Origin of the sequence: Xanthomonas massiliensis (genome assembly GCF_900018785.1) — a bacterium.
GTDB classification, from domain to species: Bacteria; Pseudomonadota; Gammaproteobacteria; order Xanthomonadales; family Xanthomonadaceae; genus Xanthomonas_B; species Xanthomonas_B massiliensis.
The window spans coordinates 227,482-276,411 of record NZ_FCOY01000002.1 but is presented as its reverse complement, the minus strand read 5'-3'; the positions used below and the strand labels follow the sequence as shown (position 1 = coordinate 276,411).

Here is a 48,930-nt window from a genome sequence, read left to right as displayed (position 1 = left end):
CGGCTAAGATGGGCGGCTCACTTCGGCAAAGATCTTCGGATCGGACGCCGGGCCGGAAAGACCTCGAAAGAGGTGTTGACGGAAAGAAAAAGTCCGCTAGAATGGGCGGCTCACTTCGGCGGAAACGCCGGGTGCGAAGGAAGAGGCGCTGAGGCCGATTCCAAGGTTCTTTGAAAGTATGCGCAGGTAACTTGTGCGGACGCCTGCAGGAAGGATGACTGTCCATCTTGCAGACGTTTGGAATCAAGCAACAAGTCAATTGCTTTGCAAGCGATACGTTGCCGGGTTCGAACTTCTGCAGCTAAAGCTTTTGCCTTCGGGCATGCAGTTTTAAGTGAAGAGTTTGATCCTGGCTCAGAGTGAACGCTGGCGGCAGGCCTAACACATGCAAGTCGAACGGCAGCACAGGAGAGCTTGCTCTCTGGGTGGCGAGTGGCGGACGGGTGAGGAATACATCGGAATCTGCCCAGTCGTGGGGGATAACGTAGGGAAACTTACGCTAATACCGCATACGACCTACGGGTGAAAGCAGGGGATCTTCGGACCTTGCGCGATTGGATGAGCCGATGTCGGATTAGCTAGTTGGCGGGGTAAAGGCCCACCAAGGCGACGATCCGTAGCTGGTCTGAGAGGATGATCAGCCACACTGGAACTGAGACACGGTCCAGACTCCTACGGGAGGCAGCAGTGGGGAATATTGGACAATGGGCGCAAGCCTGATCCAGCCATGCCGCGTGGGTGAAGAAGGCCTTCGGGTTGTAAAGCCCTTTTGTTGGGAAAGAAAAGCAGCCGGCCAATACCCGGTTGTTCTGACGGTACCCAAAGAATAAGCACCGGCTAACTTCGTGCCAGCAGCCGCGGTAATACGAAGGGTGCAAGCGTTACTCGGAATTACTGGGCGTAAAGCGTGCGTAGGTGGTGGTTTAAGTCCGTTGTGAAAGCCCTGGGCTCAACCTGGGAATTGCAGTGGATACTGGATCACTAGAGTGTGGTAGAGGGTAGTGGAATTCCCGGTGTAGCAGTGAAATGCGTAGAGATCGGGAGGAACACCAGTGGCGAAGGCGACTACCTGGACCAACACTGACACTGAGGCACGAAAGCGTGGGGAGCAAACAGGATTAGATACCCTGGTAGTCCACGCCCTAAACGATGCGAACTGGATGTTGGGTGCACTTTGGCACGCAGTATCGAAGCTAACGCGTTAAGTTCGCCGCCTGGGGAGTACGGTCGCAAGACTGAAACTCAAAGGAATTGACGGGGGCCCGCACAAGCGGTGGAGTATGTGGTTTAATTCGATGCAACGCGAAGAACCTTACCTGGTCTTGACATCCACGGAACTTTCCAGAGATGGATTGGTGCCTTCGGGAACCGTGAGACAGGTGCTGCATGGCTGTCGTCAGCTCGTGTCGTGAGATGTTGGGTTAAGTCCCGCAACGAGCGCAACCCTTGTCCTTAGTTGCCAGCACGTAATGGTGGGAACTCTAAGGAGACCGCCGGTGACAAACCGGAGGAAGGTGGGGATGACGTCAAGTCATCATGGCCCTTACGACCAGGGCTACACACGTACTACAATGGTAGGGACAGAGGGCTGCAATCCCGCGAGGGTGAGCCAATCCCAGAAACCCTATCTCAGTCCGGATTGGAGTCTGCAACTCGACTCCATGAAGTCGGAATCGCTAGTAATCGCAGATCAGCATTGCTGCGGTGAATACGTTCCCGGGCCTTGTACACACCGCCCGTCACACCATGGGAGTCTGTTGCACCAGAAGCAGGTAGCTTAACCTTCGGGAGGGCGCTTGCCACGGTGTGGCCGATGACTGGGGTGAAGTCGTAACAAGGTAGCCGTATCGGAAGGTGCGGCTGGATCACCTCCTTTTGAGCAAGGCAGCATCGTCTTGCAGACGTCCGCACAAGTAACCTGCATTCAGAGTTCCCCGCGAAATGAAACACGGGGCCATAGCTCAGCTGGGAGAGCACCTGCTTTGCAAGCAGGGGGTCGTCGGTTCGATCCCGACTGGCTCCACCAGGGTGAGTAGACTTTTGGGTCTGTAGCTCAGGTGGTTAGAGCGCACCCCTGATAAGGGTGAGGTCGGTGGTTCGAGTCCTCCCAGACCCACCACTCTGAATGACAAGCGCATACGAAGAATCTATTCGTTCCGACGTTGAGGTCGGTTCGAGTTCTTTAATAACTTGTGACGTAGCGAGCGTTTGAGATAACTATCTTGACGTGTCGTTTGAGGCTAAGGCGGGGACGAAAGTCCCTGAAAATTGAGTCGTTGTATTTGCGTCCAGGCTTTGTACCCCTGGACCGAGTATGGCTCCGAGGCGACTTGGGGTTATATGGTCAAGCGAATAAGCGCACACGGTGGATGCCTTGGCGGTCAGAGGCGATGAAGGACGTGGCAGCCTGCGAAAAGCGTCGGGGAGCTGGCAACAAGCTTTGATCCGGCGATGTCCGAATGGGGAAACCCACTGCTTCGGCAGTATCCTGCAGTGAATACATAGCTGCTGGAGGCGAACCTGGTGAACTGAAATATCTAAGTAACCAGAGGAAAAGAAATCAACCGAGATTCCCTGAGTAGCGACGAGCGAACGGGGACTAGCCCTTAAGCTGGTATGGTTTTAGAAAAACAGTCTGGAAAGGCTGGCCATAGAAGGTGATAGCCCTGTATTTGAAAGGGCCATACCAGTGAAGACGAGTAGGGCGGGGCACGTGAAACCCTGTCTGAACATGGGGGGACCATCCTCCAAGGCTAAATACTCCTGACCGACCGATAGTGAACCAGTACCGTGAGGGAAAGGCGAAAAGAACCCCGGAGAGGGGAGTGAAATAGATCCTGAAACCGTGTGCGTACAAGCAGTAGGAGCCCTTCGGGGTGACTGCGTACCTTTTGTATAATGGGTCAGCGACTTACTGTTCGTGGCAAGCTTAACCGTATAGGGGAGGCGAAGGGAAACCGAGTCTGAAAAGGGCGCATAGTCGCGGGCAGTAGACCCGAAACCGGGTGATCTAGTCATGCCCAGGGTGAAGGTACCGTAACAGGTACTGGAGGCCCGAACCCACTCCCGTTGCAAAGGTAGGGGATGAGGTGTGATTAGGAGTGAAAAGCTAATCGAACCCGGAGATAGCTGGTTCTCCTCGAAAGCTATTTAGGTAGCGCCTCATATGTATCCTCTCGGGGGTAGAGCACTGTTATGGCTAGGGGGTCATCGCGACTTACCAAACCATTGCAAACTCCGAATACCGAGACGGACTGTATGGGAGACACACGGCGGGTGCTAACGTCCGTCGTGAAAAGGGAAACAACCCAGACCCACAGCTAAGGTCCCAAATTCACTGCTAAGTGGAAAACCATGTGGAAAGGCACAGACAGCCAGGAGGTTGGCTTAGAAGCAGCCACCCTTTAAAGAAAGCGTAATAGCTCACTGGTCGAGTCGGTCTGCGGGGAAGATTTAACGGGGCTAAGCAGTGAACCGAAGCTTGGGGTGCATACTTTGTATGCGCGGTAGAGGAGCGTTCCGTAAGCCTGCGAAGGTGGCTTGAGAAGGCTGCTGGAGGTATCGGAAGTGCGAATGCTGACATGAGTAACGACAATGCGGGTGAAAAACCCGCACGCCGAAAGCCCAAGGTTTCCTTGCGCAACGTTAATCGGCGCAGGGTGAGTCGGCCCCTAAGGCGAGGCAGAAATGCGTAGTCGATGGGAAGCAGGTTAATATTCCTGCACCTCGCGTGAGTGCGATGGAGGGACGGAGAAGGTTAGGTGTACCGGGCGTTGGTTGTCCCGGGGAAAGGCGGTAGGTTTGGATCTTTGGCAAATCCGGGATCCTTTAAGACCGAGCACCGAGACGAGCCCTTTAGGGCGAAGTCACTGATACCACGCTTCCAGGAAAAGCTCCTAAGCTTCAGCTCACGCAGACCGTACCGTAAACCGACACAGGTGGGTAGGATGAGAATTCTCAGGCGCTTGAGAGAACTCGGGTGAAGGAACTAGGCAACATGGCACCGTAACTTCGGGAGAAGGTGCGCCATTGCCGGTGGCCCATGCGGGCTATAGCTGGCGATGGCCGAAGTGACCAGGCCGCTGCGACTGTTTATCAAAAACACAGCACTCTGCAAACACGAAAGTGGACGTATAGGGTGTGACGCCTGCCCGGTGCTGGAAGGTTAAGTGATGGGGTCAGCCGCAAGGCGAAGCTCTTGATCGAAGCCCCAGTAAACGGCGGCCGTAACTATAACGGTCCTAAGGTAGCGAAATTCCTTGTCGGGTAAGTTCCGACCTGCACGAATGGCGTAACGACAGCGGCGCTGTCTCCACCCGAGACTCAGTGAAATTGAAATCGCTGTGAAGATGCAGCGTTCCCGTGGCAAGACGGAAAGACCCCGTGAACCTTTACTATAGCTTTACACTGAACGTTGAGTTCGTCTGTGTAGGATAGGTGGGAGGCTATGAAACCGAGGCGCTAGCTTCGGTGGAGCCATCCTTGAAATACCACCCTGATGTGCTTGACGTTCTAACCTCGGTCCGTAATCCGGATCAGGGACCGTGTATGGTGGGTAGTTTGACTGGGGCGGTCTCCTCCTAAAGAGTAACGGAGGAGCTCGAAGGTACGCTCAGCGCGGTCGGACATCGCGCACTGTGTGCAAAGGCATAAGCGTGCTTGACTGCGAGATCGACGGATCAAGCAGGTACGAAAGTAGGACTTAGTGATCCGGTGGTTCTGTATGGAAGGGCCATCGCTCAACGGATAAAAGGTACTCCGGGGATAACAGGCTGATACCGCCCAAGAGTTCATATCGACGGCGGTGTTTGGCACCTCGATGTCGGCTCATCACATCCTGGGGCTGTAGTCGGTCCCAAGGGTATGGCTGTTCGCCATTTAAAGTGGTACGCGAGCTGGGTTCAGAACGTCGTGAGACAGTTCGGTCCCTATCTGCCATGGGCGTTGGAGATTTGAGAGGGGCTGCTCCTAGTACGAGAGGACCGGAGTGGACGAACCTCTGGTGTTCCGGTTGTCATGCCAATGGCATTGCCGGGTAGCTATGTTCGGAAGCGATAACCGCTGAAAGCATCTAAGCGGGAAGCGCGCCTCAAGATGAGATCTCCCGGGGCTCAAGCCCCCTAAAGGAACCATGTAGACTACGTGGTTGATAGGTCAGGTGTGTAAGCGCAGCAATGCGTTGAGCTAACTGATACTAATGATCCGTGCGGCTTGACCATATAACCTCAAGTGGCCTTGGACTCTGACGACGCGTCAAAGTCATCCAAGCCTCCTACGTCACAAGTCCCAATGCGAGACGGTGCGGTACGTATGCAAATCCATACGCGCCAGCACGCTCCAACCGTCTCCCTGGTGAAATTAGCGCTGTGGCACCACCCGATCCCATCCCGAACTCGGAAGTGAAACGCAGCCGCGCCGATGGTAGTGTGGGTTTCCCATGCGAGAGTAGGTCATCGCCAGGGTCTTATCCGAACCCCGTCCTTGCAAAAGGGCGGGGTTCTTCTTTGCGCGCGATTTGTTCGTGCGCGGCTTGGTGCCCTTGGCCGGGTGGCCCGCTACGCCTCGGCCGATGCCGCCAGCGCCTCCACCAGGTAGTCGATGAAACTGCGCACCTTCGGTGCCAGGTGGCTGCGGCTGGCATAGACCGCGTACAGCCCGATCGGCGCTACCTGCCACTGCGGCAGCACCGGCACCAGTGCCCCCGACGCCAGCGCCGGGCCCACCACGAACTGCGGCTGCAGCACGATCCCCAGCCCACTGCAGGCCGCCTCCCGCAACACCTCCCCGTTGTTGGCGCGCAGGCCCCCGGACACGGCCACCGTCGCCTCCCCGCCCGGGCCCTGCAGCTGCCACGTCTCCCCGCCGCTCCAGTAGCTGTAGGTCAGGCAGGCATGGCGCGACAGGTCAGAAGGCACCTGCGGCGTCCCCGCCCGCGCAAGGTAGCCCGGCGCCGCGCACAGCAGGACCGGCACCTGCGCCAGCTTGCGCGCGATCAGCGACGGCGATGGCTGGCGAGTGATGCGCAGCGCCACGTCGTAGCCTTCTTCCACGATGTCCACCAGGCGATCGCCCAGGGTCAGGTCCAGCTTCACCTGCGGATAGCGCGCGTGGTAACCCGCCAGCAGCGGGCCCAGGCGCGCGATGCCGAAGCTCACCGGCGCGTTGATCCGCAGCACCCCCGCCGGCGCCAGCGCCTGCGCCCCCACCGCCGCCTCCAGCTCCGCCAGCTCCCCCAGCAGCTCCACCGCACGCTGGTAATACCCCGATCCCGCACTGCTCAGGCCTACGCGACGCGTCGTGCGGGTGTTTTGCGAGACAACGACGCGCGATGCGTGGTTGGTGCGAGATCGGCACCCATGAAGGCCGCCAGCCGCCAGCCGCCAGCCGCCAGCCGCCAGCTGATGGCTGATGACTGATGACTGATGGTTGTGGCTTATGGCTGCCAGATGCCTGGCAGGCCATGCAGCAGCCGTTTGCCCATTCTCGCGTCGGCTGCAAGGGCATCCCCGCGGCGGCGTGCTCGCCTATCATGGGCGGCCATGCGCGCCCACATCCTCACCCTGTCCTGTCCCGACCGTACCGGGATCGTCTTCCACGTGTCCGGGCTGCTGTTCGAATCCGGCTGCAACATCGTCGATGCCCAGCAGTACGGCGATGCCGAGAGCGGGCGCTTCTTCCTGCGCGTGCATTTCGACGCGCCGGAGACGGCGGACCTGGCCGTGCTGCAGGGACGCCTGGAAGTGCTGGCCGTCGACTACGCCATGCAGTGGCAACTGCACGACGCCGGTCGCCGGGCGCGGCTGATGGTGCTGGTCAGCCGCCAGGGCCATTGCCTGAACGACCTGCTGTTCCGGGCCCACAGCAAGCAGCTGGACGTGGACATCGCCGCGGTGGTGTCCAACCACGCCGATTTCGCCGGGCTGGCCGCGTCCTATGGGGTGCCGTTCCATTGCCTGCCGGTGGACGCGGCCAACCGCGCCGAGCAGGAGGCCGCGCTGCTGGCCCTGGTCGAGCGCGAGCGCGTCGATCTGGTGGTGCTGGCGCGCTACATGCAGATCCTCTCCACCGGCCTGTGCGAGGCCCTGGCCGGACGGGCGATCAACATCCACCACAGCTTCCTGCCGAGCTTCAAGGGCGCCCGCCCGTACCACCAGGCCTACGCGCGCGGGGTCAAGATCATTGGCGCGACCGCGCACTACGTGACCTCGGACCTCGACGAGGGCCCGATCATCGAGCAGGACGTGGCCCGCGTGGACCACGCGATGACGCCCGAGGACCTGGTGCGGCTGGGCAGCGACATCGAGTCGCTGGTGCTGGCGCGGGCAGTGCGGCGGCACGTGGAGCACCGCATCCTGCTCAACGGCCATCGCACCGTGGTATTCCGCTGAACCCGTGCCGGCTGCACGGCCGGGCATGTCACTTCCGGGACAGGGCGGGGTCACGCGGATCTGCTAAGGTCCGCGCGTCCTCCGCCGCCGAGACCGCCGTGATGCCTTCCATCGCCTCGCCTTCCCGCGCCCTGCCGCTGCTGCTGTGCGCATTGCTCGCCGCCTGCGGTTCGCTTCCGGTCGCCGACACCGGGCCGGCCGCCGCACCGGCCGACGGTGCCCGTGCCCGCATCGCCATCCTGGAGACGACGGACGTGCACTCCAACATCCTCAGCTACGACTACTACAAGCTGCGCGAGGACGATTCGCTGGGCTACGAGCGCCTGGCCACGCTGATCCGCCAGGCCCGGCAGGAATTCCCGGACAGCTTCCTGTTCGACGACGGCGACACCATCCAGGGCAGCGTGCTGGCCGACTACCAGGCCAAGGTGAAGCCGGTGGCCTGCGACGAGACGCTGGCCATCTACAAGGCGATGAATGCGCTGGGCTACGACGGCGGCACCGCCGGCAACCACGAGTTCAACTACGGCCTGGGCTTCCTGTCGCAGGTGACCGGCACGCCGATGAACGTGGAAGGCAGCGTCAGCGAGAAGTGCGCCGGCCCGGATTTCCCGCTGGTGCTGAGCAACGTGTTCTCGGCGCGCGACGGCCAGCCGATCTTCAAGCCGTGGACCATCGTCAGCAAGCCGGTCACGGTGACCGACGCCGACGGGCACCGCCGCCAGGTGCCGCTGCGCGTGGCGATCATCGGCTTCACCCCGCCGCCGATCATGGAGTGGGACAAGCAGAACCTGGAGGGCAAGGTGACGGTGAGCGGCGTCGTGGAAGCGGCGCAGCGCTACCTGCCGCAGATCCAGGCGCAGCATCCGGACCTGGTGGTCGGCATCCTGCACGGCGGGCTCAACCCGGCGCCGTACACCCCGGACATGGAGAACGCCGGCTGGCACCTGGCCGGGGTGCTAGGCATCGACGTGGTGCTGCTGGGGCATTCGCACACCGAGTTCCCGGGGCCGCGCTTTGCCGGCATGCCCGAGGTCGACGACGAGCGCGGCTTCGTGCGCGGCAAGCCGGCGGTGATGGGCGGCTTCTTCGGCAAGGACCTGGGCGTGATCGACCTGGCGCTGGTGCGCCGCGACGGCCGCTGGACCATCGACAAGGACGACACGCGCAGCCAGGTACGCCCGATCTGCAAGGGCAAGGACGACTGCGTGCCGCCCGATCCGGCCATCGCGCCGCTGGTGGCGCAGGCGCACCGGGCCGCGCTGGACTACGTGAACACGCCGATCGGCACGAGCACGGTGCATTTCTCCAGCTACTTCGCCGACGAGGGCAACAGCACCGCGCTGGCCGTGGTCAACGCCGCGCAGCGCGCCTACGTGCAGAGCGAGCTGCCGCGCATGCACCCGGAACTGGCCAGCGTGCCGGTGCTGTCGGCGGCCGCGCCGTTCCGTACCGGCTTCGGCGGCCCGGACGACTACACCGACGTGCCGGCCGGGCCGCTGACCCTGCGCAGCGCCGCCGACCTGTACTTTTATCCCAACACGCTGGCGGCGGTGGAGACCGATGGCGCCGGGGTGAAGGCCTGGCTGGAGAAGTCGGCCGAGCGCTACAACACGCTCGATCCGCACCGGTCCGGCGAGCAGGCGCTGATCAACGAGAAGTACGTCGGCTACAACGTCGACCAGATCCAGGGCGGGCTGCATTACGTCATCGACCTGGCCAGGCCGGCCGGCCAGCGCATCACCGCGCTGACCTTCAACGGCAAGCCGGTGGACCCGAAGCAGCCGTTCATCGTCGCCACCAACAACTACCGCGCCAACGGCGGCGGCAATTTCCCGGGCCTGGACGGCAAGAACGTGGTCCTGGCCGCGCCCGACGGCACCCGCGAGATCCTCGCCGACTGGCTGCGCACCAAGGGCACGGTGAACGCCGGCGACCTGGAACCGACCTCCTGGCGCTTCGCCCCGCTGCGGGTGGCCGGCCCGGTGACCTTCAAGTGCGCGGCCGGCAAGGAGGCCGTCGCCCACGAGGCCGGCCTGGCCAACGTGCGCCAGCTGCACGACAACGGCGACGGCACCGCGACCTGCGCGATCGACCTGGCGCGCTGAGCCGCCGCTTCAGCCGGCACCGGCGTTTACCGCCGGTGCCGGCGCGGCAAGCACGTCCCGGCGCAGCAGCGCCTCCAGCCAGTCGGCGAACACGCGCACGCGCCGCGAGAGGTGGCGCCGGTGCGGGTACAGCAGGGTCATCGGCAGCGCCGCCGCGCGCCAGCGCGGCATGACTTCCACCAGGGTGCCGGCACGCAGCGCGTCGCGCACGTCGTAGGCCGGCACCTGGATCATGCCGAGCCCGGCCAGGCAGCAGGCGAGGTAGGCCTCGGCGCTGTTGACCGTGACCTGCGCGGGCGGCGTGCAGCCGTGCACCTGCCCGTCCTCGATCCATTCCCAAGGCTCGACCCGGCCGCTGCCGGGCGAGGCGTAGCGCACGACGAAATGGCCTTCCAGTGCATGCGGCGAAGCGGGCGTGCCGTGGCGCTGCAGGTAGCCCGCGCTGGCGACGTTGACCAGCGGCAGCTCGCCCAGCGGACGCGCGACCAGGCCCGAATCGCCGAGCGGGCCCACGCGCAGAGCGCAGTCCACGCCGGCCTCGACCAGGTCGATCGGCCGGTCGCCGACCCCCAGCTCCAGTTCCAGCGCCGGGTGCCGGGCCAGGAACTCCGGCAGTGCCGGGGCCACCACCAGGCGGCCGATGCGCCCGGGCAGGTCCACGCGCAGGCGCCCGGCCAGCTGTTCCGGTCCCTGCCGGAACAGGCCCTCGACTTCCTCCACGTCGGCGACCAGGCGCAGGCAGCGGGCATGGAAGGCCTCGCCGTCCGGCGTGGGCGCGACGCGGCGCGTGGTCCGGTGCAGCAGGCGGGTGCCGAGCCGATCCTCCAGCTCGCGCACCGCGGCCGAGACGGTCGAGCGCGGCAGGCCGAGCTGGTCGGCGGCGCGGGTGAAGCTGGCGCAGTCCACCACGCGGGCGTAGATGCGGAACAGGTCGATGCGGTCCATGCCGCGATTGTCCTCGAATTCCGACCAGTGTTGTCCGGGACGAGGGCTTTATCCGGAAATTCGCGACGCCTATCGTCCGGGTTCCCCCGAAGCGGAGACAGCGACATGACCGATCACAGCCTGCGCGGCAAGCGCGTGCTCATCGCCGGCGGCGCCAAGAACCTCGGCGGCCTGCTCGCGCGCGACCTGGCCAGCCATGGCGCCGGTGCCATCGCCATCCACTACCACGGCGACGGCTCGCGCGCGGAGGCGGAGGCCACCGTGGCCGCGATCCGCCAGGCCGGCGCCCAGGCCTACCTCTTCCAGGCCGACCTGGGGTCCGCGGCCGCGGTGGAGACGCTGTTCGCCGACGCGGCCACCGCCATGGGCGGCATCGACATCGCCGTCAACACGGTGGGCAAGGTGCTCAAGAAGCCGATCCTGGACACCAGCGAGGCCGAGTTCGATGCCATGAGCGACGTCAACGCCAAGACCGCGTTCTTCTTCATCAAGGAGGCCGGGCGCACGCTGGCCGACAACGGCAAGGTGTGCACGCTGGTGACCTCGCTGCTGGGCGCCTACACGCCGTTCTATGCCACCTACGCCGGCACCAAGGCGGCGGTGGAACATTTCACCCGCGCCGCGTCCAAGGAGTTCGGCGAGCGCGGCATTTCGGTGACCGCCATCGGCCCGGGGCCGATGGACACGCCGTTCTTCTATCCGGCCGAGGGCGCCGACGCGGTCGCCTACCACCGGACGGCGGCCGCGCTGTCGGCCTTCTCCAGGACCGGGTTGACCGACATCGCCGACATCGTGCCGTGGATCCGCTTCATGGTCACCGACGGCTGGTGGATGACCGGACAGACCATCCTGGTCAACGGCGGCTACACCACCAAGTGATTGCGCAGCGCCGCGCCGCGATCGTGCGAGGATGGCGCGGGACGTCCGGAGGAGGAGTGCGATGCACGTGCTGGCGGTGATCGTGGGCGGCGGGCTGCTGCTGGCGGTGTTCCTGCTGTTCGGCTGGCACTGGAGCGGCGGCGCGCCGGCGACCCGGGCGCTGGCGGCGTGGGTGTTCGTCCCGGTGTGGCTGGTGGTGACCCTGGTCAACCTGTGGGTGGGTGTGGCGCGGGCCGGCTACCCGCTGCGCGGCGAGCTGCCGATCCTGCTGCTGGTGTTCGCGCTGCCCGCGCTGGCGGCGGCGGGGCTGGCCTGGCGCCTGGGACGGTGACGCCGTGACCGCACAGGAGGCGCACGACCCCGGCGCGGCCACGCATCCGCTGCTGCGGCGCCGCGACGGCCACCATGCCCGGGTGACCTACGAGGAGCTGTTCTTCGACCTGGTCTACGTATTCGCCGTGACCCAGCTGAGCCACGGCCTGCTGCACCACCTGGACGCGGTCGGCGCGGTGCAGACGCTGGTGCTGTGGTTCGCGGTCTGGCTGGGCTGGCAGTACACGTGCTGGATGACCAACTGGTTCGATCCGCAGGTGCCGCGCGTGCGCGGCCTGCTGTTCGCCACGATGCTGGCGGCCCTGTTGATGGCGGCCGCCATTCCCGGCGCGTTCGCCGGCCACGGCCTGGTCTTCGCCGGCGCCTACGTCGCCCTGCAGGCCGGGCGCACCGCGTGGCTGCTGCATGCGCTGGGCCCGCGCCACGCGCTGTCGTCCAACTACCGGCGCATGCTGGTCTGGCTGTGCATCGCCGCGGTGTTCTGGCTGGCCGGGGCGTTGCAGCCGCCCGCTCCGCGCCTGGCGCTGTGGGCGATCGCCGCGGCCTGCGAGTACGTCTCGCCGATGTTCGGTTTCGCGTTGCCCGGGCTGGGCCGCTCGCATACCCGCGAATGGACCATCGAGGGCGGCCACCTGGCCGAGCGCTGCCAGCTGTTCGTGATCGTCGCGCTCGGCGAGACCCTGCTCGCCAGCGGCGCCACCCTGGCGGAGGAGGCGCACTGGCACCCGGCGACGCTGTCGGCGCTGCTGGCCACCTTCCTGGGCACCCTGGCGATGTGGTGGCTGTACTTCGGCATCTCCAGCGAGGATGCCACCCGCACCATCACCCGCTCCGACGACCCGGGCCGGAGCGGCGCCCGGTTCCACTACGTCCACGCGGTGCTGGTGGCCGGGATCATCGCCACCGCGGTCGGCAACGACCTGGTCATGGAGGCCCCGCACGGCCCGCTCGGCCTGGCCGCCGAGGCGGCGCTGGCGCTGGGTCCGGCGCTGTACCTGCTCGGTTCGCTGGTCTACAAGCGCGTGGTGTACGGCGTGGTGCCGCGCTCGCACCTGGCCGGGGTGGTGGCGCTGGGGCTGCTGTTCCTGGCCGGGCCGTGGCTGGACCGCCTGTGGCTGGCCTGGCTGAGCACGGTGGTGCTGCTCGTCGTCGGCACCTGGGAACACCGCGTCCACCGGCACTGCCGCTGAGCCGCCTTTCCGCGGCCCGCTTCGGTCCGCCCGTTCAGTCCACCCGCACGATGTCCAGCGCCTTCGGGTTGCGCCAGCGCGCCAGCAGTTCGCGGCCGCGCTGGCGCGCGCGCGCGATGTGGGCGTGCTTGACGTGGCCGTAGCCGCGGATGTGCTCGGGCACGCTGGCGATCTCCACCGCCAGGCGCAGGCGCGCGGCGTCCAGGCCGGCCAGCAGCTCGTCCAGCAGCGCCGCGTAGTCCTCGACCAGCTGGCGTTCCTCGCGCCGCTCGGCGGTGCGGCCGAACGGATCGAAGGCGGTGCCGCGCAAGAACTTCAGCTTCGCCAGCCAGCCGAACGCGGTGAGCACCCACGGGCCGTATTCCCGTTTCAGCAGCCGGCCGTGCGCGTCCTTCTTCGCCAGCAGCGGCGGGGCGAGGTGGAAGTGCAGGCGGAAATCGCCCTCGAACTGCTCGCGCAGCTGGCGCAGGAACGGGCCGCGGGTGTACAGCCGCGCGACCTCGTACTCGTCCTTGTAGGCCATCAGCTTGGCGAGGTTGCGCGCCACCGCCTCGGTCAGCGCGGTGGAGCCGGGCGCCTTCAGGTTCTCGGCCGAACGCACCCGGCCGACCAGCCGCGTGTAGCGCTTGGCGTAGGCGCGATTCTGGTAGTCGGCGAGGAACGCGGCGCGGCGCGCGATCAGCTCGTCCAGCGAGCGCGACAGGCGGGCATCATCGAGCGGGTCGAAGTCCGCGTGCGCGTCCTCGTCGGGCAGGCCGCGCAGTTCGCTGTCGTTGGCCCCGGCGCGCGGCGCGCTCGGGCTGCCGGCCTCGCTGCCTTCCCACTGCCGCGGCGGCAGGGGCAGCAGGCCGGTGGCCACGCGCTCGGCGGCGGCAGGGGCATCGCGGGCGATGCCGGCCGCATCGAGCACGGCCGGCAGGTCGATCGCCGCCAGCCGGCCCCAGGCGAAGGCGGTCTTGTTCATCTCCACCGCGGCGCCATTGAGCTCGATGGCGCGCAGCAGCGCCTGCAGCGACACCGGCACCAGCCCCTGCTGCCAGGCGTGGCCGAGCATGAACAGGTTGGTGGCGATGGCGTCGCCGAGCAGCGCGGTGGCGATCCGGGTGGCATCGAGCAGCTGCGGGTCGCGCCCGCCCAGCGCCAGGCGCACGCCGGCGACGATCTCCGCCGCCGGGAACTGCATGTCCGGCTGGGTGGTGAAGCTGCCGGGCATCGCCTCGTAGGTGTTGAGGATCACCTGCGAGCGCTCGGGCCGGACCTTGGACAGCGCCCAGTAGTCGTTGACCACCACCATGTCGCAGCCCAGCACCAGGTCGGCCTCGCCAGCGGCGATGCGCACCGCGTGGATGTCCGCCGGCGTTCGCGCCAGGCGCACATGGGTGGTGACCGCGCCGCCCTTCTGCGCCAGCCCGGTCTGGTCGAGCACGGTGGCGCCCTTGCCCTCCAGGTGCCCGGCCATGCCCAGCAGCGCGCCGATGGTGACCACGCCGGTGCCGCCGACGCCGGTGATCAGGATGTTCCAGGGCCGTGCCAGGTCGCCGCGGAACGCCGGTGCCGGCAGGTCCGCCAGGCGCGCGGCCGCGTCCACGCGCCGGCCCTTGCGCGGCGTGCCGCCCACCACGGTGACGAAGCTCGGGCAGAATCCCTCCACGCACGAGAAATCCTTGTTGCACGCGGACTGGTCGATGGCGCGCTTGCGCCCGTACTCGGTGTCCTTGGGCAGCACCGAGACGCAGAAACTCTTCTCGCCGCAATCGCCGCAGCCCTCGCACACCAGCGAGTTGACCACCGCGCGCCTGGCCGGGTCGGCCAGCTTGCCGCGCTTGCGCCGGCGCCGCTTCTCGGTGGCGCAGGTCTGGTCGTAGATCAGGATCGAGACCCCCCCGACCTCGCGCAGGCGCTTCTGCACCGCGTCCAGTTCGCGCCGGTCGAAGAACTGCACGCCGGCCGGGAACAGGGCCGGGTCGTTCCACTTGCCGATGTCGTCGCTGACCACGACGATCGTGTCGATGCCCTCGGCGCGCATCTGCCGGGCGATGCCGGGCACGGTCGGCGCGCCTTCCACCGGCTGGCCGCCGGTCATCGCCACCGCGTCGTTGTAGAGGATCTTGTAGGTGATGTTGACCCCGGCGGCGACCGACTGGCGGATCGCCAGCGTGCCGCTGTGGAAATAGGTGCCGTCGCCCAGGTTCTGGAACACGTGCGGCGTGGCGGTGAACGGCGCCTGCCCGGCCCACGGCACGCCTTCCCCGCCCATTTGGGTGAAGGTGTCGGTGTGGCGGCCCATCCAGGTGACCATGTAGTGGCAGCCGATGCCGGCCATCGCGCGGCTGCCGTCCGGCACCACCGTGGAGGTGTTGTGCGGGCAGCCGGAGCAGTAGTGCGGCACGCGCGGAAACATGGCACGAGGACGGGCCATCTGCGCTTCCTTCTCGTCCATCCAGCGCAGCCGCTGCTCGATGGATTCGGTGCCGGCCGCGCCGGGCGCGCGTTGCAGCAGGCGCAGGATGCGCCGGCCGATGACGCCGGCGATGGTGGCCGGGGTCAGCTCGCCGGTGGACGGCAGGATCCACTCGCCGGCCTCGTCGTACTTGCCGACGATGCTCGGCCGCGCGCCCCAGGCCGCCGGCCAGTTGTAGAACTGCTCCTTCATCTGCGCCTCGATGAAGGCCTTCTTCTCCTCGACCACGACGATGTCGCCGAGCCCGCGCGCGAACGCGGCGATGCCCTGCGGTTCCAGCGGCCAGCTCATGCCGACCTTGTACACGCGGATGCCGATGTCGCGGCAGGCGGTTTCGTCCAGGCCCAGGTATTCCAGCGCCTGCAGCACGTCCAGGTAGCTCTTGCCGGTGGTGACGATGCCCAGCCGCGCGTGCGGCGAATCGAGCACGGTGCGGTCGATGCCGTTGGCGCGCGCGAACGCCTGCGCGGCCTTCACCGCGTAGCGGTGCAGGCGCATCTCCTGGTCCAGCGGCGGGTCGGGCCAGCGGATGTTGAGCCCGCCCGGCGGCAGCTCGAAATCCTCGGGAATGACGATGCTGCGCGCGAACGGATCCACGTCCACCGAGGCCGAGGATTCCACCGTCTCGGCGATCGTCTTGAAGCCGATCCAGCGCCCGGTATAGCGGCTCATCGCCCAGCCGAGCAGGCCCAGGTCGAGCACGTCCTGCACCCCGGACGGATTGAGCACCGGCATCATCGCGCTGACGAATTCCTCCTCGCTGCCGTGCGGCAGGGTGGAGCTGCGGCAGGCGTGGTCGTCGGCGGCCAGCGCCAGCACCCCGCCCAGGCGCGAGGTGCCGGCGGCGTTGGCGTGCTTGAACACGTCGCCGCTGCGGTCCACGCCCGGCCCCTTGCCGTACCACATGCCGTACACGCCCTCGACGGTGGCACCCGGGAACAGGTTGACCTGCTGGGTGCCCCACACCATGGTCGCGGCCAGGTCCTCGTTGAGGCCCGGCTGGAACCTCACCCCGGCGGCGGCCAGGTGCTTGCCGGCCCGCCACAGTTCCAGGTCGAACCCGCCCAGCGGACTGCCGCGGTAGCCGGAGACGAAGCCGGCCGTATTCAAGCCGGCCGCCTGGTCGCGCAGGCGCTGCATCAGCGGCAGCCGCACCAGCGCCTGCACGCCGCTCAGGTAGATGCGGCCTTCGTGGCGGCTGTACTTGTGGTCGAGGGTGTAGTCGGGATCTGCCAGGGGCCGCGATACGGGAGAAACGGGCGGCAGGGCGGTTTCGGCGTGGCGGGACATGGCGGGCCGATAGTGCGGCGGGCATCAGGCAGGGCCCGGGAGGCGCGAGTGTACCAGCGCGCTTTTTTCGGCTGCGGGCATTCCCGGCGGCCGCCGACACCGATTAGCATGCGGCGTTGCTTGCTGTCACAAAGGGGAAAGCGGGATGTGCCGTGCATTGCGTGTCTGCCTGTGGGTGGTGGCCTTGTCGTTCGTGGGCGTGCCCCTGGCGCAGGCGCAACGCGTGCCCGCGCCCAAAGAGTTCTATTTCGACGAGGACCGCGGCACCGCGCGCGCGGTGGAGGTCGTGCCCGGGGGCGGCGACGAGATGGTCGACAAGCTGGCCGCGATGCTGCAGCGCAACGACAGCCGCGCGCCGGAGATCCGGGCGCAGCTGGCCCACATCGCCTTCGCCGCCGACCGTCGCGACCTGGGCGAACGGCTCTACAAGGAAACCCTGTCCTCGCGCGCCCTGAGCCCGAGCCTGCAGCGCGCCGTCGCCTGGAACTACGCCTGGGACCTGTACCACGCCGGCGACGTGCAGGGCGCGCTGGCCCAGTGGACGGCGCTGGCCAACGGCCGCCCCGCGGCGCCGGACTGGTTGCCGCCGACGCTGGCGCTGGCACTGTGGAGCGCCGGCCAGCGCGAGGACGCGGTGGCCTGGTATGCCGCGGCGGTGCGCACCTGGCCGGACCGCTGGAACGATGCGGCCAATTTCCCGCAGCTGCTGCCCGCCTGGCGCGAGGCCGACCGCGCCACGCTGGCCGAGGTGTTCGCGGCCTGGCGCGCCCAGCCGCCGGCCTGGCCCTGAGTCCGCCGCGTGCGGGGCGAGCCCCCGAATGACCACGGATAGCGGTTCCCTGGTCGGCGCGGGCATGCCCTCGCGGAGCCACGCCGGCCGGGCCCCGGCCAGGCGACGCGGCCTGGGCGGATGGCCGGCCTGGCGGGTCGTCCGACCGCCGGCCACCTTGCCGATCGTGACGTAGCCGCCGGGCACGCGCGCGTCCTGAACCGGGCGCACGAACGTGCGATCCTGACGCCCCTCCCCGCATCCGTCCGCAATGGCGTTCGAAGCCTTCGCCCTGATCCTGGCCATGCTCGCCCTGGGCATGGTGTTCGCCCGCGTCCGCGCGCTGCCGGACAACGCGGCCGACGTGCTCAACCGCCTGGTCCTGTACATCTGCCTGCCGGCGGCGGTGCTGACCTACGTGCCGCGCCTGCACGTGGACGCCGCGCTGGCGGGCCTGATCGCCACCCCGTGGATCGTCGGCGCGGTGGCCACCGGCCTGATCGCGCTGGCCACGCGCTGGCTGCGCCTGCGCCGCGACGAGCACGCCGCGCTGATCATGTGCGTGGCGCTGACCAACTCCAGCTTCATCGGCTTCCCGATGGTGCGCGCGCTGCTGGGCGACGGCGCCTTGCCCTACGCGGTGCTCTACGACCAGTTCGGCACCTTCCTGATGCTGTCCACCTACGGCATCTACGTGCTCGCCCGCTACAGCGGCGACGTGCCGCCGACCGGGCGCCAGGTCCTGTTGCGCGTGGCGCGCTTCCCGCCGCTGTGGGCGCTGGTGTTCGCCGCCACGCTGATGCCGGCGCAACCGCCGCACTGGATCGGCACCGCGCTGAAGAACCTGGCCGACATGATGCTGCCGCTGGTGATGCTCTCGGTCGGCCTGTCGCTGCAGCTGCGCCTGCCGCTGGCCGAGCTGCGCCCGCTCGGCGTGGGCCTGGCGCTGAAGCTGGTCGTGCTGCCGGCGCTGGCGCTGGCACTGTCGTATGCCTTCGGCCTGCACGGCGACGTGTTCAAGGTCAACGTGCTCGAATCGGCGATGCCGACGATGATCACCGCCGCCGCCCTGGCCATCGCCCACCGCCTCGCGCCGCGGCTGGCCGCGGCCATGGTCGGCTACAGCATCCTGCTGTCGCTGGCCACGTTGCCGGCCTGGCTGTGGCTGCTCTCGCGCCTGGCCGGGGGATGAGGCAAGATCGCCCTGCAACCGCACCGGATCAGGGAGAGAACGGCGATGCAGGGGAAATGGAGGCGCTGGCTGTGGCTGGCGGCGGCGTGGGTGTGTGCCGGCGCCTGCGCGCAGGAAGGGGGCGGCGACGCGATCGATCCGGCGCACGAGGCCTGGCGCCAGGCATTGGCGGCGCGGGCCGAACAGCTGGCCACCGGCGGCGATGCCCGCGACCAGGCCGTGGCGGCGCTGCTGGCGGCGACGAGCGGTACGCAGTCACGGCAGGTGGACGCGCGCTTGTCTGCGGCGTGGGCGCGGGCGCCGCACGATCCGCTGGTGGCGCGGCTGGTGCTGCGTGTCTGCGGGGCCGGCTGCGACACGACCGCGGCAGCCGAGACACTGGTCGCCGACGACCCGGGCAACGCGGCCAACCACCTGCAGGCCTGGCAGCTGGCGCAGGCACGCGGCGACCAGGCCGCGGCACGCCGCCACTTCGACGCGGCCGCCGCGGCCGGCCGCTACGACCCCGGCTACCTGGACGTCGGCCGGCTGCTGCGCGCGCGCCTGGACGGCGTGCCCGGCTGGACCCCGCTGCAGCGCGACCGCACCGCCACGCTGCTGATGGAGGTGGGCCTGCCGCCGCTGGTCGAGCTGGACCGCGGCTGCCGGCAGTCGCCGGCGCTGCGCGGGGACTGCCGGGCGATCCTGGCGCTGATGGCCGCCGATGGCTCCAGCCTGCTCGTGCCGCTGCTGGCCACCGCCGTCCAGCAGCGCCTGGGCGGGGACGCCGCCGCCGCACGCCGCCTGCGCTGGCTGCAGCAGCAGGCGGTGCCCCTGCTCGGGCGCATCGAGCAGGATCCGCCGGCCCTGGCCGCCTACCTGGACAGCTACCTGGACGCCGGCGAGGTCCCGGCGATGCAGGCCCTGCTGCGCACGCATGGCATCGCCGACGAGCCGCCCGGGGACTGGCATCCGCCGGAACGGGGCTGACCGGCGCCGTCGCGACTGTTTCCTAACGAGGACGCGGTGTAGGCTGCAGGCCGGTGATCCGAAGGCGAGGACGCATGAAGACCATCCTGGTGGCCGGTTCCAAGGGCGGTGTCGGCAAGACCACCGTGGCCACGCAACTGGCCGCGCAGGCGGCCCTGGCGGGCCGGCGCACGGTCATCGCCGACGCCGACCCGCAGGGATCCTCGCGGCGCTGGGCCGAACGCCGCGCCGGCATGGACGGGGCGGTGGCGGCCATCGACGTGAGCCGCAAGCGCAAGCTCGGCGACAAGGTGCCCGACGACACCGAGGTCCTCGTCATCGACGCGCCCGCCGGGGCGATGGCCGAGGACCTGCGCCACCTGCTGGACCAGGCCGACGCGGTGGTGGTGCCGGTGATGCCGTCGGCGCTGGACATCGACGCCACCGTCGGCTTCCTCAATTCCCTGTCCGAGGTGCCGCGCGTGCACGCGCGCCGCCTGCCGGTGGGCCTGGTGCTCAACCGCTTCAAGCCCTGGACGCAGACCTCGCAGCAGGCGCTGGCGATGCTGCGCGGCTGGCCCTACCCGGTGGTGGCGACGATCCGCGACACCCAGGCCTACGTGGTGCTGACCGGCCTGGGGCGCAGCCTGTTCGACTACCACTCCGCGCACGTGCGCGAACACCAGGCGGACTGGGCGCCGCTGCTGCAGTGGCTGGACCAGCCCTGAGCGATCCGGCCGGAGGAGGCCTGCCATGCGTGAACTGATCCTGCTGCGCCATGCCCATGCCGAACCGGCCGACGTCGGCCAGGCCGACCTGGACCGGCCGCTGTCCCCGCACGGCGCCGCCGAGGCCGAGGCCGCCGGCCGCTGGCTGCAGGCCCAGCGCCTGGTCCCGGATCGCGTGCTGTGCTCGCCGGCCAGGCGCACGCGCGAGACCATGGAAGCGGTGCTGGCGACGATCGGCTACGTCGAACAGCGCCTGGAAGAGCGCATCTACGACGCCAGCGCCGGGGTACTGGCGCTGCTGGCCGAAGAACACGAGGACGTGGAGCGGCTGCTGGTGATCGGCCACAACCCGGGCCTGGAAAGGCTGGCGGCGCTGCTGCACAGCGGCCACACCAGCCAGTACCGCGGCATGCCGCCGGCCGCGGTGGCGGTACTGGCGCTGCCGACGCAGACCGGCGTCGTCGAACCGGGCGTGGCGCGGCTGACTGCCTTCTGGTGGCCCTGAGGCGATGGTCCGGCGGCGTGGCCGGACAGCCGCGGCGTTCGTCACCGGCGTGGTGGCCGCACTGCTGGCCGGTGCCGGCGCCGGCGCCGGCCAGGCAGGCACGATGCCTGCCGACGCGCAGGTGTCCTCCCTGCCGGCGGTCAACGCGCACGCCCCGGCGGTCGTGGGCCGGATCGATCCGGTGCATTCGCGCATCGGCTTCCAGATCCGCACCCTGCTGGGCCAGCGCATCGCCGGTGCGTTCCCGCGGTTCGAAGGCGAGGTGGAGCCGCAGGCGGACGGGCGCCATCGCGTCCACCTGCGCCTGTACGCGGCCCAGGCCGAGATCCCCAACCACCCGCGCTACAGCGAGTGGCTGCGCGGGCCGCAGTTCTTCGATGCGGCGCGCTTCCCGCTGGTGGAATTCGACTCCGATCCCTATCCATCGTCGGTGTCGGCCAGCGGCGGTGCCATCACCGGCCAGCTGAGCCTGCGCGGAACGCGGCTGCCGGAGACCCTGTCCATCCAGCCGGCCGGCTGCGACCGCCCCGGTTATGATTGCGACGTGGTCGGCCGCGGGGTGCTCTCGCGCGGCCGTTATGGCATGGGTGGCTGGGACGTGATGCTGAAAGATCGGGTGGTTCTGGAGATGCACGTGCGCCTGGACGGCAGAGCGCCGTCGCCGTGAGGTCCTGGCTGCGCCTGGCATTGCCGGCCGTGCTGCTGCTGGCCGGCGGCTGCGCCAGCCTGACCCCCATCCAGCACGAGCGCGCCGCCGCCATCGCCGCGGCCGCGCGCGATGCGCGCGTGGAGTGCACGCGGCCGGACAACTGCGCGCTGGCCTCGCCGCTGCGCGCGCTGGCCGGCGACGCCTTCGCCGAATCCACCCCGCAGCAGCCGCGCCACTACGCCACCCTGGTGGACGAGGGCGAGCAGTCGCTGGTGGCCCGGCTCAACCTGATCCGCAGCGCCAGCCGCAGCATCGACCTGCAGACCTACATCTTCGACCACGACGACAGCGCGCGCATGGTGATCGACGCGCTGCTCGACGCGGCGCGGCGCGGGGTCAAGGTGCGGGTGCTGATCGACCAGCTCTCGGCGATCCCGGACCTGCAGATCCTCGCCGCGCTGGCCGGCGTGCACGAGAACTTCTCGCTGCGCATCTACAACCCGACCTTCGGCAAGGCCCGGCTCAACTACTTCGACTACGCCGCCAGCGTGGTGTGCTGCTTCCGCCGCTTCAACCAGCGCATGCACAACAAGCTGCTGGTGGTGGACGACGCCATCGGCATGGTCGGCGGGCGCAACTACCAGGACGACTACTACGACTGGGACAGCGAGTACAACTTCCGCGACCGCGACGTGATGGTGGCCGGGCCGGCGGTGCGGCAGATGGCGGCGAACTTTGACGCCTTCTGGGACGCCTACCGCTCGGTGCCGGTGGAGCGGCTCAACGACGTCGGCAAGCTGCTGCTGGCGCAGGGCGTGCCGGCCATGCCGCCGGCGCTGTTCCGGCGCCCGGACCGGGTGCAGCGCGTGGCCGAGGAGGCGATCGACCCGGAATACATCGACGAGGCCTTCGTGGACACCGCCTTGCCGGTGCGCCAGGTCAGCTACGTCGCCGACCTGCCGCAGAAGCATCGCCGCGAACGGCCGGCCGAGGCGGCGCCGATCGGCCCGGAGCTGGACGACCTGATCGCCGGGGCGCAGCACGAGGTGATCCTGCAGACGCCGTACCTGGTGCTGTCAGACCCGGCGCAGGCGATCTTCCGCGCGCTGCGGCGCAAGTCCCCGGCGCCGCGGGTGATCGTGTCCACCAACAGCCTGGCGGCCACGGACAACCCGATCGTCTATGCCATGGTCTACAAGTACAAGCGCCGCAACGTGCGCGAGCTCGGCCTGGACCTGTTCGAGTACAAGCCGTTCCCGCAGGACCCGCCGGTCAGCGACGCCAACCTGCTGCCGCCGCCGGCCCAGGCGCCGGCCGCCGCGGTCGACCTGCCGGCGCCGCCGGGCGTCGGCGGCAGCGGCCTGCTCGGCGCCAGCGCCGCGGGCAGCAACGCGCACGGGCGGCTGTCGCGGCGCCAGCAGCGCCTGGCCGCCGGCAGCGAGGTCGAACGCCACCTGGTGCGCACCGAGACCCGCGCCATCGTGCCCGGCTCGCGCCGCGCGCGGCCGCTGCCGGTGACCGGCAAGGGCGTGCGCATGGGCCTGCATGCCAAGTCGCTGGTGGTGGACGAGCGCTATGCCGTGGTCGGCACGCACAACTTCGATCCACGCAGCGAGAACTACAACACCGAGGCGGCGGTGGTCATCGACGATCCCGACTTCGCCCGCCTGCTCGCCGACAGCATCCGCCGCGACATCGCCCCGGCCAATGCCTGGACCGTCGCACCGCGGGTCAGGCCGCCGGTGGTCGGCGGCCTGACCTACAGCCTGGGCAAGGCCTCCGAGTCGTTGCCGGTGCTGGACCTGTGGCCGTGGCGCTACGCCACCGACTACGCCTTCCAGCCCGGCCCGGACTGCCCGTTGCCGCTGCCGCGCCGCGACCCGGACTTCTATCGCTGCTACCAGCCGGTGGGCGATTTCCCCGAGGTCAACGTCGGGCCGAAATGGCTGTTCGTGCGCATGCTCACCGCCTTCGGCGCCGGGCTGGTACCGATCCTCTGAGCCGGTGCGGCTGGGCTAGACTGCCGCCATTCCACGGAGGTGACCATGCTTTTCCGCCAGCCCGTTTCGGTCGAGCTCCTCAACGCCCATGCCGCGGGCAACATGGTCGGCCACCTGGGCATCGTGTTCACCGGGGTCGGCGATGACTGGGTGCGGGCGACGATGCCGGTGGACGAGCGCACCCGCCAGCCGTTCGGCCTGCTGCACGGCGGCGCCTCGGTGGTGCTGGCCGAGACCCTGGGCAGCATGGCCGGCTGGCTGTGCGTGGATCCGCAGACCCAGGCCTGCGTGGGCCTGGAGATCAACGCCAACCACCTGCGCGCGATGCGCGAGGGCACCGTCACCGGCACCGCCCGCGCCGTGCACGTGGGGCGCTCCACCCAGGTGTGGGACATCCTCATCGAGGACGAGGCCGGGCGGAAGGTATGCGTCTCGCGCCTGACCCTGGCCGTGGTGCCGCGGCGCTGAACGGGCACACCTCGGCCACGCGCACCGCGCGTGCGGCGTCCGCGCCGTGCCGGCACAATAGCCGCCTGCCTTCCCCGGCGGCTTGCGGTACCTTGTGCGAATGAGCCAGTCCTCTCTTTCCGTCGCCCGCGACGACGGCGCGCTGCGCGCGCTGCGCTACCTGTACCGCGTGCCGTTGCTGGCGCTGCTGGTCGTGCTGGGCCTGCCGCCGGTGCTGCTGTGCATCGCCATCGCCCCGCTGGGCGCGATCAGGGTGGGCGATGAAACCCTGGCGTATCGCATGATCCGCGGGTGGCAGGGCGCGCTGATGCGGGTGTTCGGCTTCCGCCTGCGCCGCTTCGGCACGCCGCACGCGGGCACCACCATGTTCGTGGCCAACCACGTCAGCTGGATCGACATCTGCACCCTGCACAGCCAGCGCATGATGGGCTTCGTGGCCAAGGCCGAGATCGCCGGCTGGCCGCTGGTGGGCTGGCTGGCCTCGCAGGCCGAGACCATCTACCACCGCCGCGGCGACCCGCGTTCGCTCGACGGGGTGATGCAGGAGATGGAGCGGCGGCTCGCGTCCGGCCGTTCGGTCGGCGTGTTCCCGGAAGGGCGCACCCGCGGCGGTGCCGAGATCGGCCCGTTCCATGCGCGCATCTTCCAGGCCGCGGTCGTCACCGACACGCCGGTGCAGCCGGTGGCGCTGCGCTACGGCGAGCACGGCCAGGCGCAGACGCAGGTGGCCTTCGCCCCCGGCGAGAGCTTCTTCGGCAACTTCCTGCGCCTGCTCGGCGATCCGCCGCGCCCGGCGGAGGTCCATTTCCTCGAGCCCATCGGTGCGCACGACGTGGAAGGCCGGCGACGCATCGCCGACATCTCGCGCGCCCGCATCGTGGCGGCGATGGAGTCCTGACGGGAGGCGAGCGGATGGATGGCGGCGAATCCGGCGGGTTGCACTTCGATCCGGGCGAGACCGCAGCGCCGGCCCTGCCCGACGTCGCCGAGTACCAGCCGCCGCTGTGGCTGCGCAATCCGCACGTGCAGTCGGTGCTGGGCAGCGGCCCGCTGCGCCATCGCCTGGGCCTGCAGCGCCTGCTGGCCACCGGCGCCACGCACAGCAGCCACATCCTCGACGGCGGCGACGGGGTGCGCCTGCAGGGCTGGCTGAGCGTGCCGGCCGGCCGCGGCGAGCCGCGCGGCACCGTGCTGCTGCTGCATGGCTGGGAAGGCAGCAGCGAATCGAACTACATGCTGATGACGGCGGCGCGGCTGCTGGAACTGGGCTACCAGGTATTCCGGCTCAACTTCCGCGACCACGGCGGCACCTACCACCTCAACGTCGACCTGTTCCACTCCGACCGCATCGACGAGGTGGTCAACGCCGCGCTGGACCTGCAGCGCCGCTTCCCGGCGCCGCGGCTGCTGGCCGCCGGCTATTCGCTGGGCGGCAACTTCGCCCTGCGCCTGGCGCTGCGCGCGCCGGCCGCCGGCCTGGCGCTGGAGCGGGTGGCCGCGGTGTGCCCGCTGGTGGATCCGGCCTCCACCATGGAATACATGGAACACGATGCGCACTTCTACAACTGGTACTTCAAGCGCAAGTGGCGCGAGTCGCTGATCCGCAAGCGCCAGCTGTTCCCGGACCATTTCGCCTACGACGACGCCACCCTGGCGCTGGACATGCGCGGGCTGATGGGCTGGCTGGCCGAGCAGCACGCCGGCTACGACAGCCTGCAGGCCTATTTCGACAGCTACACCATCGGCGGGGCGCGCCTGGCGCAGATGCAGGTGCCGGCCGAGATCCTGATGGCGCACGACGACCCGGTGATCCCCTTCGGCGACTTCCGCGCCTGGCAACTGCCCGCGCACGCGCACCTGCAGGTGGCGCAATGGGGCGGGCATTGCGGCTTCCTGGAGAACACCCGCGGCGACGGTTTCGCCGAGCGCTGGGTGGCGCAGCGGCTGGCATTCGGCACCGGCTGAACCGGAAGACGCTGCGGCGCCGCGGCTACAATGCCGGTTTTGGTGCGAGCCGCCGTGTCCGACATGCAGCAACAGATCCTGGCCGCGCTGCGCGGCGCAGAGCCCGAGGAAGCGGTGCAGCTGGCCCGCCGCTGGACCCGCGACGTGCCGGATTCGGCCCAGGCCTGGCGCTGGCTGGGCGTGGCCCTGCAGGAGCAGGGCGAGGACGAGGCCGCGCTGGACGCCACCGGCCGCGCGCTGGCGCTGGCGCCGGAGGACGCCGAGCTGCACCTGCAGCAGGCCGGCCTGCTGCTCGCCCAGCACCTGGCGGTGCAGGCCGAGCAGGCGCTGGACCGGGCCAACGCGCTGGACCCGAACCAGTTCGAGGCCTACCTGGTGCGCGCGCACCTGGCCCTGCTGCGCGGCGAGACCGACCAGGCCGAGCAGCTGGCGCGGACCGCCGCGCGCGTACGCCCACAGGATCCGCAGCTATGGCTGGTGGAAGGCATCGTCGCCCTGCAGCGCGGTGACGCCCCGCGCGCGCTGGCACTGCTGGGCCAGGCCGCGCGCGCGCTGCCCGACGACCCGCGGGTACTTCACGCGCTCGCCTTCGCCTACCTGCGCAACGGCCACCTGGCCTTCGCCGAGCAGGCGTTCCGGCGCCTGCTCGAGCGTGCCCCGGCGATGGCGCCGATGCGCGCGCTGCTGGCGCGCATCGTGCTGGAGCAGGGACGCGCGGACGAGGCCCTGGCCGAGGCGCAGGCCCTGCTCGCCCTCGACGAGGACAACCTGGCGGTGCAGCGCCTGGTCGGCGGCGTCGCCCTGCAGGCCGGCCAGCCGGCGCTGGCCATCGCCCATCTCAAGCGCGTGCTGGCGCGGGCCCCGGACGATCGCGCCAGCCTGCAGCTGGCGCTGGGTGCCTGGCGCCGGCTGGGGACCCTCGACGATGCCCGCGCCACCCTGGAGGCGGCGCTGGCCACGCGCGGCGACGCCCACGACCTGTGGCTGGCGCGGCTGGCGCTGGAGCCGGTCGGCGGGCCGGAGGCACATGCGGTGGTGCAGCGCTGGACCGAGGCCATGCCCGGCCACGTGCCGGCGCTGGAGGCCCTGCTGCGGGTGCACGACATGGCCGGCGAGGGCGATCGCGCCGAGGCCGTGGCCCGCCACATCGTGGACATCCAGCCGGGCCACGTCGGTGCCGAGCAGCGCATCGTCGAGGCCTTGCTGGTGCGCGACCCGCCGGCCGCCATCGCGCACGTGCGCGCGGTCATCGACGACGCACCGGAGGACGTGCGCGCGCGCGTGGCGGAGGAACTGCAGCCGTGGCTGGGCCAGGTGCAGGACCGCGCCGGCCAGCCGGCCGATGCGCTGGCGACCTGGCAGGCGCACCAGCACCGCATCGCCGGCGCGCGCCTGCCGCTGCCGCCGCTGGGCACGCCCCCGGCGCAGCTGCCGCCGCTGGCGGCGGTGGACCCGGCCATCGTCGCGCGGCCGTTGCTGGTCTGGGGAGCGCCCGGCGCGCACGTGGAGCGGCTGGTGGCGGCGCTGGCCGTCGCCAGCGCCCGCCTGCGCGGCGACCGCATCGGCGCGCGGCCGCCGGCCGATCCGCTGCAGCGCTACGACACCCTGGCCAGGCTGGCCGCCGGCGAGCTGACGCCACAGTCGCTGGTGGCCGCCTGGCGCGCGGCACTGCCGGGGCGCGGGATCGACGACGGCAACGTCATCGACTGGCTGCTGTGGTGGGACAACGCGCTGTTGCCGGCGTTGCGCCAGTACCTGCCCGAAGGACGCCTGGTGCTGGCCGTGCGCGATCCGCGCGACATGCTGCTGGACTGGCTGGCCTCCGGCGCGCCGGTGCCGCTGGCCCTGGCCGATCCGCTGCAGGCCGCGGCCTGGCTGGCCGCGGTGCTGGGCCAGGTGGCCACCCTGCACGCGCAGGACCTGTACCCGCACCAGTTGCTGCGCATGGACGAGACCGAGGCCGACCCGCAGGCGCTGGCCGCGCGCCTGCAGCAGGCCTTCGGCGTGGCCTTCCCGGCGCTGCCGGTGGAACCGGGCCGGCTGCCGGCCGGCCACTGGCGCCGCTATGCCGGCCTGCTGGCCGAGCCCTTCGCGCTGCTCACGCCGGTGGCACGCCGGCTGGGCTATCCCGAAACCTGATCCGAACGAGGAGTCCGCCATGCGCATCCACAGCGACAGTTTCCAGCCCGGCCAGCCGATTCCCCCCGAGTTCGCCATGGGCACCCCGCAGGGGTTCGGCGGCAACCGCAATCCGCACCTGGCCTGGGACGATGCGCCCGCGGCCACGCGCGCATTCGTGCTGCTGTGCGTGGACCCGGATGCGCCGACCGTGGCCGAGACCGTCGGCCGCGAGGACGTGCAGATCCCGGTGGAGCAGCCGCGCACCGACTTCATCCACTGGGTGATGGCCGACATCCCCGCCGGCGTGCACGAGATCGCCGCCGGTGCCTGCAGCGACGGCATCAGCGCCCGCGGCAAGCAGGCCCCGTCCGGCCCGGCCGGCGCGCGCCAGGGCCTGAATGGCTACACCGGCTGGTTCGCCGGCGATGCGCAGATGGCCGGCGACTACCTCGGCTACGACGGCCCGTACCCGCCGTTCAACGACCGGCGCGTGCACCGCTACTTCTTCCGCCTGTTCGCGCTGGACGTGCCGCACCTGGACCTGCCGGCACGCTTCGACGCCGGCGACGTGCTGCGGGCCATGCAGGGCCACGTGCTGGCCGAGGCGAGCACGTACGGCACCTATACGCTCAATCCCGCCCTGGCCGGCTGAGCCGGCCGTTCAGCGCGCGCCGGTGTCCTCGCTCTCGACCACCATGTCGAGCACGTAGGCCTCGTCGGCGCCGCCGGCCGCCGGCTCGGCGATGCGGTAGCGCTTGAGGCGCAGCACGTTGCGCACGCCGGCGACGTGTTCGTAGCCCTGGATCGGGTCGGCGAAGGCGTGCCAGGGCCCGGGCTCGCCGGCCTTCAGGCCGCGTGCGTCGTAGCGCACCTCGCGCACCTGCAGGCAGCGTCCGTCCGCCAGCGGCGCATGCACGCACGGCACGGTGGCTGCCGCGACCTCCAGGAACACGGTCTCGCCGGCATCGCCGTAGCGCGCGGCATCGCTGACCCGGCCGCGGAATTCCAGGCGATCGCCGCCCTCGCTGGTCAGCACCAGCAGCGGCGTGCTGCCGTCCATCTGCACCGCGGCCTGCAGCGCGCCGTGCAGCCGCGTGGCCAGGGCCTCGTCCAGCGCCATCAGCGCCGGCGCACAGGCGCGGCGGGTGCTGGCGAGCGCGCCGATGCGCAACTGCGCCCCCTCGACCGTGTAGCGTGCGCTCATGCCGTTGCAGGTGTTGCCGACGGACAGGCGGCCGTCGGCGCCCAGGTCCAGCTGCGGTGGCCGCGACGGATCGGGGACGGCCAGTTCGGCGATCGCCGTGCCGCTGCCGTCGTCGGCCCGTTGCAGCTGCCAGTGGTAGCGGCCCAGCCATTGCGGATCCGGCGCCGGCTGCGACACGGCCGCCGCCGGCGAGTGGCCACAGCCGGCCAACAGCAGGGCCAGGGTCACGACGGGCAGGTGGTTCATTCGCAGACTCCGCGATCGGGATCGATGGCGTCTGGATAATGCACCGGATCTGTACCGGCGGTGAGCCTCAGCCGCTGGCGGCCGGCAGCCAGGCCAGCAGGGCCGCGCCCAGCACCAGGCGGTAGATCGCGAACACGGTGAAGGTGTGGCCCTTGATGAAGCCGAGCAGCCACTTCACCACGACCACGCCGGTGGCCACGGCGGCGGCGAAGGCCACGGCGACGTCCAGCCAGTTCTCGTGGTCGATGCCGCCGTGCATGTACAGCTCCAGGAAGCTGTAGGCGCTGGCGGCGAACATGGTCGGGATGCCGACCAGGAAGCAGAACTCGGCCGCCGCCGAACGGCTGCTCAGGCCCAGCAGCATCGCCAGGAAGATGGTGGACGCCGAGCGCGAGGTGCCGGGGAACACGCCGGCCACCACCTGCGCCAGGCCGACGGCGATGGCGACCTTCCAGGTCACGGTGGTGCTCTCGGGCAGGCGTTCGGCGTAGTGCTCGGCCACCAGCATCCACACGCCGCCGATCAGCAGCGCCCAGGCCACCGGCGGCAGCGTCTCCGGCAGCTGCCAGCCGGCCTTGCGCACCAGCAGGCCGACCACCGCGGTCACCGCGAACGCGGCCACCAGCTTGGCCAGGTAGTCGCGGTTGGCGCGCTGGTCCAGGCCGGTGGCCAGGGCCCACAGCCGCTGCCGGTAGACCAGGGTGATCGCCAGGATCGCGCCGGCCTGGATGACGATGTTGAAGAAGTCCGAACGGTGCCCGAGCCAGTGTTCGGCGATCAGCAGGTGACCGGTGCTGGAGATGGGGAGGAACTCGGTGAGGCCTTCCAGGATGCCCAGCAGCAGGGCGGAAAGCAGGTCGGACATGGGGCCGATCCGGGCGGGAAAAGGGCGCCCAGCATAGAGCATCCGCACCGTGCCCCCGCCGCGCAGGGTGCATTGCACGATCGTGGTGCTATGCTCTTCATGTATCCCTTTATTGGTGCAAATCGTGCCGCAGTGCGCAGGGCAAGGCCTTGCGATTCAACGGGTTGCCACATGGCACGGCATTTGCTGCTATCGGCGCGGACCCATCCGACCCATTTACTCCCGAGGTTGCATCGAACATGTCCCTGGAAAACATTGAGAAGCTGGTCAAGGACAACAAGATCGAATTCGTCGATCTGCGCTTCGTCGACATGCGCGGCGTGCAGCAGCACGTGACGTTCCCGGCCAGCATCATCGAGCCCGAGCTGTTCGAAGAGGGCAAGATGTTCGATGGCAGCTCGATCGCCGGCTGGAAGGGCATCAACGAGTCGGACATGGTGCTGCTGCCCGACGCCAGCACCGCCTTCGTCGACCCGTTCTACGCCGATCCGACCCTGGCTCTGATCTGCGACATCCTCGATCCGGCCACGATGCAGCCCTACACGCGCGATCCGCGCGGCATCGCCAAGCGCGCCGAGGCCTACCTGAAGTCCTCCGGCATCGCCGACCAGGCGTTCTTCGGCCCGGAGCCGGAGTTCTTCATCTTCGACGGCGTGCGCTTCGGCAACGACATGCAGCACACCTTCTTCCAGATCGAGTCCGAGGAAGGCGCCTGGAGCAGCTCGGCCAAGATCGAGGGCGGCAACAGTGGCTACCGTCCCGGCGTGAAGGGCGGCTACTTCCCGGTGCCGCCGACCGATTCGCTGCAGGACCTGCGCTCGGAGATGTGCAAGGTGCTCACCGAGCTGGGCATCGAGGTCGAGGTGCACCACCACGAGGTCGCCACCGCCGGCCAGTGCGAGATCGGCACCAAGTTCAACTCGCTGGTGAAGAAGGCCGACGAGCTGCTCACCACCAAGTACGTGATCAAGAACGTCGCCTACCGCAACGGCAAGACCGCGACCTTCATGCCCAAGCCGATCGTCGGCGACAATGGCTCGGGCATGCACGTGCACCAGTCGCTGTCCAAGGACGGCACCAACCTGTTCTCCGGCGACGGCTACGGCGGCCTGAGCCAGCTGGCGCTGTGGTACATCGGCGGCATCTTCAAGCACGCCAAGGCCATCAACGCCTTCGCCAATTCCGGCACCAACAGCTACAAGCGCCTGGTGCCCGGCTTCGAGGCGCCGGTGATGCTGGCCTACTCGGCGCGCAACCGCTCGGCCTCGTGCCGCATCCCGTGGGTGTCCAGCCCGAAGGCGCGCCGCATCGAGATCCGCTTCCCCGATCCGCTGCAGTCCGGCTACCTGACCTTCGCCGTGCTGATGATGGCCGGCCTGGACGGCATCAAGAACCAGATCGACCCGGGCGCGCCCAGCGACAAGGACCTGTACGACCTGCCGCCGGAGGAGGAGAAGCTGATCCCGCAGGTGTGCTCGAGCCTGGACCAGGCGCTGGAGGCGCTGGATGCCGACCGCGAGTTCCTCAAGGCCGGCGGCGTGTTCACCGACGACTTCATCGACGGCTACATCGCGCTGAAGATGCAGGAGGTGACCAAGTTCCGCGCCGCCACCCACCCGCTGGAATACCAGCTGTACTACGCGAACTGATGGACGCCGCCACGCCGTGCGCGGTCCCCGCGTTCCCTGCCCGCGTGCAGGGAAGCGGGGCATCCGGCGCCGGCTGAGCGGCACCGGCCGGCGGCCGCATCCGCGGCGCGCCGGCCCACCGTGCAATTGCGGCGATGGCGGAGGCCTCCCCTCCCTCCTCCGCCATCGCCGCCCCCCGCGCCCCTGGCGCGGGATGCCGCGGAAGGGGCAGTGCCGGGGGAATGGCCGGCAGCGTGCGCGGCCGGCACCGGCGCCGTTTCCGCAGGATCGGGCGAGGAGAGACGCCCGGTCGTTGAACCACCGGCCGGCACGATGCCGGCCGGCTTTTTCCACCATCGGGGTACGCGCATGAAATTGATCACCGCCATCATCCGGCCGTTCAAGCTCGACGAGGTCCGCGAGGCCCTGTCGCAGGCCGGCGTGTCCGGCATCACCGTGACCGAGGTCAAGGGCTTCGGCCGGCAGAAGGGCCACACCGAGCTCTATCGCGGCGCCGAGTACGTCGTCGACTTCCTGCCCAAGATCAAGATCGAGACGGTGGTGCCCGACGAACGGCTGGAGGCGGTCGTGGAGGCGATCCAGGTGGCCGCCGGCACCGGCAAGATCGGCGACGGCAAGATCTTCGTGACCGCCATCGAGCAGGTCATCCGCATCCGCACCGGCGAACTTGGCGCCGACGCGCTCTGACGAAGGAGCCTTCCCCCATGAACATCGCAACCTTCGCCGGAATTCCCGCCCGCCTGCGCGGCGCGGCGCTGTCCACCCTGCTCGCCCTGGCGGCCGTGCTGCTGCTCGGGCAGGCGCCACGCGCCCTGGCCCAGGCCCAGGTCGCCCCGCTGCCGAGCGAGACGGTCCAGACCGAGCCGCTGGCCGATGCCACGCCGGCCGACAAGCCCCAGGCCGACGCCGAGCCGGTGGCCGCGGCCTACGACCACGGCGACGTGGCCTGGATGCTCACCTCCACGCTGCTGGTGCTGCTGATGACGGTACCGGGCGTGTCGCTGTTCTACGGCGGCCTGGTGCGCGCCAAGAACGTGCTGTCCATCCTCAGCCAGGTGCTGGTGGTGTTCTCGCTGGTGCTGGTGCTGTGGGTGTTCTACGGCTACAGCGCGGTGTTCAGCGCCGGCAACGCCTTCTTCGGCTCGTTCACCAGCAAGGCGTTCCTGAAGGGGATCTCGCCGGAGACCATCAGCAGCGGCCTGCCCGAACTGCTGTTCGTGGCCTTCCAGTCCACCTTCGCCGGCATCACCACCGCGCTGATCGTCGGCGGCTTCGCCGAGCGCATGAAGTTCAAGGCGGTGGTGCTGTTCTCGGCGCTGTGGTTCACCTTCAGCTACGTGCCGATGGCGCACATCGTCTGGGGCGAGGGCGGCTTCCTGAAGAACCGGGGTGCGCTGGACTTCGCCGGCGGCACGGTGGTGCACATCAACGCCGGCGTGGCCGCGCTGGTCGGCGCCTACATGGTCGGCAAGCGCATCGGCTTCGGCCAGGGCGTGCTCAAGCCGCACAACGTGCCGTTCACCTATGTCGGCGCGATGCTGCTGTGGGTGGGCTGGTTCGGCTTCAACGCCGGCTCGGCGGCCGCCGCCAACAGCACCGCGGCGCTGGCGTTCATCAACACCATCCTGGCCACCGCCGCGGCGGTGGTGGGCTGGGTGCTGGTCGAGGCGCTGACCAAGGGCAAGCCCTCCGCGCTGGGCGCGGCCTCGGGCGCGGTGGCCGGCCTGGTCGGCATCACCCCGGCCTGCGGCACGGTCGGCCCGATGGGCGCGCTGGTCATCGGCGTGCTGGCCGGCATGATCTGCGTATGGGGCGTGACCGGGCTCAAGCGCCTGCTGCGCGTGGACGACGTGGCCGACGTGTTCGGCGTGCACGGCGTGGGCGGCATCGTCGGCGCGATCCTCACCGGCGTGTTCAGCGCGCCGGCGCTGGGCGGCACCGGCTTCGCCGAGGGCGTGGACTCGATGGGCGCGCAGGTGCTGATCCAGGTCGAGAGCGTGCTGTTCACCGTGGTCTGGTGCGCGGTGGTGACCTTCGTCGCGCTCAAGATCACCGGCTGGACGGTCGGGCTGCGCGTGGGCAAGGACGCCGAGCGCGAGGGCCTGGACATCACCTCGCATGGCGAATCGGCCTACGACGTCTGAACCGGGCAGCGCCCGCCGTCGGCATGGCGGCGGGCGCTGCCGCCCGCGCCCGGGCCATGGCCCGGGACGCGCGGCAACGAGGGGCGAGGCCGTGACGAGGATGGTGGTTAGCACCAGGGTGGTGCAATGACGGTGCGCCGCGAGCCCGTCCCTGGCGTCGATGCGCTGGGTACCCCGGTGGCCTGGGCCGGCGCCGACGGGCGCGTGCTCGGGGTCAACCCGGCCTTCGCGCGCTGGCTCGGCACCGGGGAGCGGCGCCTGCAGGGACAGCCGCTGGCCTCGCTGGAAATGCGCAGCGACGCCCTAGTGCGGTTCCTGGAGAACCGCGAGCGCGACGTGCTGCGCCTGCACCGGCTGGCGTTCGGGCTGCCCGGCGAGGCGCCGCGCTTCGCCGACGGCTGGCTGTCGCGGCTGGACGACGGCGGCTGGCTGCTGGAAGCCCAGCCGGTGGACGAGTTCCCCGCGCTGGACCCGGAGCAGGCCCTGCCGACCGCGCTGTCGGCGGCGTTGCGCGGGCTGGCCCACGAGCTGCGCAATCCGCTGGCCGGGCTCAAGGGCGCGGCCCAGCTGCTGGCGCGCCGCATCGCCGGCCGCGACGAGGACGAGCGCGAACTGGTCGAGCTGATCGGCGCGGAGATCGAGCGCCTCAACGGCCTGCTCGACCAGCTGCTCTCGCAGGGGCCGGTGCGCGCGCATGCGCCGCTGAACATCCACGAGGTGCTCGAGCGCGTGCTGCGCCTGGCCGAGGCGGAGGGCGCCGGCCGGGTACGCATGCGCCGCGACTACGATCCCAGCATCCCCGAGTTCCCCGGCGACTTCGACCGCCTCACCCAGGCGGTATGGAACCTGGTCCGCAACGCGATGCAGGCCGGCGCGGCCAGCGTGACCCTGCGCACCCGCGTCGAGCATGGCCTGCGCATCCGCGACCGCGTGCACACGATGGCCCTGCGCCTGGAGGTCATCGACGACGGCGCCGGGGTGCCCGAGTCGCTGGCCGGCCACCTGTTCCTGCCGCTGGTGTCCGGGCGCGCCGAAGGCAGCGGTCTGGGCCTGGCGCTGGCCCAGCAGGTCGCCCGCGAGCACCACGGCACGCTCGGCTTCCGCTCGCGCCCTGGCCACACCGTGTTCACCCTGCTGCTGCCGCAGCTGCCCGAGGCCGGCGACGGCCCCGTGGCGCAATCCGGAGTCTGACGATCATGGCCACCGCTTCCGTTGCTCATCACCCCTCGCAGCGCATCTGGGTGGTCGACGACGACCGCTCCGTGCGCTTCGTGCTGGCCACGGCGCTGCGCGAGGCCGGCTACCAGGTCGATGGCTTCGACAGCGCCGCCTCGGCGCTGCAGGCCATCCGCCTGCAGGCGCCGCCGGACCTGCTGTTCACCGACGTGCGCATGCCCGGCGACGACGGCCTGGTGCTGTTGGACCGGCTCAAGGCCGCCCATCCCAAGCTGCCGGTGATCGTAATGTCCGCCTACACCGACGTGGCCAGCACCGCCGGCGCATTCCGCGGCGGGGCGCACGAGTTCCTGTCCAAGCCCTTCGACCTGGACGACGCGGTGGCGCTGGCCGCGCGCGCGCTGCCGGAACGGCGCCTGCCGCCGCGCCTGCCCCAGGCCGAGGCCGGGCGCACCGAGCTGATCGGTTCCACCCCGGAGATGCGCGCGCTGTTCCGCGCCATCGGCCGGTTGGCGCAGGCGCCGCTGGCGGTGCTGATCAGCGGCGAGACCGGGACCGGCAAGGAATTGGTGGCGCGCGCCCTGCACCGCGAATCGCCGCGCGCGCGTGCGCCGTTCGTGGCGCTCAACACCGCCGCGATCCCGGCCGAACTGCTGGAGAGCGAGCTGTTCGGCCACGAGGCCGGCGCCTTCACCGGCGCCAGCAAGCGCCACATCGGCCGCTTCGAGCAGGCCGACGGCGGCACCCTGTTCCTGGACGAGATCGGCGACATGCCGCTGCCGCTGCAGACGCGGCTGCTGCGCGTGCTGGCCGAGGGCGAGTTCTTCCGTGTCGGCGGGCGCGAGCTGATCCGCGTGGACGTGCGCGTGATCGCCGCCACCCATCAGGACCTGGAGGCCCTGGTCGAGCAGGGCCGCTTCCGGGCCGACCTGCTGCACCGGCTGGACGTGGTGCGCCTGCGCCTGCCGCCGCTGCGCGAGCGCAGCGCCGACGTGGCGCAGCTGGCCGGCAACTTCCTGGCCCTGGCCGCGGCCAAGCTGGGCACGCCGGTCAAGCGCCCGACCGCGGCGGCGCTGGAGGCGCTGCGCCGCCACGACTGGCCGGGCAACGTGCGCGAACTGGAGAACGTGTGCTGGCGCCTGGCGGCCATGGCGGCCGGGGAGAACATCGACGCGCGCGACGTGGCCCAGGCCCTGGCGCGCGGCGGACGCCCGCGGCGCAGCGCCGTGGGCGAATGGGACGAGCTGCTGGCGACGTGGGCGCGGCGGCGCCTGGAGGAGGGCGCCGAAGGCGTGCATGCCGAGGCGCGCGCGCGCCTGGACAAGGCATTGCTGGAGGTGGCGCTGGAGCTGACCGGCGGGCGTCGCTCGGAGGCTGCGCAGCGCCTGGGCGTGGGCCGCAACACCGTCACCCGCAAGCTCGGGCCCGGGCGCCGGCGACGCTGACCGGATGCGGGCCGCGCCTCTTTCATGGCGCCTCAACGGCGCCCACGGTAACGTCGCGCCATGATGCCTTCCGCGCTCCGTCTCCTGCCCGTGCCGGCGCTGCTGGTGCTGGCCGCCTGCAGCACCACGCCGCGGGCCCCGGCCCCGCCGCCGGCCCCGCCCGTGCCGCCGGCAGCGGCCGTGGCGCGTGCCGAGGTGGCGCTGGCGCCGGCCTCGGCCAGCCTGGTCAGCGGCCGCCTGGTGCTGGTCCCGGAGGCTGGCGGCGTGCACCTCCCCGGCACCGTCGGCGGCCTGCCGCCACTGGGCCGTTTCGGCTTCCACGTGCACGAGCACGGCGACTGCAGCGCCATGGACGCGGCCAGCGCCGGCGGCCACTTCAACCCGGCCAACGCGGCCCACGGGCGGCGCGGGCAGGGCACGTTCCATGCCGGCGACATGGACAACCTGGCCAGCGATGCCGACGGCGTGGCCCAGGTCGATCTTCATCTCGCCGGCCTGTCGCTGGGCGGCGATCCCGGCCACGACCTGATCGGCCGCGCCATCGTCGTGCATGCCGCCCCCGACGACTACCGCAGCCAGCCGGCGGGCAATGCCGGCGCCCGCGTGGCCTGCGGCGTGATCCGGCCCCTGGCGGCCGACACCGCCCGCTGACGCACGTTCCGGGCGGACCTTCGCCCACCCACCCGAGGAGCACACCATGCGACTGATCCATACCACCTTGTTCGTTGCCGCCGTGCTGGCCCTGTCGGCCTGCAAGCAGGAAGGCACGTCCGGTGCGGCCGACACCACCACCGCCGCGCCCACCCCCGAGAATGCCGGCCCGCCCGAGACCCCGGCCACACCGTCCGAGCCAGCCGAGGGCAAGGTCGTGGCCGTGGCCACGCTCGCCCCGACCCAGGGCAACGACGTCGCCGGCCAGGTCGAGTTCTTCCAGCTGCCGGACGGCCAGCTGCACGTCACCGGCAAGATCACCGGGCTGGCGCCCAATTCCCAGCACGGCTTCCACATCCACGAGAAGGGCGACTGCAGCGCGCCGGACGGCGCCAGCGCCGGCGGCCACTTCAATCCCGCCAGCACCGAGCACGGCAACGTGATGAGCGACCCGCACCATGGCGGGGACATGCCCAACATCGTCGCCGACGCGCAGGGCAATGCCACCGTCAGCGGGCCGGTGTCCAGCAACGTCGATGCCGGCAAGGGCGACGACTTCGACATCATCGGTCGCGGCCTGATCGTCCATGCCGATGCGGACGACTACAAGACCCAGCCGACCGGCAATGCCGGCGCGCGCCTGGCCTGCGCGGTGATCAAGGCGCCCTGATCCCCGGCCGCGGCGGGACCGCGCGGCGCGATGCCGGCCGTCCCGTCCGGCCGGTGTTCGCGGTGCAGGCGGGAGATGCCGGGTGCCGGCGCGTCGGCCGCACGATCGGCAGGCCTTGCCCCGCATCCGCATGCGCAGGGCGGTGGCATCGCGGCGGGGTCGGGTACGTTTCGACGGCGTGGCGATGCCTGCCGTGCGCTTCGTCCGCGGCGGGGACGAAGCGATGCCGGCCCGTCCGGCCGCGTCACGGGTGGACGGGCGCCCATGTCCGATAGGGACGGTCCGTCAGCGGCCAGGAGCCATGTCCCCGCACCAGGCGACGGGGTTGGCAGGACTCACAAGGAGGCCGGTCACGGCTCGCCGCCGGTCACGCCTTCTCGCCGGTGATGCCGCTCCATCGGCGCCGATGCGCTGCCGGCGCGGCCCCGTCGCCGGGCCGACTCAGCCGGCCTGCAGGGCCTCGCGCCCGTCCTGCCCGGCCTCCACGTGCACGAACAGCACCGGCAGGCCATGGGCCTCGAGCACCGCGGCCATCTGCCGCTGACGCATCAGGTACTGCTCGTAGGTCTTCTCCAGCCGCTCGCACTGGCTGCGCTCGTGGCCGTAGTGCGCGCACCAGCCGGCCGGGTCGAACAGCGCCATGCGCACCTCGCCGCCGGCCTGGCGCAGCAGCGGCTCGGGCGCGGCATCGAGCCATTCCTCGGCCTGCGGGGCCAGCAGCGCCGCCTCGATCAGCGGCCACAGCGGCGCCAGGCCCTGGTTGTCGTACTGCATGGACATCATCGCCGCCAGGTCGTGCACGGTGAGGTAGCGCGCATGCTCGATCTGGGCGCCGAACGCCTGCTGCGCCAGCAGCGCGGTATCCGGCTGGGCCATGCCCTGGGCCAGCAGCATGTCCTCCAGCGCGTCGGCGACCGGCTCGGCCAGCGCCGCCGCGCCCTGCAGCACGAACGGGACCACCCGCAGGCTGCCGCCGGCAAGTTCCAGGTCCGCCTGCAGCGGCATCGGCACCTCGCCCTTGGCATCGCTGCCGAAGGCCAGCACGCGCGGGCCCTGGTCGCGGCCGGGGGCGCGGTCGTGCAGTTCGCTCAGGCGCCGGTGCAGCGACCAGCCCGGGCGCAGGGCCTCGGCCGGGTCGAAGTGGGCCGCGCCCACGCTCAGGTCCAGCGCGCTGGCCTGCGGCACCAGCTGGGCCAGGTCGCGGCCGATCCGGGTGGCCAGTTCCCCGGCCTGGTCCGCGGTCAGGGCCGGGCGCGCCGGCACGCTGCCGCCGGCCAGTTCCAGCGCGAGCACGCCGCGCACGATTGCCGTGGTATCCGCCGTCATGGTTCTCGATTGGCCCGTGTCGGGCTCGCCGCTACACTTGCCGTCATTATGCCTGCCCGTTGCGTGCAGGTTCCGTCCCCGGCCAGCCCTTGCGAGAAGCCTCCATGTCCAATCCCCGTCCCGTCGCCATCCTCGGTGGCGTCCGCATCCCCTTCTGCCGCCAGAACACCGCCTACGCGGACGTCGGCAACCTCGGGATGTCGGTGCGCACGCTGGGCGCGCTGGTGGAGAAGTTCGGCCTGCAGGGGCAGGTGCTGGGCGAGGTGGCGATGGGCGCGGTGATCAAGCATCCCAGCGACTGGAACCTGGCGCGCGAGGCGACGCTGTCCTCCGGCCTGTCCCCGCTCACCCCGGGGATCACCCTGCAGCGCGCCTGCGGCACCAGCCTGGATTCGGTGATCACCATCGGCAACAAGATCGCGCTGGGCCAGATCGAGGCGGGCATCGGCGGCGGTTCGGACACCACCTCCGACGTGCCGATCGTCTACGGCAAGGCCCTGCGCGCGCGCCTGCTGGCCGCCAACCGCGCCCGGACCACCGGCGACAAGCTGCGCGCGCTGGCCAAGGGCTTCCGCTTCTCCGAGCTCAAGCCCGAGTTCCCGGGCGTGGCCGAGCCGCGCACCGGCAAGAGCATGGGCCAGCACTGCGAGGACATGGCCAAGGAATGGGCCATCGCCCGCCAGGCCCAGGACGCGCTGGCGGCAGCCTCGCACCACAAGCTGGCCGCCGCCTACGAGCGCGGGTTCTTCAAGGACCTGGTGGTGCCGTTCCGCGGCGTGGAGCGCGACAACATCCTGCGCCCGGACACTTCGGTGGAGAAGCTGGCCACGCTCAAGCCGGCCTTCGACCGCAGCTCCGGCCGCGGCACCCTGACCGCCGGCAATTCCACCCCGCTCACCGACGGCGCCGCGGCGGTGCTGCTGGCCAGCGAGGAATGGGCCAGCGCGCACGGCCACGTCCCGCTGGCCTACCTGAAGGACGCGCAGGTGGCGGCGGTGGACTTCGTCCACGGCGAGGGCCTGCTGATGGCCCCGACCGTGGCGGTGCCGCAGATGCTCGCCCGCCATGGCCTGAGCCTGCAGGATTTCGATATCTACGAGATCCACGAGGCCTTCGCCGCGCAGGTGCTGTGCACGCTGCGCGCGTGGGAGAGCGAGGACTACTGCCGCAACCGCCTGGGCCTGCCCGGCGCGCTCGGCAGCATCGACCCGGCGAAGATCAATCCGCTCGGGTCCTCGCTGGCCACCGGCCACCCGTTCGCCGCCACCGGCGCGCGGATCATCGCCACGGTCGCCAAGGAGCTGGCCGAACGCGGCGGCGGTCGCGCGCTGGTGTCGATCTGCACCGCCGGCGGCATGGGCGTGGTGGCGATCGTCGAGCGCTGAGGCGCCGATGACCCGCGGCCGGCCCCGGTTCCTGCCGCGCACCCGCGCCGGGCGCGTACGGCCGGCATCGCGCGGGGCGGTGGCCCGGTGACCGGGCCCACGCGGGGCATGGCGGCGATCGCCGGCCGCGCGGCGTGGCCGGGCCGTGCCACGCCGCGCGGCAGCGTCGGGCGGACCGGCGCGGGGATGCGGCGCCGTGACATGTCCGCCCGGGCTGGCCGCCGCACGCGCGATCGTTCCCCGCCGGCCGCCGTGCCCTGTCCCGCGTCCAGCCCCGGCGCGACAATACCGGCCCGTGTTGCAAGGAACCGGCGCTTGGCTTGCGCCGGCCGGGCCGATCCGTGACCACTCCCGCTGCTCCCGCGTCGCCGGCCGGCGTGCCGCTGCGCCGCATCCTCGGCGTCGTGCTGTTCAATTTCGTGGGCTATTTCTGCGTGGGCCTGCCGCTGGCGGCGATCCCCGGCCACGTGCACCACGACCTGGGCTACGGCACGGTGCTGGCCGGGCTGGCGGTGAGCCTGCAGTCGCTGGCCACGTTGCTCACCCGTACCCCGGCCGGGCGCCTGTGCGACGGGCGCGGGCCGAAGACCTCGGTGCTGGCCGGCCTGGGCGCCTGCGCCGTGGCCGGGGTGCTGCTGCTGGCCAGTGCCTGGCTGGCGGCCGTTCCCGCCGCGTCGCTGGCGATCCTGCTGCTCAGCCGCCTGGCGCTCGGGGCCGGGGAGAGCCTGGTCACCACCGGCACGATCACCTGGGGCATCGGCGAGGCCGGCATCGCCCAGTCCGGCCGGGTGATCTCCTGGAACGGGGTGACCACCTACGGCGCGCTGGGACTGGCGGCGCCGTGCGGGGTGTGGCTGGCCCGGCAGTGGGGATTCGCCGCGCTGGGCACGGTCACGCTGCTGGTGGCGCTGGCGGCCCTGTGGCTGTGCCGGCATCGGCCCGGGGTGGTGCCGATCCGCGGCCCGCGCGTGCCGGCGCGGCAGGTGCTGGCCAAGGTCCTGCCGTTCGGCCTGTGCCTGGGGCTGGGTTCGCTCGGATTCGGCGCGATCACCGCGTTCGTGGCGCTGTACTACGGCAGTCGCGGCTGGCCGCATGCGGCGCTGGCGATCTCGCTGCTGGGCGCCACGTTCGTGGCCACCCGCCTGGTCCTGCCCAATGCCATCGCCCGCTTCGGCGGCTACGCGGTGGCGCTGGGTTCGTTCGTGGTGGAGGCGACGGGCCTGCTGCTGCTGTGGTGGGCGCCGCTGCCGGCCTGGGCGGCGCTGGGGGCGGCGGTGACCGGGGCGGGATTCGCGCTGGTGTTCCCGTCGCTGGGCAGCGAGGCGATCCGCGCGATCGCCGCCAGCAGCCGCGGCACCGCGCTGGGCATCTTCTCGCTGTTCCTGGACGTGGCGCTGGCGGTGGTCGGGCCGCTGGCCGGCTGGCTGGCCCTGCGCGGCGGCTACGGCACGATCTACCTGGTCGCCGCACTGGCCTCGGCACTGGCCTCGCTGGTCACCTTCGGCCTGTGGCGGCGGTTGCGGCCGCCGCGCTGACGCCCGCTCAGGAACGCAGGCGCGGGATGCCGTGCGCGTCGCGCTCCTCGGCCACTGCCTGGTCGCGGATCTTCTCGTGCAGCTCGCGCGTCTGCGGCAGCGGCTGCACCGGCTCGCCGCGGTTCACGCGCAGGGCGTTGGCGTAGCAGGCCCGGGCACCGGCATCGTCGCCGGCGGCGGCCAGGCCATGGCCGAGCTCTTCCCAGGCCTGCGCACCGGCCCCCTGGGCGATGGCCCGGTGCAGGAACTCCTCGGCCTGCGGCCACTGGCCCTGGTGGCCGGCCAGCCGCGCCAGGGTCAGCAGCAGGCCGGGGCTGTCGGGATGGGCCTGCAGCCAGCGCTGGGCGCTGGCGCGGCGCGAGTCGTACTTCTCCAGCGGCAGCTGGCCGTAGAGGATCGCCAGGGATTCGTCCCAGCGCGTGTCCAGCGCCTGCTCGATGCTGCGCAGCGCGGCATCGTCCCAGTGCAGGGCGGCGGCGCGGCTGGCGTAGGTCGCGGCGACCTGCGGGTCCAGGCGCAGCGACTTGGGCAGCACTTCCCAGCGTTCGGCCAGGGCGTTGCCGTCGGCGGCCTCCTGCAGCGAGCGCGTGGCCAGGTCGTGTTCCAGTGCGGCGATGTCGTCGGCTTCCAGGACCTGGGCCTTGCGCAGCGCGCCGAGCTGGCCGTAGCCCTCGGCCGAGCGCCCGGCCTGGGCCAGGGCGCGGGTGCGCAGCAGCACGCCGCGCGGGGGCAGCGGCTGGGCCGCGGCCACGTCCAGGGCGGCGATGGCCTGCAGCGGCTGGCCGGCGGCGAGCAGGCGCTCGCCCTGCAGCAGGGCGTGGGCCACCGGGTCGCGCTGCTCCAGGCGGGCCAGCGTCTGCCGCGCCGCCTCGGCATCGCCGCGGGCCTCCTGCGCCTGCGCGGCACCGGCCAGGGCGATGGTGCCCACCTCGCTGTCGTCGGCCGCGGCCAGCAGCAGCTTCTCGGCGCGCGCCCATTGCCCGTTCTCCTGGGCCTGCAGGCCTTCGACCAGGCGCGCGCGCGCCTGCTTGCGGCGATGCCGGCCCCACAGCCGGAACGGCGCCAGCGCCAGGCGCCACAGCAGCCACAGCAGCAGCAGCGCGATGACCAGCACCAGCGCCGCCTGCGGCAGCTGGGTGATGTAGTCGTTGCCGCCCATGCGCACGACGACCTCGCCCAGGTCGTAGCGCTGCTGCACCGACAGCCAGTGCGCGCCGAACACGCCGGCGGCGATGCAGGCCAGCAGGATCAACAGGATGCGGACGGCTTTCATGGCGTGCTCCTTGCATCGCGCAGGGCGCGAAGCTGCTGCAGGGTGGTGCCCAGTTCGGGGATGTCCGGATGCAGCGGCGCCCGGGCCAGTGCCTGCAACTCGTCGAGGGCGTGGCTGCGCGCCGGCGATGCCGGCCACAGGCGTTGCACCCAGGCCGAGGCGCGGGCCAGCGCCTGGCTCCAGCCGGCAGCGTCGCCACGTTCCAGCGCGGCGCGCGCCAGCGAGAGCTCGATCTGCAGGCTGTCGGCGGCGGCGATCCGGTCGGCGCGTGCCACCGGCGTGTCGACGGTGGCCGGGCGCACGGTGACCAGGGGCGCGAGCAGGCGCTGCCACCAGGGCGCCAGCGCCGCGCCGTGGTCGTCGGCCACGTGGCGGGGCAGTACCGCCAGCGCGGCGGCGGTGGCGTCCAGGCGCGTGGCCAGCGCCGCGCGGGTGTCGGCGTCCGGGCGGGCGAGCGCCGCGCGCTCCTGGGCCAGGGTCTGGCGCAGGTCCAGGTAGTGCGGATCGTCGATCCCGGCCAGCGTCGTCGCGGCCAGCGCGTAGGCGCGCCGGGTGCCGTCCACGTCCCCGGCGATGGCCAGGCGCTGCTGGCCCAGGGTCAGCAGCAGCTCGACCTCGTCCAGGCGCAGCGCCTGGGCGCCGCCGCGGGAGGTGTCGGCCAGCTTGGCCACGGTGTCTTCCAGGGCGGCATTGCGCTGGCCCAGGCCCAGCACTTCGTCGCGCAGCACGCGGTTGGTGGCGGCCTGGTCCTGCAGGCCGCGGGCGAAGGCGCGCTGGTCGCCACGCAGGCGCTCGATCTGGCCCTGCAGGTCGCTGCGCTGGCGCGCTAGCAATGCCTCGCGCTGGTGCTCGCGCGATTGCCAGGCCTGCCAGCCGTACCAGCCGCCGAAGCCGGCCCCGGCCAGCACCAGCAGGACGACGACCCAGCCCAGGATCCGCCACGGGCGGCGGGGGACGGGAGCGGTGTACGACGCGTCGTCGATCATGGCGGCATTCCTTGGTTCCATCCATCCGCTGTGCGGATGCGCGCACAGGATGGCGTGGCCGCACGCGCCGCCGCAAGCGCTGCGCCGTGAAGAGTCAGCCGGCCAACGCGCGGGCGCGTGCGGCGCGCACCAGTTGCGCCGGCCGCGGACCGTCGGCGCGGTGCACGTCGCTGAATCCCAGGCCGCGGGCGAGCAGCACCAGGCGTTCGCTGGCGGCGACCACCGGCAGTGCCTTCCAACGCGCCAGCGCCTGTGCCGGCATCTGCGCGGTGATCCGCTGCAGCGCCTCGCCGCTGCTCACCGCCAGCACCGCCGGGCCGTGCAGCCGCGCCAGCCGCTCCAGCCGCGACGCGGCCAGCACCACCGGGACGCGCCGGTAGACGTCGCCGCGCACCACCGGCGTGCCGCGCGCGGCCAGGGCCTCGGCGAGCAGGCCGCGTCCGCCCGGGGCCGTGACCAGCCCGACCGCAGTCGCGTTCGCCAGCGCGGGCAGCGCCAGCAGGCCGGTGCTGTCCATGCGCGCCGGGTACGCCACCTCGGCCACGCCGTGGCGGTGCAGGGCCCGGGCCGTCCCCGCGCCGACCGCCAGCGCCCGGTCGCCCAGTGCCGGCGCCAACGGCAACAGCCGGGCCGCGGCGACCACCGCCGCCGGGCTGGTGAACACCACCGCCGGCAGGGCCAGGACCTGGGCCAGCCGGGCGCGGGTGGCGGCATCGTCGCTGGTCGCCAGCCGCCACGGCGACAGCGCCAGCACCCGTGCGCCGGCGCGTGCGGCGGCGCGGCGCAAGGCATCGTGGCCGCCACAGGGACGCAGCGAAACCAGGGTCCAGGCGGGGGCGAGGGTTGCAGGCGCGGCCATGCAGGGCATTATGCGAGGCCCGCCGCTGCCCGAACCGCCGATGACGCTCCGCTTGCCCACTTCCGACGACCTGGCCACGCTCCAGGCCGGGTTCGCCCTGATGCCGCCGGTGGTGGCCATGCAGGTGCGGGTGGAGGACTACCGCGACGACGAACTGGTGCTGACCGCGCCGCTGGCGGCCAACCTCAACGACAAGGGCAATGCCTTCGGCGGCAGCCTGACCTCGGTGATGACGCTGGCGGCCTGGGCGTGGCTGACCCTGCGCCTGCGCCTGGCCGGCCACGAGGCGGACGTCTACGTGGCCGACAGCCAGGTGCGCTACAGGACCCCGGTCTACGGCGAGCTGCGCGCGTTGGCGCGGGCGCACGAACCCGGGGACTGGCGCGGCTTCCTCGACACCTTCCGCCAGCGCGGCAAGGCGCGCATCGCCCTGCAGGCGCGACTGGTGCCCCCGGGCGCGGGCGAAGCGGCCACGCTGACCGGGCGCTACGTGGCCTTCGACCGGCTGCGGATGGCGGAACGTGCCCGGCTCGCCGGCGGAGCGGCGGCATGAAGCGCCTCGCCCACCGCGCGCTGCTGGCGCTGGTCCTGGCCGCGCTGGCATTGCCGGCGCTGGCTGGCGGCTACAGCCGCAGCCAGCTGCGCAAGCTGGAAACCACGCAGCAGGACTACGCCACCGCCCTGCGCTGGGAGGGCTTCGAGCAGGCGCTGAACTTCGTGGACCCGGCCTATCGCCGCGACCATCCGGTCGATGCGCTGCACCTGGAGCGCTACCGCCAGTTGCAGGTATCCGGCTACCACGAACTGGGCTCGGGGACCGACGAAGCGGGCAACCCGGTGCGCGAGGCCGAGATCGGCATCATCAACCGCAACACCCAGGCCGAGCGCACCGTGCGCGTGCGCGAGACCTGGCGCTGGGACCCGCAGGCCAAGCGCTGGTGGCAGGTCTCGGGCCTGCCCGACCTCTGGGACGGCCGCTAGCCGCCAGACCGGCGGGCCCCGCCCGCCGGCAGCGCCGGTACCGGCCACGCATCCGTGCGGATGTCCGTGAGGGTGAGCGAAGGGTCGTTCCCGTTGGAGGGCGGATGCCGCCCGTCTCGTTCTTCGGGGCATCCCTGCCAGGCGTCCCGCGTCGCCCTTGGCAGGATGCCCCGAGGTGCGAATGGCGCCGTCACGGCAAATGGTTCAGAAAAGTGAACGGGCGCAGGGCGCTGTCGCCGGAAGTGATGCCCGGGGTGCCCCGGGTGCTTGCCAAGCATGTCGCTGGCGTCCGGCGCAGCGGCGAGGCGAACCGCGGCCCCGGCTCCCGGACCGCGGCCGGTGCCGGCGCCCGCGCCCGCCGGGCGGCCCGGTGGGCCGGCGCACGTCCCGGTCGCCGGCCTGTGCGACAATCGCCTGCTTCCCGTTCCGCTGCCGACCGTCCGTGACCTTCCAAGAACTGCAGGCCTTCGCCGTCCGCAATCCGATGCTCTCGCTGGCCCTGGCCGGCCTGACCGTGGCCATCGTCGCCACCGAGATCGCCCGCCTGTTCCGCGGCTACAAGACGCTCAAGCCGGCCGAACTGGTGCGCCTGATCAACCGCGAGGATGCGGTGGTGATCGACCTGTCGGCCGCGGCCGACTTCCAGAAGGGCCACATCGCCGGCAGCCGCAACGTCGCGGCCGGCCAGTTCGACCCGGCCGCCAAGCAGCTGGCCGGCAAGCAGGCCCAGCCGGTGGTGCTGGTATGCCGCAGCGGCGTGGCCTCCGCCGGTGCCGCACGGCGCCTGAAGAAGGCCGGGTTCACCCAGGTCTATGCCCTGGACGGCGGCATCGCCGCCTGGCAGCAGGCCGACCTGCCGCTGGTCAAGGGCCGCTGAGGCCGCGCCGGCCGCCGCGTGCAGGCCGTGTGATAATCCCGCCTTTCACCGTTCCACCCCTTTCACCGGAGTAACGAGATGTCCGAAGAAACCACCAACGGCGCCGCCGCGCCGGCCGAGAACGCCGCCCCGGCCCCTGCCTTCACCATCGAGAAGATCTACGTCAAGGACGTCTCCTTCGAATCGCCCAACGCGCCGGCCGTGTTCAACGAGGCCGTGCAGCCGGAGCTGCAGCTGAACCTGAACCAGAAGGTGCAGCGCCTGAACGAGAACGCCTTCGAGGTCGTGCTGGCCGTGACCCTGACCTGCAAGGTCGGCGAGAAGATCGCCTACGTGGCCGAAGTGCAGCAGGCGGGCGTGTTCGGCCTGGTCGGCCTGGAGCCGCAGGCCATCGACGTGCTGCTCGGCACCCAGTGCCCGTCGATCCTGTTCCCGTACGTGCGCACCCTGGTCAGCGAGCTGATCCAGGCCGGCGGTTTCCCGCCGTTCTACCTGCAGCCGATCAACTTCGAAGCGCTGTACGCCGAGACCCTGCGCCAGCGCGCCGCCCAGCAGGGCGAGCAGTCGCTGGCCGATTCCGAGCCGGCCGGCAACGCCTGAGCCGGGCCGGTGCGATGAGCGGCAACGGACCGAAGAAGATCGCGGTCCTGGGCGCAGGGTCCTGGGGCACCGCCCTGGCGACCCTGCTGGCCCGCAACGGTCACCCGACCGTGCTGTGGGGGCGCGACGCCGACGTGGTGCGGGCCATCGACCACGACCACGAGAATCCGCGCTACCTGCCGGGCCTGCCGCTGCCGCCGTCGCTGCATGCCACCGACGTGCTGGCCGCGGCCCTCGACGGGGCCGACTGGATCCTGGTGGCGGTGCCTTCCCACGCCTTCACCGAGACGGTGCGGGCGCTGGCGCCGCTGCGTCCGGCACGGGCGGGCGTGGCCTGGGCGACCAAGGGCTTCGAGCCCGGCTCGGGACGCTTCCTGCACGAGGTCGCGCGCGACGTCCTGGGCGGCGCGGTGCCGCTGGCGGTGGTCACCGGCCCGTCCTTCGCCCGCGAGGTGACCCTGGGCCTGCCCACCGCGGTGACCGTGCACGGCGAGGTGCCGGCCTTCACCCAGCAGGTCGCCGATGCGCTGCATGGCGCCACGTTCCGCGCCTACACCGGCGACGACATGATCGGCGCCGAGCTGGGCGGGGCGATGAAGAACGTGCTGGCGGTGGCTACCGGCGTGGCCGACGGCATGGCGCTGGGGCTCAATGCCCGGGCCGGCCTGATCACCCGCGGCCTGAACGAGATGCTGCGCCTGGCCGCGGCGATCGGCGCGCGCCCGGAGACGCTGATGGGCCTGGCCGGCCTGGGCGACCTGGTGCTGACCTGTACCGGCGACCTGTCGCGCAACCGCCGCCTGGGCCTGGCCCTGGGGCGCGGGCAGTCGCTGCCGGAGGCCGTGCGCGAGATCGGCCAGGTGGTCGAGTCGGTGCAGACCGCCGACGAGGTCATGCGCCAGGCCGATGCCCTGGGGATCGACCTGCCGATCTCCCATGCCGTGCATGCGGTCCTGCACGGGGAGATCACCCCCGAGGACGGCCTGCGCCAACTGCTGGCGCGCGAGCGCAAGCCGGAATACCCGCAGGCGCTGTTCCGCTGACCTGGCCGGCGATGCCGCGTGCGCGGGACCGGGCACGGGGCCCCAATGGGACAAGGCAAGACAAAAAAAGCCCGGC

The 48,930-nt window shown here is 70.9% G+C and carries 39 protein-coding genes, 2 tRNA genes, 3 rRNA genes and 1 pseudogene; 36 read left to right on the top strand and 9 right to left on the bottom strand.

Going from position 1 to position 48,930, the window contains the following annotated elements; genetic code table 11:
* The first annotated feature begins 331 nt into the window (after positions 1-331).
* The 5 genes from BN3794_RS01200 to rrf all read left to right on the top strand — a co-directional run bounded on the left by BN3794_RS01200 (position 332) and on the right by rrf (position 5,462).
* Positions 332-1,876 (top strand): 16S ribosomal RNA (locus BN3794_RS01200).
* A 74-nt stretch (positions 1,877-1,950) separates the two neighbouring features.
* Positions 1,951-2,026: transfer RNA gene (locus BN3794_RS01195), tRNA-Ala, on the top strand.
* A gap of 16 nt (positions 2,027-2,042) precedes the next feature.
* Positions 2,043-2,119: transfer RNA gene (locus tag BN3794_RS01190), tRNA-Ile, on the top strand.
* 223 nt (positions 2,120-2,342) lie between these two features.
* A 23S ribosomal RNA gene (locus BN3794_RS01185) occupies positions 2,343-5,219 on the top strand.
* A 129-nt stretch (positions 5,220-5,348) separates the two neighbouring features.
* Positions 5,349-5,462, top strand: a 5S ribosomal RNA gene (gene rrf, locus BN3794_RS01180).
* The 16S, 23S and 5S rRNA genes sit together here with 2 tRNA genes alongside, the layout of an rRNA operon.
* A 93-nt stretch (positions 5,463-5,555) precedes the next feature.
* Here rrf and BN3794_RS01175 read toward each other — a convergent pair.
* A pseudogene (locus BN3794_RS01175) lies at positions 5,556-6,302 on the bottom strand (substrate binding domain-containing protein); the annotation flags it as partial.
* 237 nt (positions 6,303-6,539) lie between these two features.
* On the opposite strand from BN3794_RS01175, the gene purU reads away from it, so the two are divergent.
* Positions 6,540-7,388 (top strand): formyltetrahydrofolate deformylase, encoded by an 849-nt coding sequence (purU, locus tag BN3794_RS01170; RefSeq protein WP_066092083.1) that lies wholly within the window; start codon positions 6,540-6,542, stop codon positions 7,386-7,388.
* A 101-nt stretch (positions 7,389-7,489) separates the two neighbouring features.
* Entirely contained in the window at positions 7,490-9,496 is a 2,007-nt protein-coding gene (locus tag BN3794_RS01165) for a bifunctional 2',3'-cyclic-nucleotide 2'-phosphodiesterase/3'-nucleotidase (RefSeq protein ID WP_066092080.1), read from the top strand.
* A 9-nt stretch (positions 9,497-9,505) separates the two neighbouring features.
* Here BN3794_RS01165 and BN3794_RS01160 read toward each other — a convergent pair whose 3' ends face one another.
* Positions 9,506-10,441 carry a LysR family transcriptional regulator gene (locus tag BN3794_RS01160; protein WP_066092077.1) on the bottom strand — a complete coding sequence of 312 codons (936 nt, stop codon included), beginning with the start codon at positions 10,439-10,441 and terminating at the stop codon, positions 9,506-9,508.
* 105 nt (positions 10,442-10,546) lie between these two features.
* On the opposite strand from BN3794_RS01160, the gene BN3794_RS01155 reads away from it, so the two are divergent.
* The 3 genes from BN3794_RS01155 to BN3794_RS01145 all read left to right on the top strand — a co-directional run bounded on the left by BN3794_RS01155 (position 10,547) and on the right by BN3794_RS01145 (position 12,843).
* A complete protein-coding gene (locus BN3794_RS01155) occupies positions 10,547-11,320 on the top strand; it encodes an SDR family oxidoreductase (RefSeq protein ID WP_066092074.1) in 774 nt (257 codons plus the stop codon).
* Positions 11,321-11,381: 61 nt separating this feature from the next.
* The gene (locus tag BN3794_RS01150) at positions 11,382-11,651 is read left to right on the top strand and encodes a hypothetical protein (protein ID WP_066092071.1); all 270 of its coding nucleotides are present in this window, start codon (positions 11,382-11,384) and stop codon (positions 11,649-11,651) included.
* A 4-nt stretch (positions 11,652-11,655) separates the two neighbouring features.
* A complete protein-coding gene (locus BN3794_RS01145) occupies positions 11,656-12,843 on the top strand; it encodes a low temperature requirement protein A (protein WP_066092069.1) in 1,188 nt (395 codons plus the stop codon).
* 34 nt (positions 12,844-12,877) lie between these two features.
* Here the strand turns inward: BN3794_RS01145 and BN3794_RS01140 are convergent, their stop codons facing one another.
* Positions 12,878-16,594, bottom strand: a complete 3,717-nt coding sequence (locus BN3794_RS01140) for an indolepyruvate ferredoxin oxidoreductase family protein (protein ID WP_066092066.1) — start codon at positions 16,592-16,594, stop codon at positions 12,878-12,880.
* Between the two features lie 145 nt (positions 16,595-16,739).
* Here BN3794_RS01140 and BN3794_RS01135 point away from each other — a divergent pair, with 145 nt between their 5' ends.
* The 12 genes from BN3794_RS01135 (at position 16,740) to BN3794_RS01080 (ending at position 28,591) form a co-directional block, all read left to right on the top strand.
* The gene (locus tag BN3794_RS01135) at positions 16,740-17,384 is read left to right on the top strand and encodes a tetratricopeptide repeat protein (protein WP_066092064.1); all 645 of its coding nucleotides are present in this window, start codon (positions 16,740-16,742) and stop codon (positions 17,382-17,384) included.
* Positions 17,385-17,634: 250 nt separating this feature from the next.
* Positions 17,635-18,555 (top strand): AEC family transporter, encoded by a 921-nt coding sequence (locus BN3794_RS01130; protein WP_066092061.1) that lies wholly within the window; start codon positions 17,635-17,637, stop codon positions 18,553-18,555.
* 45 nt (positions 18,556-18,600) lie between these two features.
* Positions 18,601-19,524 (top strand): hypothetical protein, encoded by a 924-nt coding sequence (locus BN3794_RS01125; RefSeq protein WP_066092058.1) that lies wholly within the window; start codon positions 18,601-18,603, stop codon positions 19,522-19,524.
* A gap of 74 nt (positions 19,525-19,598) precedes the next feature.
* Complete coding sequence (locus BN3794_RS01120; protein ID WP_066092055.1) at positions 19,599-20,231, top strand: ParA family protein; 633 nt, start codon at positions 19,599-19,601, stop codon at positions 20,229-20,231.
* A 25-nt stretch (positions 20,232-20,256) separates the two neighbouring features.
* Positions 20,257-20,736, top strand: coding sequence for a SixA phosphatase family protein (locus tag BN3794_RS01115; protein ID WP_066092052.1), 480 nt, complete (start codon positions 20,257-20,259; stop codon positions 20,734-20,736).
* Between the two features lie 4 nt (positions 20,737-20,740).
* Positions 20,741-21,403 carry a YceI family protein gene (locus tag BN3794_RS01110; RefSeq protein WP_236493116.1) on the top strand — a complete coding sequence of 221 codons (663 nt, stop codon included), beginning with the start codon at positions 20,741-20,743 and terminating at the stop codon, positions 21,401-21,403.
* Positions 21,400-23,385 carry a phospholipase D family protein gene (locus BN3794_RS01105; RefSeq protein ID WP_066092049.1) on the top strand — a complete coding sequence of 662 codons (1,986 nt, stop codon included), beginning with the start codon at positions 21,400-21,402 and terminating at the stop codon, positions 23,383-23,385. The genes BN3794_RS01110 and BN3794_RS01105 overlap by 4 nt, the downstream gene beginning before the upstream one ends.
* Before the next feature lie 45 nt (positions 23,386-23,430).
* The gene (locus BN3794_RS01100; protein ID WP_066092046.1) at positions 23,431-23,853 is read left to right on the top strand and encodes a hotdog fold thioesterase; all 423 of its coding nucleotides are present in this window, start codon (positions 23,431-23,433) and stop codon (positions 23,851-23,853) included.
* A 100-nt stretch (positions 23,854-23,953) separates the two neighbouring features.
* On the top strand, positions 23,954-24,751 hold the full coding sequence (locus tag BN3794_RS01095; RefSeq protein ID WP_066092043.1) for a lysophospholipid acyltransferase family protein: 798 nt from the start codon (positions 23,954-23,956) through the stop codon (positions 24,749-24,751).
* A 14-nt stretch (positions 24,752-24,765) separates the two neighbouring features.
* Complete coding sequence (locus BN3794_RS01090; protein ID WP_078059499.1) at positions 24,766-25,818, top strand: YheT family hydrolase; 1,053 nt, start codon at positions 24,766-24,768, stop codon at positions 25,816-25,818.
* 63 nt (positions 25,819-25,881) lie between these two features.
* Positions 25,882-27,957 carry a tetratricopeptide repeat protein gene (locus BN3794_RS01085; protein WP_066092040.1) on the top strand — a complete coding sequence of 692 codons (2,076 nt, stop codon included), beginning with the start codon at positions 25,882-25,884 and terminating at the stop codon, positions 27,955-27,957.
* 19 nt (positions 27,958-27,976) lie between these two features.
* Positions 27,977-28,591, top strand: coding sequence for a YbhB/YbcL family Raf kinase inhibitor-like protein (locus BN3794_RS01080; RefSeq protein ID WP_066092037.1), 615 nt, complete (start codon positions 27,977-27,979; stop codon positions 28,589-28,591).
* Between the two features lie 9 nt (positions 28,592-28,600).
* Here BN3794_RS01080 and BN3794_RS01075 read toward each other — a convergent pair whose 3' ends face one another.
* The gene (locus BN3794_RS01075) at positions 28,601-29,389 is read right to left on the bottom strand and encodes an META and DUF4377 domain-containing protein (protein WP_066092034.1); all 789 of its coding nucleotides are present in this window, start codon (positions 29,387-29,389) and stop codon (positions 28,601-28,603) included.
* A 67-nt stretch (positions 29,390-29,456) separates the two neighbouring features.
* Complete coding sequence (locus BN3794_RS01070; RefSeq protein WP_066092031.1) at positions 29,457-30,254, bottom strand: undecaprenyl-diphosphate phosphatase; 798 nt, start codon at positions 30,252-30,254, stop codon at positions 29,457-29,459.
* Between the two features lie 239 nt (positions 30,255-30,493).
* Here BN3794_RS01070 and glnA point away from each other — a divergent pair, with 239 nt between their 5' ends.
* The 7 genes from glnA (at position 30,494) to BN3794_RS01035 (ending at position 37,989) form a co-directional block, all read left to right on the top strand.
* Positions 30,494-31,903: a type I glutamate--ammonia ligase gene (gene glnA, locus BN3794_RS01065; protein ID WP_066092028.1), complete on the top strand. Its 1,410-nt coding sequence runs from the start codon at positions 30,494-30,496 to the stop codon at positions 31,901-31,903.
* A 348-nt stretch (positions 31,904-32,251) separates the two neighbouring features.
* Positions 32,252-32,590 (top strand): P-II family nitrogen regulator, encoded by a 339-nt coding sequence (locus BN3794_RS01060; protein WP_066092025.1) that lies wholly within the window; start codon positions 32,252-32,254, stop codon positions 32,588-32,590.
* A gap of 17 nt (positions 32,591-32,607) precedes the next feature.
* Positions 32,608-34,047 (top strand): ammonium transporter, encoded by a 1,440-nt coding sequence (gene amt / locus BN3794_RS01055; RefSeq protein WP_066092022.1) that lies wholly within the window; start codon positions 32,608-32,610, stop codon positions 34,045-34,047.
* A 126-nt stretch (positions 34,048-34,173) separates the two neighbouring features.
* A complete protein-coding gene (locus BN3794_RS01050; protein ID WP_066092019.1) occupies positions 34,174-35,238 on the top strand; it encodes a two-component system sensor histidine kinase NtrB in 1,065 nt (354 codons plus the stop codon).
* A gap of 2 nt (positions 35,239-35,240) precedes the next feature.
* On the top strand, positions 35,241-36,668 hold the full coding sequence (ntrC, locus tag BN3794_RS01045) for a nitrogen regulation protein NR(I) (RefSeq protein ID WP_187128026.1): 1,428 nt from the start codon (positions 35,241-35,243) through the stop codon (positions 36,666-36,668).
* Between the two features lie 63 nt (positions 36,669-36,731).
* On the top strand, positions 36,732-37,319 hold the full coding sequence (locus BN3794_RS01040) for a superoxide dismutase family protein (RefSeq protein WP_066092154.1): 588 nt from the start codon (positions 36,732-36,734) through the stop codon (positions 37,317-37,319).
* Positions 37,320-37,365: 46 nt separating this feature from the next.
* The gene (locus tag BN3794_RS01035; RefSeq protein ID WP_066092013.1) at positions 37,366-37,989 is read left to right on the top strand and encodes a superoxide dismutase family protein; all 624 of its coding nucleotides are present in this window, start codon (positions 37,366-37,368) and stop codon (positions 37,987-37,989) included.
* Between the two features lie 441 nt (positions 37,990-38,430).
* Here BN3794_RS01035 and BN3794_RS01030 read toward each other — a convergent pair whose 3' ends face one another.
* The gene (locus BN3794_RS01030) at positions 38,431-39,315 is read right to left on the bottom strand and encodes a hypothetical protein (protein WP_066092010.1); all 885 of its coding nucleotides are present in this window, start codon (positions 39,313-39,315) and stop codon (positions 38,431-38,433) included.
* A gap of 104 nt (positions 39,316-39,419) precedes the next feature.
* On the opposite strand from BN3794_RS01030, the gene BN3794_RS01025 reads away from it, so the two are divergent.
* The gene (locus BN3794_RS01025) at positions 39,420-40,700 is read left to right on the top strand and encodes an acetyl-CoA C-acetyltransferase (RefSeq protein WP_066092007.1); all 1,281 of its coding nucleotides are present in this window, start codon (positions 39,420-39,422) and stop codon (positions 40,698-40,700) included.
* A gap of 341 nt (positions 40,701-41,041) precedes the next feature.
* The gene (locus tag BN3794_RS01020) at positions 41,042-42,235 is read left to right on the top strand and encodes an MFS transporter (protein ID WP_066092004.1); all 1,194 of its coding nucleotides are present in this window, start codon (positions 41,042-41,044) and stop codon (positions 42,233-42,235) included.
* A 7-nt stretch (positions 42,236-42,242) separates the two neighbouring features.
* Here BN3794_RS01020 and BN3794_RS01015 read toward each other — a convergent pair whose 3' ends face one another.
* The 3 genes from BN3794_RS01015 to BN3794_RS01005 all read right to left on the bottom strand — a co-directional run bounded on the left by BN3794_RS01015 (position 42,243) and on the right by BN3794_RS01005 (position 45,353).
* Positions 42,243-43,508: a heme biosynthesis HemY N-terminal domain-containing protein gene (locus BN3794_RS01015; protein ID WP_066092001.1), complete on the bottom strand. Its 1,266-nt coding sequence runs from the start codon at positions 43,506-43,508 to the stop codon at positions 42,243-42,245.
* On the bottom strand, positions 43,505-44,494 hold the full coding sequence (locus BN3794_RS01010; protein WP_066091997.1) for a uroporphyrinogen-III C-methyltransferase: 990 nt from the start codon (positions 44,492-44,494) through the stop codon (positions 43,505-43,507). Before BN3794_RS01010 ends, BN3794_RS01015 begins: the two co-directional genes overlap by 4 nt.
* A 94-nt stretch (positions 44,495-44,588) precedes the next feature.
* Positions 44,589-45,353 (bottom strand): uroporphyrinogen-III synthase, encoded by a 765-nt coding sequence (locus BN3794_RS01005; RefSeq protein ID WP_066091993.1) that lies wholly within the window; start codon positions 45,351-45,353, stop codon positions 44,589-44,591.
* A 40-nt stretch (positions 45,354-45,393) separates the two neighbouring features.
* Between BN3794_RS01005 and BN3794_RS01000 the strand changes: the two genes are divergently transcribed.
* The 5 genes from BN3794_RS01000 (at position 45,394) to BN3794_RS00980 (ending at position 48,854) form a co-directional block, all read left to right on the top strand.
* Positions 45,394-45,906 (top strand): YiiD C-terminal domain-containing protein, encoded by a 513-nt coding sequence (locus tag BN3794_RS01000; RefSeq protein ID WP_066092149.1) that lies wholly within the window; start codon positions 45,394-45,396, stop codon positions 45,904-45,906.
* On the top strand, positions 45,903-46,334 hold the full coding sequence (locus tag BN3794_RS00995) for a hypothetical protein (RefSeq protein WP_066091990.1): 432 nt from the start codon (positions 45,903-45,905) through the stop codon (positions 46,332-46,334). Before BN3794_RS01000 ends, BN3794_RS00995 begins: the two co-directional genes overlap by 4 nt.
* Positions 46,335-46,776: 442 nt before the next feature.
* Entirely contained in the window at positions 46,777-47,211 is a 435-nt protein-coding gene (locus BN3794_RS00990; RefSeq protein WP_066091987.1) for a rhodanese-like domain-containing protein, read from the top strand.
* Positions 47,212-47,289: 78 nt separating this feature from the next.
* Positions 47,290-47,811 (top strand): protein-export chaperone SecB, encoded by a 522-nt coding sequence (secB, locus tag BN3794_RS00985; protein ID WP_066091984.1) that lies wholly within the window; start codon positions 47,290-47,292, stop codon positions 47,809-47,811.
* Positions 47,812-47,825: 14 nt separating this feature from the next.
* On the top strand, positions 47,826-48,854 hold the full coding sequence (locus BN3794_RS00980; protein WP_066091980.1) for an NAD(P)H-dependent glycerol-3-phosphate dehydrogenase: 1,029 nt from the start codon (positions 47,826-47,828) through the stop codon (positions 48,852-48,854).
* Positions 48,855-48,930 lie beyond the last annotated feature (76 nt).

Coding starts and splice junctions, on each gene's coding strand:
- purU (WP_066092083.1), top strand. CDS start 6,540: ATGCGCGCCCACATCCTCACCCTGTCCTGTCCCGACCGTACCGGGATC.
- BN3794_RS01165 (WP_066092080.1), top strand. CDS start 7,490: ATGCCTTCCATCGCCTCGCCTTCCCGCGCCCTGCCGCTGCTGCTGTGC.
- BN3794_RS01160 (WP_066092077.1), bottom strand. CDS start 10,441: ATGGACCGCATCGACCTGTTCCGCATCTACGCCCGCGTGGTGGACTGC.
- BN3794_RS01155 (WP_066092074.1), top strand. CDS start 10,547: ATGACCGATCACAGCCTGCGCGGCAAGCGCGTGCTCATCGCCGGCGGC.
- BN3794_RS01150 (WP_066092071.1), top strand. CDS start 11,382: ATGCACGTGCTGGCGGTGATCGTGGGCGGCGGGCTGCTGCTGGCGGTG.
- BN3794_RS01140 (WP_066092066.1), bottom strand. CDS start 16,594: ATGTCCCGCCACGCCGAAACCGCCCTGCCGCCCGTTTCTCCCGTATCG.
- BN3794_RS01135 (WP_066092064.1), top strand. CDS start 16,740: ATGTGCCGTGCATTGCGTGTCTGCCTGTGGGTGGTGGCCTTGTCGTTC.
- BN3794_RS01130 (WP_066092061.1), top strand. CDS start 17,635: ATGGCGTTCGAAGCCTTCGCCCTGATCCTGGCCATGCTCGCCCTGGGC.
- BN3794_RS01125 (WP_066092058.1), top strand. CDS start 18,601: ATGCAGGGGAAATGGAGGCGCTGGCTGTGGCTGGCGGCGGCGTGGGTG.
- BN3794_RS01120 (WP_066092055.1), top strand. CDS start 19,599: ATGAAGACCATCCTGGTGGCCGGTTCCAAGGGCGGTGTCGGCAAGACC.
- BN3794_RS01115 (WP_066092052.1), top strand. CDS start 20,257: ATGCGTGAACTGATCCTGCTGCGCCATGCCCATGCCGAACCGGCCGAC.
- BN3794_RS01110 (WP_236493116.1), top strand. CDS start 20,741: ATGGTCCGGCGGCGTGGCCGGACAGCCGCGGCGTTCGTCACCGGCGTG.
- BN3794_RS01100 (WP_066092046.1), top strand. CDS start 23,431: ATGCTTTTCCGCCAGCCCGTTTCGGTCGAGCTCCTCAACGCCCATGCC.
- BN3794_RS01095 (WP_066092043.1), top strand. CDS start 23,954: ATGAGCCAGTCCTCTCTTTCCGTCGCCCGCGACGACGGCGCGCTGCGC.
- BN3794_RS01090 (WP_078059499.1), top strand. CDS start 24,766: ATGGATGGCGGCGAATCCGGCGGGTTGCACTTCGATCCGGGCGAGACC.
- BN3794_RS01085 (WP_066092040.1), top strand. CDS start 25,882: ATGCAGCAACAGATCCTGGCCGCGCTGCGCGGCGCAGAGCCCGAGGAA.
- BN3794_RS01080 (WP_066092037.1), top strand. CDS start 27,977: ATGCGCATCCACAGCGACAGTTTCCAGCCCGGCCAGCCGATTCCCCCC.
- BN3794_RS01075 (WP_066092034.1), bottom strand. CDS start 29,389: ATGAACCACCTGCCCGTCGTGACCCTGGCCCTGCTGTTGGCCGGCTGT.
- BN3794_RS01070 (WP_066092031.1), bottom strand. CDS start 30,254: ATGTCCGACCTGCTTTCCGCCCTGCTGCTGGGCATCCTGGAAGGCCTC.
- glnA (WP_066092028.1), top strand. CDS start 30,494: ATGTCCCTGGAAAACATTGAGAAGCTGGTCAAGGACAACAAGATCGAA.
- BN3794_RS01060 (WP_066092025.1), top strand. CDS start 32,252: ATGAAATTGATCACCGCCATCATCCGGCCGTTCAAGCTCGACGAGGTC.
- amt (WP_066092022.1), top strand. CDS start 32,608: ATGAACATCGCAACCTTCGCCGGAATTCCCGCCCGCCTGCGCGGCGCG.
- BN3794_RS01050 (WP_066092019.1), top strand. CDS start 34,174: ATGACGGTGCGCCGCGAGCCCGTCCCTGGCGTCGATGCGCTGGGTACC.
- BN3794_RS01040 (WP_066092154.1), top strand. CDS start 36,732: ATGCCTTCCGCGCTCCGTCTCCTGCCCGTGCCGGCGCTGCTGGTGCTG.
- BN3794_RS01035 (WP_066092013.1), top strand. CDS start 37,366: ATGCGACTGATCCATACCACCTTGTTCGTTGCCGCCGTGCTGGCCCTG.
- BN3794_RS01030 (WP_066092010.1), bottom strand. CDS start 39,315: ATGACGGCGGATACCACGGCAATCGTGCGCGGCGTGCTCGCGCTGGAA.
- BN3794_RS01025 (WP_066092007.1), top strand. CDS start 39,420: ATGTCCAATCCCCGTCCCGTCGCCATCCTCGGTGGCGTCCGCATCCCC.
- BN3794_RS01015 (WP_066092001.1), bottom strand. CDS start 43,508: ATGAAAGCCGTCCGCATCCTGTTGATCCTGCTGGCCTGCATCGCCGCC.
- BN3794_RS01010 (WP_066091997.1), bottom strand. CDS start 44,494: ATGATCGACGACGCGTCGTACACCGCTCCCGTCCCCCGCCGCCCGTGG.
- BN3794_RS01005 (WP_066091993.1), bottom strand. CDS start 45,353: ATGGCCGCGCCTGCAACCCTCGCCCCCGCCTGGACCCTGGTTTCGCTG.
- BN3794_RS01000 (WP_066092149.1), top strand. CDS start 45,394: ATGACGCTCCGCTTGCCCACTTCCGACGACCTGGCCACGCTCCAGGCC.
- BN3794_RS00995 (WP_066091990.1), top strand. CDS start 45,903: ATGAAGCGCCTCGCCCACCGCGCGCTGCTGGCGCTGGTCCTGGCCGCG.
- secB (WP_066091984.1), top strand. CDS start 47,290: ATGTCCGAAGAAACCACCAACGGCGCCGCCGCGCCGGCCGAGAACGCC.
- BN3794_RS00980 (WP_066091980.1), top strand. CDS start 47,826: ATGAGCGGCAACGGACCGAAGAAGATCGCGGTCCTGGGCGCAGGGTCC.